This window comes from Acidobacteriota bacterium, from assembly GCA_030697165.1.
Taxonomy (GTDB): Bacteria; Acidobacteriota; Vicinamibacteria; order Vicinamibacterales; family UBA2999; genus 12-FULL-67-14b.
The window spans coordinates 228786-282968 of sequence record JAUYQQ010000004.1 but is presented as its reverse complement, the minus strand read 5'-3'; the positions used below and the strand labels follow the sequence as shown (position 1 = coordinate 282968).

Here is a 54183-nt window from a genome sequence, read left to right as displayed (position 1 = left end):
GCCGAGCTCGTTGGAGTGATGCAGGATGGCCGGCACGGGCACCGGGATCTGCCGCAACAGGCGCGCGATCGCCACGAACGGCATCTTCTCGAACTCGATCGGCCCCTGATGCAGGGCCAGGACGATGGGCGGCTCGCCTTTCATCAGCACGCGGAAGTAGCGGCGATCGGACGCGTCGCCAGTCAACGGCATGACGGTGGTCACGCGCGGGGTGAGCCCCTGAAGGTCGAGATATTGTTCGAGTCGGGGATCCACTGGTTCAGGGGTTCAGAGGTTCAGGGGTTCGAAAGGTTCGGCGGTCAACTTATTGTCGCGCATTACGAGCGAGCAATCGACATGCTTCGCACCGGCCGGAACGGTGACGCCGTCGGCGGCGATGCAGCGGGTGAGTGAGGCGCCGGCGCCGATGCTCACGTTGTTCCAGAGAATGGTGTCGGTCAGCGCCGCGTCGGCTGCGATGGCGCAGCCATGGCCCCGGTCCGGGGCGCGGCCCTCTCGGGCGGTCAGCTTCAACGAGGTATCCAGGTAGTCGCGCGGCGTGCCGATGTCGAAGAACTCGGCGGTGGTTCGCATCACGCGCAGGCGGCCGGGACGTTGCGCGATGAGGTCCGGATACATCCCGTGGACCGTCTCGGATCGCGCCGACGGACTGACGCCTGCAAACGCCGCGGCGTTCACGGCCTGCACGCCAATGAAATGAAAAGTGCCTAAGGTGCCTACGGTGCCTACGGTGCCTACGGTGCCTACGGTGCCTACGGTGCCTACGGTGCCTACGGTGCCTACGGTGCCTGCGGTGCCTGGGGTGCTCTTTTTGAAGCCTGTCACGACGCCGCTGTCATCGGCCAGGATCGCGTTGTAGCGAGGGTCGGCATCCACCACCGCCATGGTGACCAGGGCGTTGGTGTCAACATGCTGCGCGGCCAGCGCGGCGAGGTCGACATCCGCGAGCGTATCGCCGTTGACGATCAGAAAGCGGTCCGCCTCGAGCAACGGCATGGCCCGCGCCGGGCCGCCGGCCGATCCCAGCACCTCGGTCTCCCACGAGTAGCGGACTGACAAGTCCAGCGCCGACCCGTCGCCCACTTCACGCGTGATGGTTTCGGAGCGGTGATGCAGGTTGAGGACGACCCTGGTGACGCCCGCGGCGCGCAGCGAACGCAGAATCCGCACCACCAGCGCCTCGCCGGCGACCGGCAGCGCCGCCTTGGCGCGGACGTGTGACAGCGGCTGCAGGCGAGTGGCGAGGCCGGCGGTGAGTACCAGCGCCGGCCATCGCGATAAATTACTCATTCGGTGGCGGCGAACACCATGTCGGCGCCGGACAGGCCGTTCGCCTCGCGATGCTGCAAGAACAGGAACCGATACGAGTCGGTGATGTACTCGGCCGGCGCGAAGCCGAGCGCCGCCGCCGTGGCGTGAATGGCCGCCTCGCCGCCCTCGAGTTCCACGAACACGCCGACCGGCGTCTCGTCCACCGCCATCACCACATCGTCTGCCTCGAACTCCTCGCGGTACTTCTCGTAGCGAAACCAGATGTGCAGGCCGAGGCCCTCGAGAATGGCCAGCAGGACGATGCCGTCGGCAACGATGGTCTCGTGTTCTTCGCGGACCTTGATGACGCCGGGCAGGATGGGCCCCTTGAACGTGAGCAGGCTCTTGCCGCCTTCGGACCGCACCCGCAGCGTCGAACGCTGCCGGCGCAGCGTCTCGTCTTCGGTATCGAGCAGCGCGTCTTCCTGGAGCCGGCGGCCGTGCAGCGGCGCTGCGCCGAGCGCGAGAATCTTCGTTCGTGCCTCTTCGGCACTACTGAAACGAAGCTTGATCTCGCGCTCGAGCGCCATCGCTGATCTGTGATTAATCAGTGTCTAATCGGTGGCCTTATTCCTTGCGGACGGTGAAGAACTGCTCCTGGCCCTGGCGCATCACCAGCAGGAACGCCGTGCCGCCCGAGGGCACCTGGGCCAGCGCGCGGCCCGCCTCTTGTGGCGTCCGCACCGGGCGGCGGTTGACCTGGGTGATGATGTCGCCGCGCGCCAGACCCTGGCGGAACGCCGTGCTGCCCTGCTCGACGTCGGACACGAGCACGCCGACCGTGTCGGCCGACAGGCGGAGGCGGCGCAGCACGTCAGGCGTCAGCGCGGTCAGCGTCAGGCCAAAACCCTGGGAGGCCTGCTCGTCCGGTTCCACGGTGGTCTCGCGGGTCGCCGCCGCGCGGTTGCCTTCGTCTTCGAGGTTCAGTTCGCCGACGGTGATGTTCAAGGTGCGCTCCTCGCGATCGCGCATGACCTTCAGCGGCACGGTGGTGCCGGGCCTGGTGGCGACGACGGTGGCGACCAGTTCGTCGCGGTTCTTGACCGGCTTGCCGTTGAACTCGATGATCACGTCGCCCGGCTCGACGCCGGCCTTGGCCGCCGGCTGGCCGCGCGTGACGGCGCTGACCAGCGCGCCCTTGCGCTCCTTGAGGCCGAACTCGGCCAGTGCCTCGGTCGGCACCAGCGTGACCTGCACGCCGATGACGCCGCGGGTGACCTTGCCGGTGCGCAGCTGGGGAATCAGCTCGCGCACGTTGTTGATCGGGATGGCAAAGCCAATGCCGATGTTGCCGGCGTTACGCGAGTCGGTGTAGATGGCGGTGTTGATGCCGATCACTTCGCCGCGCGCGTTCAGCAGCGGGCCGCCCGAGTTGCCGGGGTTGATGGCGGCGTCGGTCTGCAGTACGTCGGCGGAGCGCTGTTCGGCGATCGGGAACGAGCGCGCGGTGGCGCTGATCACGCCGACGCTGACGGTGTGTGACAGGCCGAACGGATTGCCGATGGCCATGACCCAGTCGCCGGGCTCCATCTTCGACGAGTCGCCAAACTTGACCTCGACCAGGTCCTTCTTCGGCTCGATCAGTTGAATCAGCGCGCTGTCGGTCAGCGGGTCGCGGCCAATGACCTTGGCCTCGTGGAAGATGTCGTTCTCTTCGCCGAGGAAGTTGACCTCGATCTTGCTGGCACCCTCGACCACGTGGTTGTTGGTGAGGATGTAGCCGTCCTTGCTGATCACAAAGCCGGTGCCGGCCGACTGGGTCTCCTGGTCACGCCGCGGCCGTTGCTGCGGCGGACGGCCGCCCTGGCCCTGGCCACCGCCGCCGAAGAAACGCTCCAGCAGGTCGTCGTTGCCGCCGCCAAAGAACTCCGTCATCTCCGCGGCGCGCTGCGTCGACGTGCTGCGGATGTTGACCACCGCCGGGCTCATGGCCTTGGCGATGTTGCGGAAGGTGGCGGCATCGACCGGGCCGCTGAGCGGGGCGCTGTTCATGGGCGGCGCGGCCATGGTCTGGGCGGACGAAGCCGGCGCCAGGTCAAGGCGGGAGGCAATGACCATACCCACCGCGAGCGATGCCACCATGATCAGAAGCGAATAGAACAGCGTCGTTTTCCGGCTCGACATGTCTTCCTCCAACAAACCCGCAATTGTTACTTATCTAGACTAACGCGATGATGGCCGACTGGCGAGGCCCGGTGACTTCGGGGCCGGCGCTGGTCCAGACCATGTTGATCTCGGTGCGAACCCCAAAATCCTTGAAATAGAGACCCGGCTCAATCGTAAATCCACTGCCGGGCAACAAGCGCCGCTCGTCGTGGGTTTCGTAATCGTCGAGGTGGGCGCCATTACCATGGACGTTTTCGCCGAGGCTATGGCCGGTGCGGTGCAGGATGGCGTCGCCAAATCCCGCGTCCTGCAACACCTTCCGAGCGGCCCGGTCGGCCTCGAAGCCGCGGACGTCGCGCCCGGCGCCGGCCGCAGCCTGGACCACCTCGACCGCGGCATCGCGGGCGCCGCAAATGGCCGCAAACGCCTTCGTCATGCGATCCGGCACGTTGGTCCCAACAAAACCAATCCAGGTGATATCGGCGTAGACCGCGGCCGGCTCAGCCAGCTTGCCCCACAAGTCGAGCAGCACCAACTCATCCTTGCGAATCACCCGATGCTCGGTGGCCGACGCCAGGTAATGGGGGTTGCCGGCGTTTTCCTGCGCCGAGACGCACGGGGCCGAATCCGCGACCAGGCCTTCATCGCCGAACCAGCCGACCATCTGCTGCTGGATGTCGAATTCGGTGGTCGGGACGCCGTCGCGCAGGCGGCGGGTGACCGATTCGAAGGCGCGGTCCTTGATGCGGTACAGCGCCTCGGAGGCCTTTCGGTGCGTGGCGATCGCCGCCTCGTTCCAGTAGGCCTCGAACTGCTGGATCAGGTCGCCCGATGACACGACCTCGACGCCGAAGCCGCGCACCAGTTCAACGGTGCCGGCATCCACGCGCGATACGTACGGGATGGCGCAGCGCGGCGAGTACTCCATGGCGACGCGCGCGAGGCCCTTCAGGAGGCCCCCGAGGCCGGCTTCCAGTTGCTCGCGGCCGGCGTACACGGTCTTGGTGCCGGGCAAGTGGTCGAGGTTGTAGCGCTCGATGGCATGCACCAGCGCCCGCGGTTCGCCGCTGGCCGGAATCAGGTAGAACCAGCGCCGTGTGGCCAGGTGCCCGGCGCCGCCCATGCCGGCCATGCGGTAGGACACGGGATTGGAGCCCTGGAAGTCGTACAGAAGCCAGGCGTCGAGGCCGTGGGCGCGAAGGGCCTCCTGGACAGCGGCCACGTTCATGGGCATATTCCCCCGATTATAGCGGACAGCGCAGAACCGGCCGCCGGGGCCATGCGTCCTATAATCAGCGAGCGCCACTTCGCGGCCGGCCAGCGCGCCGCCTTGGTGGACCATCAGGGATTTAAGAGCGATATGAAGACACCAGCACTTCTTTGCGGGCTGATCATGGCAGTGGTTGCCGTCGGCGGCCCGGTCCAGGGACAGGCAAGCCAACCAGCAGTGCCCGCCCAGCCGGCGGCGCCGCAGCAACCGCCCATTACGTTCCGTGCCGAGATTAATTACGTCGAGGTCGACGCGCGCGTACTCGACGCGCAAGGCAAGTTCATCCCCGGCCTCACCCCAGCCGATTTTCAGGTGCTCGAAGACGGCAAGCCGCAGCAGGTCACCGCGTTCTCACTCGTCAACCTGCCGGTCGAGCGGATGGAGCGGCCGCTGTTTGCCTCGAGGCCGATCGAGCCGGACGTGCGCAACAACCTGCAGGCGGCCGACGGCCGGATCTACCTGATCGTGCTCGACGACCTCCATACCAATCCGCTGCGGTCGAACCGCACCAAGGCCGCCGCGCGCCAGTTTATCGAGCGCTACATCGGCAGCAACGACATGGCGGCCGTGGTGTTCACCGGCGGCCGCGCCGACGCCGCCCAGGATTTCACCACCAACCAGCGGCTGTTGCTGCAGGCGGTCGATAAGTTCATGGGGCAGAAGCTGCGCTCGTCGACCATGAACAAGATCGACGACTACAACCGGAACGCCGGCTCGCCGATGGCCGGTGAGAAGCCGACCGACCTGGACGACCGCGAGCGCGGCTACCAGGCCCGCAACGCCCTCGACACCGTTCGTAACCTGTCGCAGTACCTGGGCGACATCCGCGGCCGCCGCAAGGCGCTGGTGCTGTTCAGCGAAGGCGTCGATTACGACATCAACGACGTGTTCAACAACTCCGACGCGACCATGGTGATGGATGCCACGCGCGACCTGATCGCCGCGGCAACGCGCGCCAACGTGGCGGTCTACGGGGTCGACCCGCGCGGGCTGGCGACCGCCGGCGACGACATGATTTCGATCCAGTCGTTCCCGGATGACACGTCGCTTGGCCTCGGCGCCGGCGCGATCTTCAACGAGGTGCGGCTCGGCCAGGACAGCCTGCGCGTGCTGTCGGAAGAGACCGGCGGCTTCGCCGTGGTCAACCGCAACGACTTTGCCACCGCCTTTCAGCGCATTGTCGACGACAACAGCGCGTACTACGTGATGGGTTACTACTCGACCAACGATCGGCGCGACGGGCGCTTTCGCAAGATCGAGGTCAAGCTGAACAACAAGCCCGGCCTGGTGGTCCGCGCCCGCAAGGGCTACGTCGCGCCGCGCGGCCGCGCGCCGGAAGCCAAGCCAGCCACCGCCAACTCGGCGTCGCCCGAACTGCGCGACGCCATCGAAAGTCCGCTGCCGCTGCCCGGCCTCCCGCTCAGCATGACCGCGGCCGTGTTCAAGGGCCCGGCGCCCAAGGGCTCGGTGGTCATTTCGACCCTGGTTAACGGCAGCACGCTGCCGTTCGCCGAAGCCGACGGCATGTTCAAGAACGACCTCGAAGTGATGGCGATGGCCACCGACGAGAAGGGCAAGACGACCTACAGCGATCGCAACACCGTGAACCTGAGCATGAAGCCCGACTCGGCCAGCCGCGTGAAGGCCAGCGGCTTCCGCGTGATCCAGTCGATGGATCTCGCCCCGGGCCGCTACCAGCTACGGGTGGCGGTGCGGGAAAGCCAGACCCTGAAAGCCGGTTCGGTGACCTTCGATCTCGAGGTGCCCGACTTCGCCAAGCGGCCGCTGTCGATGAGCAACCTCGCCCTGACCTCGGCCATGAGCGGGATCGCGCCGACCGTCCGGCCCAAGGATCCCCTGGAGAAACTGCTGCCCGGGCCGCTGTCGAGCTATCGTGAGTTCCCGACGCAGGATGAGATCGCCCTGTTCGCCGAGGTCTACGACACGATCAAGCCGTCCCACAAGGTGGCGATCACCGCGACCGTGAAGGCGGAAGGCGGCCAAACCGTGTTCCAGACGTCCGAGGAGCGCGATAGCACCGAGCGGGGCGCCGGCGCCGGCGGCTACGGCTTCCTGGCGCGCGTGCCACTCAAGGACCTGGCGCCCGCCCTGTACGTGCTGCGCGTCGAAGCCACGGCGTCGATCGGAGACCGCGCGACGACCGCCCAGGAAGTGGTCTTCCGCGTGGCCGGCCAGCCGGCCGCGGTCTTGCAGTCCGCGCCGGCCCCGGTCGAGACCGTGGCGCGCGAGTCGTCCAGCGGGGTCGACGAGGCGCGGCAGGCGGTCGTCAACTCGGCCGGCGAGTGGACGGCGCTGTGGCGGGAGCACGACGGCCGCCGACCGCCGCCGGCCGTCGACTTCAACACCCGCACCGTGCTCGCCATATTCCTCGGCTCGCGGCCGTCGGCCGGCTACGCCGTGGAGATCGTCGGCATCCGCACTGACGCCGCCGGCCTGGTGGTCGAGTGGCGCGAGCGCGCGCCCGAGCGCGGCATGGTGGCGGCGCAGGTCATGACCTCGCCCGGGCACATCGTCTCGGTGCCGAAGGTGACCGGCCCGGTCAGGTTCGAGAAGGCCGTGAAGTGACCGAGTCGACCAGCACCGGGGTCGACCCACGGTTGGCCGCGGTGCTGTGTTACGCGGGCTGGTGGGTGACCGGCCTGGTATTCCTGTTCGCCGAACGCCGGCACCGCGGCGTCCGTTTCCACGCGGCACAGTCATTACTGCTGTTCGGGACGCTGTCGCTCCTGATGCTGGCATCGGGCGGCGCGAGTGCCGTCGCCTTCTTCGTCGGCGGCCCGTCGTTCCAGATGCTGCAAGCGGCCGGCAACGTAGTGTGGCTGGGGGCGGTGGCCCTGTGGCTGGTGCTGCTGCTCAAGACGTGGCGGGGCGACACCGTGCGGTTGCCGATCCTGGCCGGCCTGGCCGACAAGCTCGCCGGATAAAAAAAGACGCCAGGTGTGATTTTCGGCTTGGTCACCGTGAAAATCACACCCGGCGTCTTGTGACGATTCGCTTTAGGTGGTCGGAACGATCTTCGGCACGCTCTTCGGCTTCACCACGCCGTTGGCATGCGAGAAGTTGTAGCTGTTGCTTGCCATGCGCGCGTTCCTCGGCGTGGTCAAGGTGACCGTGATCACCTCGCCGGGCATGAACGGCTTGGGGTGGCGGTAGGTGTCGCCGCCCGACAACGTGCCGGTCTTGTCGATCCAGCTCTCCTCGAGTTTGAAGCCGGCGATGGGCCCGGCTGCCGTGTTCTTGATCGTAATGGTCGTGACGACATTGGTGCCGACGACCTTAGTGACGGGCTTGGTGTACTCGACCGTCGCATCACCACGCACGGGCGAAATCAACTTTCGAGGTGCGGCCGGAGCCGCAGGCGTTGCCGGCGCGGGCGCCTGGCCCGCGAAAGCCGCCGGGGCAAGTAGCAGTCCTAGAGCTGCAGCCACTGCCAACCGCTGTTGCAATTTCATCAGATAAACCCTCCGAGGCCGGATTATATCCCGCCTTCGCATTTCTTGCTTCGGCGCGGTCGCGCCGTAGCCCTCCGGGCGTAGGCGGACTACATCTCGCCATTCCAGTCTTCCGGCTCAGCCGCCGTCGACCGGAAGACTTCCAGGTGCCACTTACCGCCGCCCCACGGCTCAATCACTTCCGTGGCCACCACATCAACGAGCAGTTCCGCGAAAGTTCGTCCCTCGGGGTCGCCCTCGAGGTGGTACGCCGGGTCGTCCCACGCAAAGTTGGGGTAGATGGTCATCGTCAGGAACAGGTCATACCCGTCGTCGACCACGATGATTTGGCCGATTGGGCGCTTTTGCGTGGAGTGATAGACGAGGTACTTCTCGGCGCTGTGGGCGCGGATGTAGCGCTTGAGCGCAAACTCGCGCGCGACGATTTCCTCGACGGCGATCTTCTTGTCCCAGCAGTCGCGGCAGTAACGTTCCTCGCCGCGGGGCTCCGAGACTTCCTTGGCCCCGCATAGCGCGCAGCCTTTTTTGTTGCCAATTGACTTCCGAGACATAACTAACAAATTGTACTTCACCGGCGGGGTGCAAGGTGTCCGCCTACGCGGCCGGAGGCCGCTACGGCGAGACCTCGCCGAAGCTCGCGCTGTGCCGTGGCGAGCGAAGGCGGGGCTAAGGTGCCTAAGGTGCCTAAGGGGCCTGGGGTGCGTTGGTGGGGCGAGCTAAATGAAAAAGTGCGTATTCGTATTGTTGCTGTCGTCGACGCTTGCCGCGCAAGCGCCCCCGCATTTGCCCCCGCTCGATCGGTCGCTGCCGCCGGCGGCCGAGTCCATTTACCAGGCGCTCGCGCCTCGGGTGGATGCCGATGTGGCCATGGCGACCGTCCGCTTCATGGCGCCGATGTGGCGCCTGGCCGGTAATCCCGCGTACGAGCAGTCGCAGCAATTCATCTTCGACCGTCTCGCCGCGGCCGGCTTGTCGCCGCGTTATGAGACCTTCACGGACTCGAGTACCGGGTGGGAGCAACGAACCGGGACGCTGCGCCTGGGCGGTCCCACGGGTGAAGTAGTGCTGTCGCGTGAGGCCGATCGCGTGGCGCTGGCGATCAACTCGTTCAGCACGCCCGCCGGCGGTGCGTCGTTCCGCCTGGTCGATGCCGGCGCCGGCAACAGCGCTGCCGCGTACGAGGGTAAGGACGTCAAGGGCGCCGTGGTGCTGGTGAGCGGGCCGCTCGGCAGCGCCTGGCAGCAGGCGGTGCGCGCGCGCGGCGCGGCCGGCGTCATCTCGACCGACCTGGCTCCATATACCCGGCCCGAGCAGACGCCCGACGTCCTGCAATGGGGCAGCATCCCGTTCGACGAAGCGCGCCGGTCGTTCGGCTTCAAGTCGACGCCGCGCGCGGCGCGCCGGCTGCGCGAGGCACTGGCCCAGGGCGCCGTGACCGTGCACGCCGACCTTGACACCGTGTTCCATCGCCGGCCGAATCGTACGCTGGCCGTCGAGATCCCGGGCCGAGCGAAGGCAGCCGAGCGGGTGTTGCTGGTCGCGCACGTGCAGGAACCCGGCGCCAACGACAATGCCAGCGGTTGCGGCACGCTGCTCGCGGCGGCGCTGGCCATTCACGACGCCGTGCGCCGTGGCGCGGCGCCGGCACCCGAGCGCACCATCACGTTTCTCTGGGTGGACGAGATCCGCGGCAGCCAGCAGTGGATCAAGGATCACCCTGAGGACGCCAAGCGCGTGCTGGCCATGCTGTCACTGGACATGACTGGCCAGGACACGGCCAAAACCGGTGGCACGTTCCTGATCGAGAAGGGCCCCGATCCGTCGGCGATCTGGGACCGGCCGTCGGATCCGCATTCGGAGTGGGGGAAGGGCAAGGTCGATCCGGCGACCGTGCGTGGCAGCTTCCTGAACGACCTGCACCTGGCGGTCAGCCTGCGCCGCGCCCGTGACACCGGCTGGGTGGTGCGCACCAACCCCTACGAGGGCGGCAGCGATCACACGGTCTTCACCGACGCTGGCGTACCGGCGCTGCTCAACTGGCACTTCACCGACCGCTACTACCACACCAATCTCGACACCGTGGACAAGACCAGCCCGGCCGAAATGCAGCACGTCGGCATTGCCGTGGCCACGACCGCGCTTTACCTGGCGGCCGCGGGCCAGGGCGAGATTGGACCGATGACGGGATTGATGGAAGCGGCGCGCGACGCGCGCCTGGCCACCGAGAACACCAACCGCGCCACTTCCGAGATTCTCGAGGCGTGGCGCAAGTGGTACGCCGAGGCGATTGAAAGCGTGAACCGCCTCCGTTGAATAACAGGAGGCTCAGAGATCAGGAGCCCAAACGTAATGTCTCCTGAGCTCCTGATCTCCTGTTATTTCTTGGCCGCGGGCCCGTACATCTCGGTGATGTACTGCTTCACCATGCGGCGCGTGGAGAACCGCGGGATATTCGATCGCATCGACTCGCGCACCACCTGAATCCAGCGGCTCGGCAGCCCGCTGGCGTCGCGGTCGTAGAACGCCGGGACGATCTCGGTCTCGAGCAATGTGTAGAGCGACTCGGCGTCGGCGGCATCGGTCGCCGCCTGATCGTCGGGGTTGGCATGGCTTTCAATCAGCCAGCCGTTCTTGCCGTTGAAGCCCTCGGCCCACCAGCCGTCACCGATGCTGAGGTGCGGCACGCCGTTCAACGCCGCCTTCATGCCGCTGGTGCCGCTCGCCTCGAGCGGCTTGCGCGGGTTGTTCAACCACACGTCGCAGCCGTGCACCAGGTAGTGCGCCAGGTGCATGTCGTAGTCGTCGATGAAAGCCAGCCGGCCGCTGAACTTCGGATCGAGGGCATGACGGAACACCCGCTGCAGGTGGTGCTTCGCCGGTTCGTCGGCCGGGTGGGCCTTGCCGGCAAACACGATCTGCACGGGCCGATCGAGCGCGGTCAGGATGCGCGCCAGCCGATCCGGATCGTGGAAGATCAGCTCGGGCCGCTTGTACGCCGTGAACCGGCGCGCGTAGCCGATGGTCAGGGCACCGGGATCGAGCATGCTGCCGGCGGCGACAATGCGCGAGGGGCTGACGTGTTCGTCGGACCAGCGCGAGCGCATGCGTTCGCGGATAAAGCTGAACAAGTCGGTCCGCATCTCGTGGCGCATGGCCCAGATGTCGGCGTCGGGAATGTCGAGCAGCCGCTCCCACAGGGCCGGGTCGTCCACCTGGTCGAGCCAGCCCGGGCCGAAGTGCTGGTTCAGCAGCTGGAACACCGAGCCCGCCATCCAGGTGGGCACGTGCACGCCGTTGGTGATGCTGCGCACGGGAATCTGGTCGGCGGGCAGGTCGGGCCACATCGGCCGCCACATGGTGCGTGTCACCTCGCCGTGCAGCGCGCTGACGCCGTTGACGTGGCCCGCGGTCCTGAGGGCCAGGGCGGTCATGTTGAATTGCGAGCCGTTCCCGCTGCCGTTGTCGTATTCGCCAAGGGCCAGGAACCGTGGCCGGTGTTCGCCAATTTCACCCCACGAGCCCGCGAGGTGCTTCTCGACCAGGTGGAACGGAAACGCGTCGTGGCCGGCCGGCACCGGCGTGTGGGTGGTGAACACGGTCGAGCGCCGCACGATGTCGAGCGCGTCGTCGAACGAGTGGCCTTTCTCGATGCCCTCGCGAATGCGCTGCAGCGCCACGAAGGCGGCGTGGCCTTCGTTCAAGTGCCACACCGTCGGGGTGATGCCCAGCGCGCGGAGGGCCCGCACGCCGCCAATGCCGAGGATGATTTCCTGCTGGATGCGCGTTTCGTGGTTGCCACCGTAGAGCCGCGCCGACAGCTCGCGATCCCACGGCGCGTTCTCGGCCAGGTCGGTGTCGAGCAGGAACAACCGGACCTTGCCCAGCCGCACCCGCCACACCGCGGCCAGCACCGTGCGGTCGCCCAGCGGCACCGCGGTGATGCAGGGCTTGCCTTCGGGCGTGAGGGCCGCCTCGATCGGCGCCTCGGTCCAGCTGATCCGCTGATAGCGCTCTTCCTGCCAGCCCTCGTTGCTCATGCGCTGCAGGAAGTAACCCTGCGGGTACATGAAGCCCACGCCGACCAGCGGCACTCCGAGATCGGCGGCTTCCTTGCAATGGTCGCCCGCCAGCACGCCGAGGCCGCCGGCGTAGATGGGCAGCGACTGGTGCAACGCGAACTCGGCCGAAAAATACGCGATGCTGCCGCCGTTGATCAGCGACTCGCGTTCCTGCCACCACGGGTGCGCCTGCGTGCGCGCATTGTCCAGCCCGAAGATGGCCTGGTCGTACGCTTTCAGGAATGCGTCGTCACCGGCGGCGCCGGCCAGCTGCTCGGCGGTGAGGCTTTGCAGCATGCGCACCGGGTTGTGCGCGGTCGCGCGCCACAGCCCGTAGTCGAGGCGGCGGAAGACTTCGCGCGCCCGTTTGTCCCAGCTCCACCACAAGTCGAGGGCGAGTTCGTGCAGACGGTGAATGCGCGCAGGTAAAACGGCGCCAGCGGAAAAACGTTCTTCTGACATCTACAACTGTCCTATTCGGTAGCGCCAACCAGCGTGGCGAATCTTGCGAGGTCGATATTGCCACCAGAGACCACGGCGACAACTTTGCCGGTGCCGGCCCGGCCGCTCATGGCCGCGGCAATCGCGCAGCCGCCGGCGCCCTCGGCCACGACGTGCACGCGGTCGGCCGCGTAGCGCATCGCGGCCGCGATGTCGGCGAGCTCCATCACGATGGCGCCATCGACCAGTTCCTTCAGGAGCGGCCACATCGTGGCCAGCACCGACTTGCCGCCGGCACCGTCGACGAACGACGCGGTCCACGCGTCGAAGTAGCTCGGCTCGCCCTTGGCCAGCGAAGTTGCGAGCGGCGCGGCGGTCGCCGGCTCGGCGGCATAGATCTTCACCGACGGCTTGCGCGCGCGCATCACCGAGCCAATGCCCGACAGCAGCCCGCCGCCGCCGAGCGACGCGACTACCGCATCGACCTCGGGAAGGTCTTCGAGAATCTCGAGACCGGCCGTGGCGTTGCCGGCGATGAAGTCGTCGTCATCGAACGGATGCACGAAATGACCGCGCATGCGCGGCGAGGCGTGGGCGATCACCGTTTGCCAGCACTCGTCGTAGCTGGCCTTGACGATCGTGGCGCCGAGGCGCTCGATCGAGCGCAGCTTGGTCTCGGGGGCGGTGTCCATGACCATCACCGAGCACGGCACGCCGGCCCGGCGCGCGGCAAAGGCCACGCCCTGCGCGGCGTTGCCGGCGCTGACCGTCCACACGCCGTCGCGCAGTTGCGCGCCGCTCAACTTGCGCACGGCATTCCACGCGCCGCGGATCTTGAACGAGCCGATCGGCTGCAGCGACTCGAGCTTCAGGTAGATCTCGGGACGCGGTGGGCCGTCGCCGTCGAACGGCAGGTCGAGCCTGACAAGCGGGGTGCGAACGGCGGCGTCGTAGACGTGCCGCGCGGCTTCGTCGATGGCTTCGATGGGGATTTGCCGCATGCAACCGGGAAAATCGTATCATTCAAGAGCTAAGGTGCCTAAGGTGCCTAAGGTGCCTAAGGTGCCTAAGGTGCCTACGGTGCCTACGGTGCCTACGGTGCCTACGGTGCCTACGGTGCCAGGGGTGCCAATGGTGCCAGGGTGCTCACACATGAAACATTTCTCACTCATCGTGACGTTGTCGGTGTTCGGCCTGGCAGGCGCGCTGGCGCAGTCTGATGCCCGGCCGCGGGCGCGGGATATCGGGTTGGCGCCGGGTGTGTTCGCGACCGGGCCGCTCAATGCGATCACCGACGTCGCCGGGGTCAGCGTCGGACACACCACGCTGGTCGTCGGCGATCACGTCCGCACCGGGGTGACCGTGGTCGTGCCCCATGCCGGCAACGTGTTCCAGGACAAGGTGCCAGGCGCCGTCTTTATCGGCAACGCGTTTGGCAAGCTGGCCGGCTCGACGCAGGTCGAGGAGCTCGGCACGATCGAGACGCCGATCGCGCTCACGAACACCCTTGGCGTCGGTGCCGCCATGGATGGGCTCGTGCGCTGGACCCTCGATCAGCCGGGCAACCAGAACGTGCGCTCGGTGAACGCCCTGGTGGGGGAGACCAACGACAGCGGCCTCAACGACATTCGCGGGCAGCACGTGCGGCCCCAGCACGTGCTCGAGGCGCTCAAGGCCGCGACGACCGGCGCGGTGCCTGAAGGCAGCGTCGGCGCGGGCACGGGCACGCAGGCCTTTGGCTGGAAGGGCGGCATGGGCACGGCCTCGCGCAAGTTGCCGGCGGCGCAGGGCGGCTACACGCTCGGCGTGATCGTGCAATCCAACTACGGCGGCGTGCTGACGATGGGCGGCGCGCCCGTGGGGCAGTTGCTCGGGCGGTATGCCTATCAACCAAAGGCTGCCAGGCAACCCCACGAAGGGGTTGCCTCCACCAACGGGGACGGGTTCGGCGACGGTTCCTGCATGATCGTCGTCGCGACCGACGCGCCGCTCGACGCCCGCGACCTGAAGCGCGTGGCGGCCAGGGCCATTTACGGCCTGGCGCGGACCGGTTCGTCGTACAGCAACGGCAGCGGCGACTTCGCCATTGCCTTTACGACGGCGCCCGACCTGCGAACCCGGTTCGGGTCTTCAGTTCCCCAGGCCAGGACCCTGTTGCCGACCGACGGGGTGTCGGCGCTGTTCCAGGCCGCCCTCGAAGCCACCGAAGAGGCGGTTTACAACTCGCTCCTCAAGGCGACGACGGTGACCAGCCGGAGCGGCACCGTCGAGGCGTTGCCGATCGACCGGCTGCGCGAGATCCTCAAGCGGTATCCGAGGCCATAAGAGACTTGACCTGTCTCGGCTCCGTTCGATAAGCTCTGCTTACACATGGCCGCCGTTCGACTCTTCGTTCGCCTTTCGCTGCGGAGCCTTATTGGCCTCCTGGGGCTTATTGGCCTTCGACCTGTCGCGACCGCGGGATGATGTAACTCAAGCCGAACCAGCAAGTTCCTTAAGAGGCCATCACCCGCAAGGGGATGGCCTTTTCTATTTGGCGATTTGGCGATTTGGTGATTTGGTTCGGATTTATTGATTTGGCGATTGCGCCGATAAGGGGAAGTGATCATGGACGGCAGTAGTAGCAATCCTAAGGTGTGGGTGAACGGACGAATGCAGGAGCCTGACCGCAATGATGCGGCCCTCGCCTCACTGTGCCAGGCGGTCGAGCGCGCGGTGCGCACGCATCAGGCCGCCGGCGTGCGCGCCGTCATCCTGATGGTCGATTCACCCGCGCCGCGCCAGACCGCCGAGCCGGTCGTGACGCCAATGCCGGTGTATGTCGATGTGTTCGACTCGGGCTTCGGCCACGATTCCGGTTACGGTCACGGCATCTAGAGCCCAGGAGGAAGCAGGAGTCCAAGAGTTCAGGAGTCACTCTTGAAAGCCGGCTCCTGAACTCCTGATCTCCTGTTTGGTCTTCAGGCCTTTAGCGCCGGCTCGGGCTCCGGCGCCGCCGCCGGCTCCAGGAAGGGCATGCGCGCGCGGAGCCTGGCGCCGACCTGTTCGATCTGGTGCTCGCGATTCTTCTCGCGTTCGGCCGCGAACCAGCCGCTCTTGGTGTCGCGCGCCAGCTTCTCGGCGTACGCGCCCGAGCGAATCTCCGCCAGCATCTTCCGCATTTCCTTCCTGGTCTCGTCGGTGACCAGGCGCGGCCCGCCGGTGTAGTCGCCGTGCTCGGCCGTGTCGCTCACCGAGTAGCGCATGAAGCCCAGGCCGCCGCGATACATCAAGTCGACGATCAGCTTCAGCTCGTGCAGGCATTCGAAATAGGCAATCTCGGGCTGATAGCCGGCTTCGACCAGCGTTTCAAATCCGGCGGTGACAAGCGCGCTCACGCCGCCGCACAGCACCGCCTGCTCGCCGAACAGGTCGGTTTCGCACTCTTCCGAGAACGTCGTCTCGATCACGCCGGCGCGCGTGCAGCCAATGGCCTTGGCATAAGCGAGCGTCGCGGCGCGGGCGTTGCCGGTCGCGTCCTTGTGAATCGCCATCAGGCCGGGCACGCCCGCCCCTTCCTTGAACACTTCTCGGACGCGATGGCCGGGCGCCTTCGGCGCCACCATCGAGACGTCCACGCCCTCGGGCGGCGTGATCCAGTTGAAGCGGATCGCGAAGCCGTGCGCGAACATCAGCATCTTGCCCGGCGTCAGGTGCGGCTCGATGTCGTTCTTGAACAACCCGGGCTGCACCAGGTCGGGCACCAGCATCATGATCACGTCGGCCCACGCCGCCGCCGCCGCCGGCTCCATGGGCGTGAAGCCCGCGGCTTCAGCGGCGCGCCAGCCCCGGCTGCCGGGCCGCACGGCCACGCGAACCGTGCCGCCGCTGTCGCGCAGGTTCATCGAGTGCGCGTGGCCCTGCGAGCCAAAGCCCATCACGGCCACCTTGCGTCCCAGGATTGCCGCTACGTCCACATCCGCGTCGTGAATCATCGTCGCCATAATCGATCCCTTACTCCTCTAACGGGCTGGCCATTGACGTCCAATCCTCGACGGCGAGGACGCCCACTTGTTTGCCGAGCAGCGCGACAATGCGCGCCGCGGTCTTGTCGGAACTGTCGAACATGATGGTGGCCTGCACCGTGGCCCGGTCGTGCGAGGCCACCGCCGTGAAGGCTTCCGCGCGCACGCGCTGGCGGCGGAGGATCGAGGCGACGCGATCGAGGGCGTCGATTTCGTGCTCGTAGCGGACCACGATGGTCCGCGGCTTGGCAGCGTCGATCATTGGAGATCCGCTCCGGTCTCGACCAGCGACGGCGACCCGGGACGCCGGATCATGTCGTTCAGGGCGGCGCCGGGCGACACCATCGGATAGACGGTGTCCTCCTGGACGACCCGGAAGTCCATCACCACGGCGCCGGCCGAGGCGCGCGCGTGGCGCAGGGCGTCCTTGATCTCGGCGCGCTTGGTCACGCGCACGCCGGGCAGTCCGTGGGCATCGGCGAGCTTGACGTAGTCGGGCGACGACATCGGCGTGGATGAGTAGCGGCGGTCGTGGAAGAACTGCTGCCACTGCCGCACCATGCCGAGGTAGCCGTTGTTGATGATCGCGACGTTGACCTTGACGTTCTCCTGGACCATGGTCTGCAACTCGGCTTGCGTCATCTGGAAGCCGCCGTCGCCGACGATGGCCCACACTTCCTTGTCGGGCCGCGCCATCTTGGCGCCGATCGCCGCAGGTAACCCGAAGCCCATGGTGCCGAGGCCGCCCGAGGTGATGAACGTGCCCGGTTCGTGCACCTTGTAATACTGCGCCGCCCACATCTGGTGCTGACCGACATCGGTGACGATGATCGCCTTGCCGCCGGTGGCGCGCCAGATGTCGTGGATGACGTGCGCCGCGCACAACCGGCCATCGTCGGGCAACTCGTCGATGTCGCGGACGGTGGGACCGCCGGCGAGGTCGCCGATGCGGGTGAGCCACCCGTCGTGGCGCGTGGCCTCGACCTGCGGCAGCCACTCCTGCAGCACCGCCTTCAGGTCGCCTTGCACGGCCACGTCGGCGCGCACGTTCTTGTGCAGTTCCGACGGATCAATGTCGATGTGGATTTTCTTCGCGTGGCGCGCATACTCGGCCAACTTGCCGGTGACGCGGTCGTCGAAGCGCATGCCGAGCGCGAGCAGGAGGTCGGCCTCCTGGATGGCGTCGTTGACCCACGCCTCGCCGTGCATGCCCATCATGCCGAGGTTGAGCGGGTGAGAGGCCGGCAGGCTGCCGATGCCGAGCAGGGTCATGGCCACCGGGATGTGCGCGCGTTCGGCGAGCGTCAGCACTTCGGCCATCGCGCCGCTCTTCAGGATGCCGTGGCCGGCAAGAATCACCGGCCGTTTGGCCGACGCGAGCAGCGCCGTCGCGTCTTCCAGCGACGTTCGGAGAGCGACCGCTTTAGCGGTCGCTGTGTCGGCGTCGGCGCGGCGAGGGCTGAAGCCCTCGCCCTCCGAACGCTCAGAGCGTGGTTCCCAGTCGGTCTCTTCCTGCTGCGCGTTCTTGGTGATGTCGACCAGCACCGGTCCGGGGCGTCCCGAGGTCGCCAGGCGGAAGGCGGCGCGCAGGGTCGGGGCAATGTCGGCGGCCCTGGTCACCAGGTAGTTGTGCTTGGTGATGGGGAGCGTGATGCCGGTGATGTCGGTTTCCTGGAACGCATCGGACCCGAGCAGCGCCTCTGGCACCTGGCCGGTGATGCAGACCAGCGGAATCGAGTCCATCATGGCCGTGGCGATGCCGGTGACCAGGTTGGTGGCGCCAGGCCCGGACGTCGCCAGCGCGACACCGACCTTGCCACTGGCGCGCGCGTAGCCGTCGGCCATGTGGGTGGCGCCCTGTTCGTGGCGCACCAGCACGTGGCGAATCGGGTGGTCGAGCAGCGCATCGTAGGCCGGCAGAATGGCGCCGCCCGGATAGCCGAACACGGTGTCCACGCCTTGTTCGACCAGGCACGACCAGATGATGTGAGCGCCACGCTGTTTCATAAAAGGTATCCAGTAGCCAGTAGCCAGTAGCCAGAGTTACGCGAGACTGTCCGTGCGCCGTTGTTCAAAGGCCGAGATCTCGGCATCGTTCGCGAGAATGAGGTCGATTTCGTCCTTGCCCTCGAGCAGCCGCTGCCGCGATGCCTCGTCAAACGCAAAGCGTTCGCGCAGGCCGTGCGCGTCGCGCACCTCACAGAGTTCGAGGTCAATCGTCAGTCCGTAGCCGGTGCCGGCTTCGGCCCGGTCGAGAATGGTGTTGACCGCCGTTTCGGAAATGGCGACCGGGACCAGGCCGTTGCCCACCGCGTTGTTGCGGAAGATGTCGGCGAACGACGGCGCCAGCACCACGCGAAAGCCGGCATCGGTCAACGCCCACGCGGCGTGCTCGCGCGACGAGCCGCAGCCGAAGTTCGGCCCCGCCGCCAGGATCGTGGCGCCGGCATAGGCCGGCTGGTTCAGCGAGAACGCCGGATCGAGGTCGCCCGTGGCGGTGCGGCGCCAGTCGTGGAACAGGAACGGCCCAAACCCGGTGCGCTCGATGCGCTTCAGGAAGTTCTTCGGGATGATCTGATCGGTGTCGACATGGCTCCGGCGCAGCGGTGCCACGCGGCCCTGGTGGACGCGGAATGGTTGGCTCACCGGTACTCCCATTGCCGCACGTCGGTGAAATGGCCCTCGATGGCGGCGGCGGCGGCCATCGCCGGACTGACCAGGTGCGTGCGCCCGCCGCGGCCCTGGCGGCCTTCGAAGTTGCGGTTGCTGGTGGAGGCGCACCGTTCGCCCTCGCCCAGCACATCGTCGTTCATGCCCAGGCACATGGAGCAGCCGGGTTCGCGCCACTCGAAGCCGGCTGCGGCGAAGATGCGGTCGAGGCCTTCGCGCTCGGCGTCGGCCTTGACCTGTTGTGAGCCCGGTACCACGAGCGCGCGCACGCCGGCCTTGACCCGGTGGCCGCGGACCACGTCGGCCGCGGCGCGCAGGTCGGCGATGCGGGCATTGGTGCACGAGCCGATGAACACCCGGTCCACGGGCACTGACTCGATTGGTGTGCCGGGCGTCAGGCCCATGTAGGTGAGGGCGCGCGCCATCGCTGCGGCGTCGCCTTCCGAGGCCGCCGAACTGGGGTCGGGAACGTTGGCGGTGATGGGCAGCGACATATCGGGACGCGTGCCCCAGGTCACGACCGGCGCCAGCGCGCTGACGTCGATGGCGACCTCGGCATCGAAGGTGGCGCCGTCATCACTGCGAAGCCCACGCCAGTCGGCGACGGCGGCGTCCCAATCGGCGCCGTGTGGCGCGTGCGGGCGGCCCTTCAGATAGGTGTAGGTCGTCTCGTCCGGCGCCACCAGCGCGCTGCGCGCGCCGGCTTCGATGCTCATGTTGCACAGCGTCATCCGTTCTTCCATCGAGAATGACGCCACCAGTGGGCCGCCGAGCTCGAGCGCATAGCCGGTGCCGCCGCTGAACCCGAGGCGGGCGATCATCGCCAGCGCGACATCCTTGGCGGTGACGCGGGGCATCAGCGCGCCGGTGAACTGCACGCGCATCGCCTTCGGTTTCTGCTGGACCAGGCACTGCGTCGCCAGCACGTGCTCGACCTCGCTCGTGCCGATGCCGAATGCCAGCGCGCCGAATGCGCCGTGGGTGCTCGTGTGGCTGTCGCCGCACACGATCGTGGTGCCCGGCAGTGTGAGGCCCAGTTCGGGGCCGATCACGTGGACAATGCCCTGGCGGCCGCTGTCGAAGTCGAAGAGCGGCACGCCGAATGTCGGGGCGTTACGACGCAGGGCTTCGACCTGCGCCCGCGCGAGCGGATCGGCAATGGGCAGCTCGCGGCCAGCGGTCGGCACGTTGTGATCGACGGTGGCAAAGGTCAGGTCGGGCCGTCGCACCTTCCGGCCGGCGAGGCGCAAGCCTTCGAAGGCTTGCGGCGACGTCACCTCGTGGACGAGGTGCCGATCGATGTAAATCAGGCTGCGACCGTCATCGAGGACACGCACCACGTGTGCGTCCCACACCTTATCGAGCAAGGTGCTGGGGTGCTTGGGTGCTCGGGTGCTGGGGTGCCCGACGGCCCAGAAGTTAGACGGCATGATACGAATGCCGCCTGTCGCGCACGTCGGCCAACGCGTCTTCGATGGCCTGGCCCATCTCCTGGGTTGAGAGCACGCGCTCGCCGGGACCGGCCAGGTCGCGCGTCCGCGCGCCGGCCGTCAGGGCGTCTTCAATGGCGTGATCGATCTCCGCCGCTTCCTTGTCCATCTTCGCGGTAAAGCGAAGCAGCATGGCGGCGCTGGCGATGGCGCCGACCGGGTTCGCCCAGCCCTTGCCGGCAATGTCGGGTGCCGAGCCGTGCACCGGCTCGTACAGATCCACGCGGCCGCCGAGCGTGGCCGACGGCAGCACGCCAAGCGAGCCGGCGATCGAAGCCGCCTGGTCGCTCAGGATGTCGCCGAACAGGTTGTCGCACAGCATGACGTCGAAGCTGGTGGGCGAGGTCGCGAGCCGCATGGCCGCGGTGTCGACGAAGACGTGCTCGAGCGCGATGTCCGGGTATTCCTTCGCGGTTTCTGAGACCACCTTGCGCCACAGCTGCGAGGTTTCGAGCACGTTCGCCTTGTCGATCGAGGCGACCCGGCCACGCCGTTCACGCGCGCGCTCGAAGGCGACGCGGGCGACTCGTTCCACTTCATGACGCGAGTAGATCAACGTGTTGAACGCGGTGGTGCCCGACGCCTCGAAGCCACGCGGCTCGCCGAAGTACAGGCCGCCCAGCAGCTCGCGGATGATCAGGATGTCGGCGCCCTTCACCTTCTCGGGCTGGAACGGCGTGCGCTTCGCCAGCGGCGCATAGCAGATGGCTGGCCGCAGGTTGGCGTAGCCGCCGAGCGCCTGGCGCAAGGCGAGCAGGGCCGCCTCGGGCCGCTGCGAGGGGAGGCGGCCGTCGAACTTCGGGTGGCCGACCGCGCCAAGCAGCACCGCGTCGGCGCCGAGACAGGCCTCGAGCGTGGCCTCGGGCAGGCCCTGGCCGTCGCTATCGATGGCCACGCCGCCAATCCGGTGCGTGCTGAACGTGAACGACTTGCCGGCGTGCTGCGCGACGTTCTTCAGGATGCGCACGGCCTCGGCCGTGACTTCCGGCCCGATGCCGTCGCCCGGCAGCAGGGCGATCGTCAGTGACATGCGGCGTCTCCGCGTTGCGCACCGGCCGCGGCGCCCACGGCCATTGCCGTGGCCATCTCGTCGCGAATGATCGCGGTCAACTGGGCGTCGTCCACCGTCTTGGTGCGATCCGCGAGCGCCGTCACCTTGACGTAGAGACGCTCGAGTTCGGCCTGCCGCAGGCGATGGCCCAGGTCGCGGCACCGCGCGTCGAGGCCGCGCAGGCCGGAATGCTTGCCGAGCACCAGCCGCGTCCCCGCCGCGCCCACCGACTCGGGGCGCATGATCTCGTAGGTCAGTTCGTACTTCAGCATGCCATCCTGGTGAATGCCGGCCTCGTGCGCGAAGGCGTTCGCCCCGACAATGGCCTTGTTCGGCGGCACCGAGACCCCGACGATGGCCGACAGCGTGTTGCTGGCGGGCACGAGGCCAGGGGTGTTGATCCCGGTCGTGAAGGGCAGGGCATCGGCCCGCACTTCGAGCGTCATGACAATCTCTTCGAGCGATGCGTTCCCGGCCCGCTCGCCAATGCCGTTGATGGTGCACTCGACCTGCCGCGCGCCGGCCTGGATGGCCGCGACGGAGTTGGCCACCGCCATGCCGAGGTCGTTGTGGCAGTGGGCGGAGAGGACCGCGCGGTCGCCGATCAGTTGGCCGACGGTCGAGAACATCCTGTGAATGTCGGCTGGCAGCGCGTAGCCGACCGTGTCGGGCAGGTTGATGGTGGTGGCGCCGGCCTCCACCGCCGCGACCGCGACCTCGCACAGGAACGCCAGGTCGCTGCGCGTCGCGTCTTCGGCCGAGAACTCGACGTCGGCACACAGGGCCCGCGCGTGGGCCACGGCGCTCTTGATTTGCGCCACGCACTGCTCGCGCGAGATGCGCAGCTTGTGTTCGAGGTGGATGTCAGACGTCGCCAGAAATACGTGGATGCGCGGCCGCGCCGCGCCCGCCAGCGCCGCCCAGGCGCGGTCGATGTCGGCCGGGATCGCCCGGGCCAGGCCGGCGATGATCGGCCGCCGCACGGCGCCGGCAATGGTCTTCACCGCGTCGAAGTCGCCGTCCGACGAAATGGGGAAGCCGGCTTCGATGATGTCGACGCCGAGGCGGTCCAATTGCTGGGCCAGCCGCAGCTTCTCTGTCGCTGTCATGCTGAAGCCCGGCGCTTGCTCGCCGTCGCGAAGGGTCGTGTCGAAGACGTGGATGCGGGATCTGGTGGCCATGGTGTCCAAGCTTTGCCCTGACAGTCTCGGGCGGCCGACCAAAATAAGTCAAAGTAATAATATCTATGGACTATCACCTGTTTGCTTATACTATGACTCCCGATGGAACTGTTCCAACTTGAAGCCTTTCTTGCAGTTGTGCGTGAAGGCAGCTTTTCCGCGGCCGCCAAGGCCCTGTATCGCACCCAGCCGGCCATCAGCCAGACCATCAAGAAGCTGGAGGACGAAATCGGCCGGCCGCTGTTCGATCGGTCGAGCCGGCGGGGGGTGCTGACCGACGCCGGGCGCGTGCTCGCCGACCACGCCGAGCGTCTGGTCAACCTGCGGCAGCGGACCATGTCGGCGCTCGACGACGTGCGGCAGTTGCGCACCGGCCGGCTGACCGTGGCCGCCAACGAGTTGACGTGCCTTTACCTGTTGCCGATCCTGCACGAATATCGCCGGCTCTACCCGGATGTGCACATCACGGTGCAGCGGGCCTTGGGCAGCCGCGTGCCCGCCCAGGTGCTCGACTACGGCGCCGACTTCGGCGTGGTCACGTTTCGCCCCGACACCGCCGCGCTGCAGTCGATCGTCGTGTATCACGACGAGCTGGCGTTCGTGGTGCCGCCGACGCATCCCCTGGCGCGGCGCGCCAAGGTGTCGATTGCGGAGTTGGCCAGCGAGTCGTTCGTCGCGCACCACGTGTCATCCCCGTACCGTCAACGGGTCATCGACACCTTTCGCAAACGCCGGGTCGAATTGCGCATGCCGGTGGAGATGCCGACCATCGACGCGATCAAGAAGTTCGTGGCCATGGGGAACGGTGTGGCGTTGCTGCCGGCGATTACCGTCGAGCGCGAGATTGCGTACAAGGAACTGGTGCGGGTCGAGGTGCCGGAACTCACGTTCGACCGCAAGCTCCGGCTGATCCACCGTCGCGAGGGCACGCTGTCGCATGCCGCCGAGGCGATGCTGTCGGTCGTGGAAGCGCAGAGCGCCCTGAAGAAGGGAAGGTTTGCCTTCGCGCCCGAGCGGTAGGTATACTTATGGACTCACTGCCTTAGCAATAACCCCTCCGAGTGCGGGAGTGGCGGAATTGGCAGACGCGCTAGCCTCAGGAGCTAGTCCGGGCAACCGGGTGGAGGTTCGAGTCCTCTCTTCCGCACCAACATCAAGTCTTACTTCTTCAACACTTTAGGTGCCTTCTTGCGAGCCAGATTCGGGCCTCGCTTGAGGCCCGCGGTGCGGCCCTTTCGGGCCGTTTTGACCCGTGGTTTCCGGCTAGAGTCACCCCGCAAGTCACCCCGCTTCGATTTCTTACCCCGCGTCGCACGCGAAATCCGGCTAACAGCCCCTTTGACCAACCCGAGGATTGGCAGGCCGCCTGACAGTTGCTCGAGCGTGTTGACCTTGTCGTCGACGTTCAGATGTGAATACGACAGCGTCGTCGCGAAATCCTTGTGCCCAGCCGCCTGCTGGTGATGCACCGGATGAATCTTCATGCGCCCCATGAAGGTGTTCATCGAGTGCCGCAGGGTGTGGAAGGTCGCGCCGCCGGCGACAGAGCGACCCCACGTCAACCCGGCCGCGATCGCCGCTGCCTTCACGCCGCCACCGATGTCCTTCACCGGGCCGCCGTGATACCAGACCACGTGGGTCGATCGCGGGTGCCTGGTCTTCGCGTCCTCGAGGATCTCCTGCAGCTGCGCGGTGATCGGCACGACGATGACCTTGCCGTCGGCATCCGTCTTGTGGTCCCACACGATAACGCGGCCGTTCGCCAGGTCGACGTGCGACTCGTGGGATTCCTTCCAGGTGAGCTGCAGCACGTTGACCAGGCGCAGCTCAGGCGCGAGGGCCGCGACCGACATAGCGATGCGAACGTGATACGACGCCTGCGCGATCCACGCCTGGATCTGTTCGACCGAGAGGGCAACCCGCCGACGCTTGCCCTTCGACCGCGGCCGCTGCGCGAACGGGTTATAAGCCGGCTCGCCCGCCTCGCGCCGATACTCGGCCTGCAGCGCGAGCCAGTACATCCGGCTCATCGTGGTGTTGTAGTGGTTGCGCGTGGACCCTTCGATGCCTTCGGCGTCCATCCATTCATCGAACGCGCGCATCAAGCTCGGGTCGGCGATCGGGTCGGCCAGGGTGAGGTCCAGATACTTGCCGGTCGGGTGCACGTAGGCGCCAGGCTTCGTCGGCCGACGGCCCCAGAAGCGCAGCACCGAACTCAGGTTGGCGTCAATGATCTCGGGCCGTTTGATCAGGCCCTTCGCGTGCAGGGAATGCACGTACTCCGAATACACGCCGGCCCAGTTCTGGAAGCTCGCGGCCGTGGCTTTCGTGGGCGGCACGTAGACGCCGGCGGCCTGCAGCTTGAGCCGGCGCCGGTGCTCCGCCTCGGCGTCCAGGGCGTCGCGCTGCGTGTTGAAGCCACGCGGCGACTTGTAGCTCTGGAGCTGGTACTGGAACTGGTAGCGCCAGCCGCCCCGGAGGCGTTTGCCCTTGACCTCGTGCAGCGCCTCGCCGCGGCCTTCCTCGAAGAACGCACCCATCAGTTGATCGATCGCGGCACGGCGTGACAGATGAGGTCATCCGGTGCCGGGGCGCGCCTGCCGGCGACCGTTCTTGGCATGTTATCCTCGCGGATCATGGCCGACCACTCCGGGATTGAATGGACCGAGGCGACGTGGAATCCCGTCACCGGTTGCACGGAGGTGTCGCCGGGGTGTGACCTCTGCTACGCCAAACGGGTCGCCCTGCGCTTCCCGAACACGTTCCCGAATGGGTTCACACTCACGTTGAAGCCGCACCTGCTCGAGCTGCCGAAGCGCTGGAAGCGGCCGCGCGTGGTGTTCGTCAACTCGATGTCGGACCTGTTTCACAAGGACGTGCCGGACGCCTACATCCGCCAGGTCTTCCAGGTCATGGTCGACTGCCCGCAGCACACGTTCCAAGTCCTGACGAAGCGCGCGGAGCGGCTGGCGCGCCTGGCGCCGACGCTGCCCTGGCCGGCGAATGTCTGGATGGGCGTGTCGATCGAGACCGACAAGTTCCTGTGGCGCGCTGACTACCTCCGCAAGGTGCCGGCGGCCGTGCGCTTCATCTCGGCTGAGCCCCTGCTCGGCTCGCTGGCCACGCTCGACCTGACCGGCATTCATTGGCTGATCGCCGGCGGCGAGAGTCAGACCGGCGCGCGCCCGGCGAAGCTCGAATGGTTCCGGGAGCTGCGGCGATCGTCCAAGGCAGCCGGTGCGAAGTTCTTCCTCAAGCAGCTGGGTGGCCACCCGTCGAAGCGTGGCGGTGATGAAGCGCTCCTGGACGGTCGGCGTTGGCATGACCTACCCGAGGTCGAAGAGCGTAGCGGGCTTGGGCGCGCCGGCGTCTCGCAACAGCGACTTGTGAAAAAAGTCGATCCCCCGCGCGTTCTTCGAGGCAAAGAGCGGCCGATACATCGTGGCGCCCAAGGAGTTCTTCATCGGTAGCTTGCTGACCTCGGTGATGTAGCCGAGCGCCTCGAGCTGCCGGCGATAGAGTTTCAGGAGTTCGACCAGCGCTGCTCTCGGTCGACGCTGCTCTACGATCGGGCGCCACTCCTCGGTTCCAAAGAAGCGCGTCCATCTGGCGGCGTGGTCCATGTCACGCGGGGCCAATGTGGCGTTCCTTCGCAGGTCGAGCTCCGGAAAACTAAACCACAGGTCGATGCTGCGGCCGGTCGTCAGCTGGCGAATGGTGTCGAAGGCGATTTCCTGGCCAATGAGATCCACAAATGCGACCGCGAGCGCACCCTCGGAAGCGGTGCGCAACCGCGCGATGACCCCCGCGCTGTTGCTGTCGCCGGCGATAATCTGCACGGTGTTGCTGCGAGGCTGTTGGGCGACGCGCTGCTCGAGCGCCTGGCGCAGCTGAACATCAAGTTCGACGAGATAGATCTGCGTCCACGCCTTCTTGGTGTTCAGGGCGAGTAGCGGCGAGCCGATGAACTCCGATTGGTCGGTGCGGTCAACGCAGATGCCGGGCCCGGCCATGAGGTCGATAAAGACCACGCCGCCATCCCACTTCCCGAGCATCGACGTGATCACCATGTCCATGTAGCGCCGGACATGTGTGAGCTTCTCTTTGGCCCAGGGCCCAGAGTCACGTGCCAGTAACCCGTCGGCCGCGTAGACAGCCTTAGTCGCCATCGGGTGGCTCGAGCTCGCCGGCGTCGATCGCTCGAACGGCGTCTTGGAGTGCTTCGAGGATGCGGACCTTCCGGCTCTGTACCGCCGCTTCGTCCATCGCAGCCGTCGATCGCATGGTCAGAGTAAAGCCCCCGCCAGCCTGGACGACGCGCGTGCCAGGCGGGGCGGGGATGATGCGGCCGGCTACTTTTGGCTTCGAGCTCGGCTTCATGGCCCTATCGGCTGACGGCCACGCGCCAGGTCATGTTGGCGGAGTTGATCGAGAGGTAGTATCGCCCGGGAGGCGTGCGGACCACCGACTGATCCTGCGTAGCAGTGCTGATGCGGCCAGACGACATCGTGTTGACGATGCTGTTGTCGTTGGCGTTATGCACGGTTACCGAGAGGACGCCGCCGACGCTTGACGAAGGCACGGCAGACCAGACAATTCGCCATTCCCCCGACATCTCGAAGCTCTCGGTGTCCTTCGAACCGCTGCCGGTCCAACCCGCACCAGTGGCCACTGACGCAGGCGGCGAGGATAGACCTTTCAGGGCGGCAAGTTCAGCGGCCGTCACCGCGCGTACTGCGTAGAATCCTCGGCTCAACGTCTGGGCGGACATCCAGGCGGATCGCAGTGTTCGCGATCGGTCAAAATTATTGCCGCTGACTCTCGCGCACCCCGTCCACGCAGCCCGTTCATTGAGCGTGATGCCGTTGGGGGCTTCGACATACACGGCTTCAGCCGAGGTCGAGTCAGGCACGACCTTCGTTCTGATGTTCCACAACGCGACTTCCTTCTCGACCACTCCTGCGCATTCAGGCGTGTCGATCGTCTCAACGCCGATGAGTAGCACGTCGCCTGCGGCATGGCCAGGCACGGCCACTCGGATCGGTCCGCCGTCGGATGGAGTGCCGACCAGGAACTGAAGCGCGAAAGATAGGCCGACGGCAATAGGGGTAATCTTCAGCATGTTATGTAGTCCTCAGCTCGAAGTGCGACACGTCCATGGCGCGCTTGCAGGTGCCGCAGGTCTTGCCATCCTTGGCACAACGTTTACATGACGAACAGTTCTTGCACGCATTGCAGGGGTTGGCGCCGGTGCAGGTCGCCGCGCGTACGGGGCCCGGAATGAAGGCCGCGCCGAATGCGGTCCCTACGACGAACGCGAGTAGCTGTCTCCGAGTCATGGGTCTACCTCTGAAAAAGTGCGCGCCGCAGGGGGGCGGTCTGCTGCTGGTGGCAGCACGGCGCACGGTTTCAGCAATCAACTACACGAACGTTGTTGTCCTACCAACCTCTTTAGTCGTTGTCGATCCGCTCGAACTGGCAGTGGCCGTCCCAGCGGAAAATCTTGCCGCCCGTATTTGCGATCGTCGCGCGCGCGAAGTCCTCTGCGCTCACCCGCCCTTCGGGCCGCCAGTATCGAACGTCGTCAGGGGCGTCGCCATCGTTCAAGACGACTGCGACAAGTCGAACGGTAATCCCTGGCTTCTGGCAGATGATGACGTCTCCGGTAGTGGTTTTCATTGTGGTCCGATCACCATGGCACACAAGGTTGACAGTCGAGGCCCAGCTCACTTGCGATCACCGCGCGACCGGCGGGCTGGCCTGATCCAGAGAATTGGGTGCATCGTCCCGACTTCACCCTTTTTCACGAACCGCGCAGGATAGGCGCGGTTCTCTGATTCAAGAATCCATCCACCAGGCGACTTGCGAGCGATCTTTAACAAACGCTCACCTGATAGAAGCGCCACGTAGACCTCGTCACCATCCTCGACCGGAGTGTGCGGCGACACCACGAGTACCTCTCCAGGACGATAGCGGGGCACCATCGAGTCGCCGCGTACGCGCACGCCGTAGGCTCGCTGATCTCGAACGTCGTAGGGCCGAGAGATGCGGTCTTCCACGTCCGACTTGAGGCCTTCCTCGTCCCAGAACAGGTTTGGCCCAGGAGAGGCATCTCCTTCGGCGATCACTGGAATGTCGTTGCGCAGATAGCCGGCGCCGACGTCGTCATCCATCACGACTGCTTCGATTCCGTCATTGACCGTCGAGGCGCGGGGGCCAAACGCGCGGCGCGCGGCTTCATATCCCTGGTTTACGCCATTCAGCAGCTCGTCAATCGAGCAGTGCAGGAAAGTCGCGATCTTCAGCAGCGTGTCCAGGCTGGGCTGGTAGGTGTCCGTTTCCCATTCGCTGACCCGTGAGCCATCGACGCCCATCGCTGCAGCGAAGGCCTTCCCTGTTTCGAAGCCGGCTCGCTTGCGAGCTTCCCTGATATTCCCGCCTATTGTCGGCAAAGCAAGGCAAGTCTCCACTTACGTCCTGACGTAATCCAGCCAATTACAGTCCACCGTTAAATTGCGCTTGACAGTAATTACGCCTTGACGCAATATTACGCCGTGCTCGAATCTGACCAGCTCGAAGCGTTGCGGTCTAGCGCAAATGACGGCCCCAACCGGGTTGCTGCGGCCATCCGGCTGGCGGGTCTGACCCAGCGGAGTGTGGCTGTGGCGCTCGACATCACCGAGCCGCACCTCAGCAACGTGTGCCGTGGGCACGTCAAGGACGTCTCGCTGCCTACGGCCCGCAAACTGGCTGAGTTCCTCGGCTGCTCGATTGAGGACCTCTTTCCATCGAGGGTGGCGTGATGTCACGCGGACGCCTCGAGCGCGTGCTCCCGAACCTCTCGGTAACTGGCGACGGCCTTTCGCAGCTGGCGCTGCCGCAGGTCAATCAGCAGCAGCGCCTCCGTCAGCGCGAGCCTCATCGCGTAGTCACTATCGGCGGTTTTGACTACCTCCTCCCGTTGCTGCATCGCTTCGGTGCTGTTCCGGTTATTCATCTCGGGGAAGAGATTGCCACCGTGGCGACGGCTTGTCAGCCCGTCATCGCAAGCGAAGAGACGGTCGAAAGTGCGGGGCTGCGATGACTAACTCGCGTGCCACATGCCGCGCTGGCCACCGGTGTGAACCCGCCACCGAGCGCGAGGCCTGGCACTGCCAGGTGATGCACGCGAAGGACGCGGTCGACGTCATCGCCGGTAAAGAGGGCATCCACGAGAAGACGCTGACCGCGATGGTGAATCCGGATCGCGACGACGCCTGGGTGCCGGCGCGGCGTCAGGCCTCCATTCTCGACCGCACCGCGGACAACGATGCAGTCGCGCGTTTCTATGCCGCTCGCGTGGGCGGCTTCTTCTTCCGTCCGCCGACGGTCGTCGATTCGGCCGACGCCGCCTTGGTCAGCGCGATCAGCGAACAGACCAAGGAACTGAGCGAAGCCGTCTCGGCGATCGATCGGGCGCTGCGCACCGGCGGCGGCATCACGGCTGATGAACTCCCAACCATCAACCGCGAGATTGACGACATGGTCGAGGCCGCGCTGCGGCTGAAGGCCACCGTCAAGCGCAGCGCCCTTCTTACAACGCGTGCATCCGTGCCGCTGAGAAACAGGTCATGACCCCCGATCGCACGGTGACGGAGGTCGCGAGTGAACTGCAGTGCTCGCCGAAGAAGGTGCGACGGCTGGCCGCGGCCGGCACGCTGCCCGCGTATCGCCTGGGCCGGGATTGGCGCTTTCGGCCGAACGCCGTCGAGCAGTTGCGGCAGCGCCTCGCGCACAAGCCGGTTGACACCGCACTGCAGGCCGTCGATCGCGTGGCGCCGCGGACCGGCGGCCGGCTGAAAGGGTGGAACAAGTTCGCGTAAGGGGAGTGGGCGGAAACAACGAAGGCCGCGCTGAAGACGCGGCCCTCGAGGAGGTAACGACAGTGACGAACGGAAGTATGCCATCAACCAACAATTCATCACAAGGCTTCGCCGACCAGGTGGCGATGTCCAAGCACGTCCGTCGGATCGCGGCCGAGCTCTATCGGTTCGACCGGCGTGACGTCGGCGCGGACTTCGACGCGCTGCCGCCGGTGGTGCAGGAGACCTACCTCGCGACCGCGACGGCGACCGCGCTCCTGAATGACCAGGAGCGGCTGCGCCCCGCCATTTACGACGCGGCCGAGCAGCTCACGCCGGCGGGTCTGACCAACTTCACGCGGCAACAGCGCGCCGAAGTGGTGAAGGGCTTCATCCGCGCCTTCCAGGTCTTCCGCGATCACCTGGCCGGCAAGCGCCACCCCGACACCGTCGACCTGATGCGCGCGCTCGTGCAGAAGGACCTGGCTAGCCTTACGCCGCCGGCGCCGGTGGCGCACGCCGGCGTCGACCTGGCGAACCTCGAACCCGCGACGACGGAGGTGATGTAGCCATGGCGACAGACACCCAGACCCAGCCAACGCAGATCGCGAAGGCCAGCGATGTGAAGACGCCCGAGGTCATCACGCGCCCCGACGATTTCACGGCGGCGATCCAGAAGTGGACGGGCAACTACAACCTGCTGTCGCCGTTCACGCAGATCACCGGCATGGCGCCGCAGCACGGCATCATCGCCAGCGTCGTCAAGATCAACGCCAACCCGGCCAAGGGCGGCCCGGGCGAGGTCTACGACGGCCTACCGTTTCTCGGCCAGGGCGAAGTCGCGCTCGCCAAGATCGGCCTCCGGAAGATTGCCGAGGGCGCCGGCATCAGCATCACGACGCAGCGCACAGACCCGCGAACCATTCCCTTCCTCTGGGAGTTCAAGGCAATCGCGACCTACCGTGGTATCGACGGCACGGTCGTGACGCGCGAGGCGACCGCCGAATGGGACCTGCGCGAAGGATCGCCGCGGCTGAACGGCTGGAAGCCGGCACAGATCGTTGAGGGACGGAAGAACGGCCTTCGCAATGCCGAGACCCGCGCCATCAACGCCGCGATCCGCGAGTTCGGCATCAAGCAGAAGTACTCGCAGCAGGAGCTCGCGAAGCCGTTCCTGGTGCTGCGCGTCGCCTGGCAGCCGAACCCGAACGACCCGGAGCAGATGCGCATGGTGGCTGAAAACGCCATGCGGGGGACGTCCGCGCTCTACGGGACGCCCGCGCTGCCGGCGGCGCCGATCAACGACATCGTCGATGCGGACGTCGTCGACGAGCAGCCGCGCACCGTTGGCAGCGGCGCCGCCAGCGAGACCGCCAAGGTCGAAACACCAGACCCGAACCAGCCGCCGGTCGAGGGTGCGGTCCGTATCGAAGAGGTCAACGAGAAGTCGGGCGTCAACGACAAGACGAAGCGGCCGTGGAAGCGCTTCGACGTCGTCGACAGCAACGGTGAGGTGTGCTCGACCTTCGACACCAAGCTCGCCGAGGCCGCGATCGCCGCGCGCGCGAGCAAGGCGTGGGTCGAGCTGTCCATCGAGCAGAACGGCAACTACCGCAACCTGGTCGAGATCTCGCCGGCCGGCCAGTCGCCGCGGCTGCCGGACATGGAGAACACCTAAGCCATGGCCACCTCCCTCGTTCACATCGGGGACTTTCACGCCGGGCCCGGGCCGCGCAACGCCGCCCGGTACCGGGCGCTCGACCAGTTGATTGCCGAGGGGTTGGCGCTGCCATCCCTCGGCGCCTGGTTGTGGCCGGGCGACCTCAGCCACCAGCGGCAGACCATCGACGACGAGAACGCGCTGATCGCCCGGCTGCGCCGGATGTCGGCCGCGGCGCCGGTGGTGCTGGTCTATGGCAACCACGACCAGCCCGGCGACCTGGACAAGTTCGCGAGCGTGTCGAACGGCAACCCAATCTACGTCGTCGACCGTCCGGAGGTCCTGCGCATCCGCCTGGCCAACATGGCGTTCGCATCGATCGCCTGCCTGCCGTATCCGCACAAGCACGGCCTGGTGCTCGCCGGCGTGGCCAATCCCGACATCGTCGACGAAGCGGCCAACGCCCTCGACGCCATCTTCATGCAGTTCGAAGTCGAGCTCGATGACGCCCGGGCAAAGGGTGACCTGACGCTGTTCATCGGTCACGCCAACGTCGGCGGCGCCGTCACCTCGAGCGGCCAGCCGAACATCGGCCGCGAGATTGAACTGTCGCCGCGGCACCTGGACCGGCTCGGCCCCATCTACAAGGGGCTGAACCACATTCACAAGGCGCAGGAGATTCACGGCGCGCACTACCCGGGCTCGATCTGCCGGCTGAACTTCGGCGAGATTGAAGCCAAGGGGTGGCTTGAGGTCAGCGCCTTCCAGGACCCGCTGGTGCAGCCGGCGGGGAACCTCTGGAGCTACATGGTCACGACTCACGGGATCGACGTCGCGCCCATGTATCACGTCGAGGGCGACCTGACGCGTGAGGGCTTCACCTACCAGGTGACGGCTGGGCCCGGCGGCGAGCTTAAGGAGCGGCCGGCATCTTGGAAGGGCTGCGAGGTCCGCGCCCGGTACCGCATCAAGCAATCCGAAGCGGCCGTCGTCGAGAAGGCCCACGTCCTGGCCGAGTTCGCCGAGGCGCTGCTGACACTCGATCCGATCGTCGTCCCTGACCGTGCGCTGCGCGCTCCTGAAGTGGCCGCGGCGAAGACGTTGCCGCTGAAGGTCGCCGCCTGGTGCGAGCTGTCGGGCGCCGTCGCCAGCCAGGGCGTGCTCGACAAGCTGGCGAAGCTCGAGCAGATTGCCGACCCTGTCGTGCACGCGGAGGCCGCGCGCGACTACGCCAACGACACCGCCGCCGGGCACGAAGACGGCGAGCAGAAGGCGACGGTGGCAGCATGAAGCTCGAATCCCTCACCGTCCGCGGCTTCATGACGGCGTTCGCCGGCAAGGAAGTCACGATCGACTTTCGTAAGCTGCCGGCGGGTCTCATCGCCCTGGTCGGTGGCAACGGCGAAGGTAAGACCACGCTCCTCGAGGCGGCGCCGGCAGGCCTCTACCGCGAGATGCTGTCCCGCACCGGCGACCTGAAGTCCTACGCGATGGACCGCGACAGCTTCATCGCGGCGTCTTGGAAGCTCGACGACACGACCTGGTATCAGTCGCGCCTGACCGTTGACGGCATCAAGGGCGGCGCCAGCGCGGCGCTTCATGCGTCCGACGACAAGGGCGTGCGGCCGCTGAACGACGGCAAGGTCAGCACCTACGACGGCGCCGTCGCGAAGGTGTTCCCGCCGCTCCATGTCTTCAAGGCCTCGGCGTTCGCCGCCCAGAACAAGTCGGGCTCGTTCGTGAAGGCCGAGAAGAAGGACCGGCGCGACATCTTCAATTCGTTGCTGGGCGTCGACCGCCTGGTCAGGATGAGCGAAGCCGCGAAGGGCGCGGCCGCGGAAGTCGACAAGGTCCGCACGCGGGTGAAGGCCGAGGTCGACGTGCTCGAGCGCGAGACCGCGCCGTCGGTGACGGAGCTGCTTACCGAGCAGGCCGCGCACCTGGCCGACGCGCAGGCCTCGGCCGAACGCCGTCGTGACGACCTGGCTGTCTGTATCGCAGGCGTCGAGCAGCGGCTGGCGATGCTGTCCGACCAGGTGGGCGCGCACGCGGCCGCCACACATAAAGTGGCGCAGCTCGCCGCGGCCCGCGTCGATGCCGAGGCGGCGCTGGCGGCGCACGTCGCCGAGGACCTGGCCGCCACGCTGGCCGAGTCACGAGCCCTGATGACGCTGCAACTGCGTCACGACGAGAAGCTGCGGGACGTCAGCGCCCGCGACGCGAAGGGCGCGATCGCTGACGCCGAGGAACTGCAGGCGATCACCAACGAACTGAGGACGAAGCTCGCCGGCATCCAGACCAAGCTCGATGGCAACGCCACCATCCAGGGCATGGCCGACGACATCCGCGCGGCCGTCACGACGATCGAGCGCCTGACACCGGAGGTCAGCCGGCTCCGCGCGGAGCGGGACGCTCTGGTCGAGCAGCAGACCGCGCTGGCCACACGCCAGGCCGAGAACGAGAAGGTCATCGCGGGCTTCACGAAGCCGCAGACCGAACTGGACCGCGCGACGACCGACGCCGCGCTGCTCGAGCACGTGCCCTGCGGCGGCCGCGGCGAATTCGCCGGCTGCCAGCTGCTCGTCAACGCCAAGACGGCCGAGGGCCTGATCGCGGACCTGCGGGCTCAGCTCGCCGGCGTGGCGGCCGCGAACGAAACCCGGACGGCGTTGCTGGACGAATCGCGGGCGAACGCGCAGGCGCTGGTCAGCAAGAAGGCCACGCTCCTCGATGTCGAGCTGCAACTCCTGGCCGCCCAGGAACCGGCGAAGTACTCGGAGAAGCTCGCGGGCTCCGACGCCCGCGTCAAGGAACTGAACGACTGGAAGGTCGACGCCGAGAAGGATGCGGCCCAGCGCACCAAGGAGACCCGCGGTCGCCACGTCACCGCCGCGGAGCAGCGCAGCGCCGAACGCGTGACGTTGGTGGAAGAGTTCGAAGCCGCGAAGTCAGACTCTTCCACCCGCGCCGCGGCCAGACTCGAGGCCGCGAAGCTCAAGCAATCCGGCCTGTCGGCGGCCGCGTCGACGGCGGCCGCCGCACATGCTTCGGCCCTCGACGAACTGCAGGCGCTCGAGAACGGCAACCAGATGGCCACCGCCCTGCAGGCGGAACTGGCCGAGAAGCGTGCCGATCGGGACGCCGCGGTCACCGCCGTCGCGACGGCCATCGCTGACTTCAACGCCACCGTCCTGCGCCAGTCGGACATCTACGACCAGCGCAAGCACCTGACGGTCCTGCAAGGCCGCCTGACGCGCCTGGACACAGAGCTGCTCGAATGGCAGCTGCTGCAAAAGGCGCTCGATCGCGACGGCCTGCCGGCTCTCGAGACGGACCAAGCCGGGCCCGAGATCTCCGCGACGACGAATCAAATCCTCGCAGACTGCTTCGAATCCCGGTTCTCGGTGGAGCTCGTCACGCAGGTGGCCAAGGCCGACGGCAAGGGCATGAAGGACGAGTTCACCGTCCTAGTCACCGACAACCAGACCGGCGACGTGCGCGACATCAGCGACTTGTCTGGCGGCGAGGAAGTCATCGTCGCCGAAGCGTTGATGAACGCGATCGCTATCTACGTCAACGAGCGGTCGGACGTCCGGATCCTCACGCTCTTCCGTGACGAGACGACCGGCGCCCTGACAAAGGAGAACACCCAGCGCTACATCCAGATGCTTCGCAAGGTGATGGAGCTGGGCGGCTTCCACCAGGTGCTGTTCATCAGCCACGACCCGGACGCTTATGCCCTGGCCGACGCGCAGCTGCTGGTCGCCAGCGGCACGGTGACGCCGAAGCTGCCGCCTTACCTGCAGGAGGCCGCGTGATGCACCCGCCATCGGCGTTCGCAGGTTCAGAAAGTCAACCTGTTAAAGCACTAGTCCACGGGCGTCAGGTCACGGTCACGGTCTCAGACCTGGACGCCACCATGCGAGCCTTGCGCGCCGCCGGCGAGGGGTTCGATCGCTGCCGCGACTGCCTGCTGTCCACGGCGGTCCGGCGCACGTTTGGCGACCCTCGTGTCAGTTGTGGGCTGTCGACGCTCACCGCCGGCCACGTCATCTACAGGATCCCGCCGGCCGCCGCCGACGTCATCAGCCTGTTCGACAACCAGGCCTATGACGAGCTGCGCGCCTTGCTCCCGGTGACGTTTCCCCTTGAGGTCCTCGAGTAGACATGGACGCGTCGACGCCTTACGAATCGCCGTATTACTTCCCGTTCTATCACCGGGATTTCAGAGAGGGCACGCTCGCGCTGCCGGCGGCCGCGCGTGGCGGCTACATCTCGCTGCTGATCTACCAGTGGGACAAGAAAAGCATCCCAGGCGACGACATCGACGCCCTCGGCCTGATCATGGGCACCCGCACCAGGGCGGAAGCGAAGACGGTCTGGGCGTCGATCGGTAGCAAGTTCGTCAAGGGCAGCGATGGCGCCTGGCGCAACGTCCGGATGGAAGAGGTCCGCACAGAGGTCGAGGAGTTCTTCGAGCGTCAGCGAGTCAACGGCAAGAAGGGCGGGCGGCCACCCGGTCCCCGCGGCGGCAAGAAACCCATGGGTTTAGCCGTGGGTAAACCCATGGGTTTGCCACGGGGTAACCCACTCGAAACCCATACAAATACAAACACAAATACAGATCCTGAATCGGGTACCCAACCGCGATCGGAGATCGTCTCTTCGTCTGCTGATCTTTCTCAGCCAGACCTAACAGTAATCACCAGCCCCTCAGATGCCCACGCCAGCACCGTTGGAAATGGCTGGCAGGTCTGGGTGCAAATCAAAGAGCTGGCGAGGCTGCAGGCCCCTCGGTCGCTGCAGTGGTTCGAGCACGTCTACGCGGCGCACATCGTGAACGGCCGCCTCGAGCTCTACGTCGAGCAGCCCGACATGGCCACCTGGTTGATGAAGCACTACACCGGGACCATTGGTGAAGGCCTGGCCGCCGCGGGGCAAGGCTCGCTGAGCGTTCGGGCGATCGCCAAACCTCGGCCCGTAGCGAAAGCGAGGGCCAGCTAATGAGCTTCCCGACCCCGACCACCTGCCCGAAGTGCGGTGACAAGTTGTCGTCCGCGATTCCGAGTGCGCGCTACCGCGGCACGGTCGTTCAGACCTGCCGCAATAACGAATGCCTGCACACCACGCGCACGACGATCGCGATGGTCGAGCAACCGCGGCCACGGCCGGTGAGCTTGCCGATCGAGTCCGTGCACCGCGAACAGCCGCCGCGCCCGGCCGCCGAGCCCCCCAGCGCGATTCGTCGCTTCGAGGAAGCGCATCAGCGCGGTACCACGGGCAAGGTCATTAAACAGGTGCGGCGGGAGCTGCGCCTGGTCTCGGGTGACGACGGCCGCAGCAAGCAGATCGGCGGTGGTCGATGAGCCCACGACCGAAAAACACCACACGCCTCGAGAAGGGCGAGCAGCTCGCGATCCGAGAGCTGATGAAGACGCTCGGTGCGAAGGAATACGTGCTCGGCACGGTGCGCCGAAAGGGCGACCACCCCGGCACGATGCAGACACCTGGCCTGCCGGACCTGCAGTTCTTCCTGCCGGAGAAGCGCGCATGGCGCTGTGACGCCGGCAAGGCCTCGCTCACGCGTCGGTTCGTCGTGGTCGAAGCCAAGCGTGCAAAGGGCGGACGCTTCAGCTCGGAGCAGATCGAATACCGCGGCCTCGCGCTCGCCGCCGGCATCGACTACATCGGCGGCAGCCTGGACGACGTCATCGCCTGGCTGATCGCCGAGGGCTACGTGAAAGCCCACCAGGTCCCGCACTACCGGCTGCCGGCGGCGGTGAGCGAATGAGCAGCCTCCTGGCCGCGGCGTCCACCGGCTACACCCTGCGCATCTACCAGCAGCACGCGGTCGATCGCGGCGTGTCCTACCTGACGCAGCCGCAATTCAAGGGCCGTAACGGGTTGATCGTCATCCCCACCGGCGCCGGCAAGTCGCTGGTCATTGCGGCCTTGGCCGCGCGGCTGAACGAACCGGTCCTGGTGTTCCAGCCCTCGAAGGAGATCCTCGAGCAGAACGCCGAGAAGATGCGCAGCTACGGCTACTTCCCGGGCATCTGGTCGGCCTCGGTCGGCAAGAAGCGGATGGGCATGATCACGTTCGCGACGATCGGCAGCGTCGTGCGCGATGCCGAGCTGTTCAAGCAGTTCAAGTACGTGCTGATCGACGAGTGCCACCTGGTCAACGCCAAGGGCGGCATGTATCTGAACTTCCTGGACGTGTTGTCGCACGCCCGGGTGATCGGGCTGACGGCGACGCCCTACCGGCTGGCGTCGGACGGCATGGGCTCGCAACTGCGGTTCCTCACGCGGACGCGTCCGCGCATCTTCGACGACGTCGTCTACTACCTGAACCTGGCGCCGCTGTTCCGGGCCGGGTTCCTCGCGCCGCTGACCTATCACGAGCGCGACATCGTCGACGCGACGCAGCTGCGCCTGAACTCCACCGGCGCCGACTACGACGACGCGTCGCTGCAGCGCTATCACCGCGAATCGGGCTTCGGCGGCCGGCTGCAGGAGAACGTGCACAACCTGTTGCAGACGGGGCATAAGTCGGTCCTCGTGTTCACCCGCTTCACCGAGGAGAGCGCGGCCCTGGTGAACGCGGTGCCCGGCGGCGCGGTGATCACGGCCGAGACGCCAGCCGACAAGCGGGCGCAGATCTTGTGGTCCTTCAAGAAGGGGCTCACGCGCTACGTCGCCAATGTCGGCGTGCTCAGCGTCGGCTTCGACTATCCCGAGCTCACGACGGTCGTCCTGGCGCGCGAGACGATGTCGCTCGCCCTCTATTACCAGCAAGTCGGCCGGGTCATTCGGCCGCATCCCTCCAAACCGACCGCGCACGTCGTCGACATGGTCGGCCTCAAGAAGAAGTTCGGTCCCATCGAGCAGCTGTGGATGCAGCCCGGCGGGAAGACCGGTCAGCAGTGGGTCATCGTCACCGGCGAGCAGCGGGATCGCGTGTTGACGAACGTGCACTTCGGGTTACCCCGCGGATTCGCCAGTAACGCAACACGAGCGGCGGGAGCCGCGACAGCAGGAGGTCAGTAAATGGGACGCAGGAAGACAGACAACCAGGTCGATCGCAAGTCGGCCGCGGCCGGAGACGACGCCGCCGATACCGGCGCCGGCGGCGAGGTCGAGGAATACGTGTTCGACGGTCCGTTCGACGCGGAGAAGGCCGTCGAGCACCTGCTCGAGCTGAACCACGTGTTTCAGCACGCCGATCGGAAGTGGGAGCAGGCCAAGGGCAAAGCCGCCGAAGCCAAGAGCGAGCGCGACAACGCCCAGAACGCGGTCTCGCTGATGCTCGACCGCATCGACCGCCACAAGAACGGCCTCGAAGACTCGCAGCCGGTGCTGAAGACGATCCCCGGCTCGGCCGAGGGCCGCGTCAACTAGGCACTTCACACACCCATAGAGAGGTAGCGACAGCGACATGACAACGACAGCGACAGACACCACCACCGGGCAGTTCGTCGGGCGCATGGTCCCGATTGAGCTGCTGTTCCCCTCGCCGATGAACCCGCGCAAGAAGTTCACAGCGGAGTCACTGGCCGAACTGTCCGCCAACATTCAGAAGCGGGGCGAGGTCATCGTGCCCCTGGTGTTGCGGACCAAGGGTAAGAAGTTCGAGATCATCGACGGCGAGCGGCGCTATCGGGCGTCGACGTCGGCCGGCAACATCACCGAGCTGCCCGCGATCGTCCGCGACGACCTGTCGGACAGCGACGCCATCGAGATGATGCTGCTGACCTCCATCCAGAAGCAGGAGCTGACGCCGCTTGAGGAGGCGGGCGGCTTCAAGGCCCTCATCGAGTCGAACAAGTCGAAGTACTCCGCGGCTTACATCGCCGACCGCATCGGTCGCAGCGAGAAGTACGTGTGGGACCGGATGAAGCTGCTCGACCTCATCCCGATCCTGAAGAAGCTCCTCGACGCCGACCGCATCCTGGTCGGCCACGCGGAGCTGCTGGCGAAGCTGAAGGTGGAGGACCAGGAACGCGCGGTCGACTGGACTCAGGACTCTCGCACCGGCCGCGAGGGGCTCTGGCAAACCGAGCACAACCAGCTCGAGTTTGACGACGACGAAGACCACGAGCCGACCGAGAAGAACCTCTATCGTGGTCTCAAGCCGGTAACGGTCAAGGAGCTCGAGTCCTGGATTGCTCACCACGTCCGCTTCGACGTCGAGCACATGGCGAAGACGGCGCCGCTGGAGTTCGAAGCGGTTGCCGAGCAGGTGCGGGCTGCAGAGGCCACACCTGGCCGCGGTCGCAAGGTGATCTCGATCACCCGCGAGTATCGCGTCAGCGACGATGCCAAGGACGACACCGATCGCACCTACGGCGAGCAGGCCTGGGAACGTGCCGACGGCAAGGAGAAGTCGGAGACCTGTGAGTTCAGCGTGCTCGGCGTCTTTGTGGCTGGCCCGGGCCAGGGGACGACGCTGCAGGTCTGCATCAACAAAGACAAGTGCAAGACGCATTGGCCGGAACAGGTCGCTGCCCGTGAGCGCAGCGCGAAGCTGCGCGCCAAGGGTGAGACGAAGAAGGCCGACAAGAGTGACAAGAAGGCCGCAAAGAAGGAAGAGAGCTCCTGGGAAAAGAAAGAGCGCGAACGCAAGGCCCTGAGGGCGGCCTGGGACAAACTGGCGCCGCACGTCTATGCCGAGGCGATTCGCCAGGTCAAGGGTGCCACCTCCATCACTGCGGCTCAGGCGAAGCACCTCGAGAACAGTGACCTCATGATCAGCGTGCCGGCGTGTAAGAAGGCCGGCGTCGACTGGACCAAGAAGCCCTTCGCGGCGTTTCTCGTCACCGAGGTGGACGGCTACTACGACTACAACGGGCCGACGTTCGAGGGCTACGTCAAGTCGGTCGCCAAGCCGCTCGGACTCGACATCGAGAAGCTCGAGGCTGTTCGCGATCAGCACTCGCCCAAGCCGGAACCGAAGAAGGCGGCGCCGGCGACGGCCAAGAAGGCGAAAGGCGCGAAGAAGTGAAAGCCAGCACGCGTCGCTTGCGGCGTGCGCTGTCGGCCAACAAGGCGGCCCGGGCGACGTTGCCCGGGCTCGCCACGAACTGGCGCTTCTGGGCGTCGATGCCGAGCGCGGTCACGGCCGTGCTGTTCATGGCCGACCCGCGCGTGCCGGGCGACAAGCTGCTGGCCGCCGTCGATCGGCCGGTGTTCCCGAAAGGCGTCTGCGTTGAATGCGGCTGTACCGAGACCGACGCGTGCCTGCCGAGCGTGTTCACCGGACGGCCGTGCCACTGGATTGACAAGACGCGCACGCGCTGCAGCTGCTGCCCGATGCCGAAGGCGCGGAGGCGGCGGTGATTCGAGGGGTCAACCGCGGGCCGGCGACCAGGCGTGCGCATAAGCGGTGCGCGAATCCAGCCTGCCGGCAGTTCTTCCGGCCGGAGCGGCCGACGCGCCGGTTCTGCAGCCGGCAGTGCTCGGCCGATGTGCGGCCGCGCCAGGTGCGCGTCCTCGCTGGGCGCAAAGGTGGCACCTCGAGCGGCATCCGCCGGCGGGCGATCAGCAGCGACCGCATCCGTCAGCGCGTCGCAACGTTGACGCCGATGCAAGCGTTCTTGCTCGGGCGGCAGTACGGGAAGGCAGACATCGGGAACCGCGTCACCACCGCCAAGCGCGAGGGCTTCGCGGATGGGTATGAAGCGGCAATTCAGGCGATGGCGCCACTGGAGAAGACGGCATGAGGGTTGCTCAGTCAGTCAGTCAGTCAGTCAGTCAGTCAGTCAGATTTTTTGCCCATGAAGGCCGCCTACAACGCTGTGGTGGCTGACCTCAACGCGCGCATCCGCGTGCTTGAGACCGCGCGCGACGCGGTCCTCGAGGCCGGCGGGTCTGAAGACCGGCCGGTGAAGTTGCCGTTCAAGTTCGATCGGACGGGCAAGCGCGGGAAGACGAAGAAAGGTCGAGCCAAGGCCGGCGGCGGTGACGACGTGATCCTTGGCGTCATTCGCGACGGCGCTGACACGATGAAGCAGATCATCGCCGACGCGAAAGTGAAGCCCTATGTCGCGACGATGGCCGTGCGGCGCCTGGTCGAGGCCGGCAGCGTTGTGGCCACCGGCGCGACATCGACGCGGCGCTACGCAGTCGCCAAGAAGTAATCGGTTCGGTAAATGGAGGCAGCAATGGAAGCACTCGGGGTGATCGTGATCACGGTTGTCGTCGGCATGCTCGTGATGCTGATCGTGGCGGGGTGTCTCCTCGCAGCCGCCAAGAGCGGCGAGGACGGTGAGTTGTGACGGCCGACAGCCTGCTTCTCCTGCTGCTCGGCCTTGCGGCTGGCTTTGCCCTTGGGCATGTGCAGGCCTGGCGGTTCGCGCGAAAACTCGAACGGCATGAGGTGGTCCTTGCCGAGTGGGACCAGCCGTTCGATGCGCAGGCGCCGAAGCCGGCGAACCTGTACAGCATGGAAAGGCAGCGGCAGTGATGGCGATTCGGAACCAACACGCCGACGTTGCCACCCTGGCTGATTCGCAGACACGGGGCATGAACAAAGGCTTCGCAACCAAGCGGATCAACCGCAAGGGCGCGCCGTCGTTCCTAGGCCTCACGTCCACCGATTCGGCGCCTGAACCGCCAGCGCCCGTCCGGAGCGGCCGCGATCAGCGGCGCGATCTGATTACTCGCTTGCTCGCGGAGCGGCCGATGACGCTGCGCGAGTTGATGGCTGCCGGTGCCGGCACGATGGACCAGGTGAACGGCGCACTCTACACGCTCAAGAAGGACGGCACGGTCGTGAAGGCCGGCGAACGCCCACGCGCGTCAGCCCGTTGGGGCCGGAAGACCGAAGACCTCTACGGGCTGCCAGGCGGGGCCGCTGCTCAGCCCAGCTCGGGCGGCGCAGTCGCCGGGTCGGGAGACAGCCGCACATGAACGCCAGACCCTTGTGGCGGGCCAGCAACCACGATGGCCTGGCGCCATTGGCCGCCCACCTTCTCTTGGCGGCCGCCGATGGTGGCCCAGCTGGCGCCGAGCTCGAGCCACACGATGTTGCCCGGCTGGAGTCCAGAGCCCTGCGTGGTCCGCACCTCCGGGTAGTAGGTGCGCTCATCGGGGTCACCTTCGATGGTGACCGGGCGAACGCTGCCGCGTTCCTTGGGCGGGCCAGTCATGCCCCGATTCTACGCCTTTGGCACGAATGCCCGACATGTGGCGAGACCTGCGACTGTGACCTCGAAGACCACGACCAGGACGCCCCGGATGATTGCCAGCACGACTGCGTGCTCGACGACGAAGACGACGATCTGCACAGTTTCAGCGATAGCGACTTGGAGGACGAGTAGATGGACATGAGAACCGGAAGAACCTACGACACGCAGGCCGCGGCGGTGGCCGATGGCGTGCCGGCGTCGGACGTCGCGCACCTGGAATGCCCGCTCGATCGCGTCGAGCAGCGGCTGCGAGAAGGTAAGCCCGTCGTAAAGTTCAGCGGCGGGTCGTTCAAGGCGTATCGCCGTGACGAAGATGGCCAGTTGGTGCGCGCGTGAGGAGCACCCACACGTACGCGGTGCTCGACGTCCCCAGGTCGGTCTACGGCGCGGTGCGCGCCTTGCTCGGCGCCGCCGGCTACGACCACGCCTTCCAGCAGGATCGCGAGGGCGAAGTCATCGACATGCACGGTATCGCCCTCAGGTCCCAGGGCGGCCAGCCCGGCGCCGCCATCACGGTCAGTTCGCTGGTGAGCCGGCGCGATGGCCAGGGCAAGGTCGACTTCCAGCTCAATGGCGAGATGACCCAGATGGACCTCGACAAGGCCCGCGAAGTGGTCGGCATGCTGCAGGGCGCGATCGAGGCCGCCGTAAGCGATCAGCTGATCGTCCAGTTCCTCACCGAGAAGATCGGCCTCGACACCGACCGCGCCAACGCTGCGCTGATTGATTTCCGAGAGATGCGCCAGGGCTCGCGCGATCGGGTGCATCCCTCATGAAGAAGCTGCAGCTTGCAAACAACCTGGCGCTGCCAGCCGACGAGGCCGCCACACAGAAATACGGATTCATCGGCCGCAGCGGGTCCGGTAAGAGCTACGCGGCCATGAAGCTCGCGGAGCTGCTCCTCGGCGCCGGCACGCAGGTGATCGCCCTGGACTGGGTCGGCATCTGGTGGTCGCTGCGTTTGGCCAAGGACGGCAAGGCGCCCGGCTTCGAGCACGTCTACATCTTCGGCGGGGAACACGCCGACGTCGAGCTGCAGCCGGAAAGCGGCAAGCTCATGGCCGACCTGATCGTCGACAAGCACATCTCGGTCGTGCTCGACGTGATGCACTTCCGCAAGGCTGAGCGTACACGGTTCGCCACCGCGTTCGCCGAGCAGTTCTTCCACCGCAAGAAGACCGCTCGGACCGCCTGCCACCTGTTCATCGAAGAGGCGCAGGCCTACTTGCCGCAAATGGTCCGCGGCGAGGAAGCCCGCATGGTCGGCGTCTTCGAGGACATTGGCAAGGTCGGCCGCAACTACGGCATCGGCAACTCGCTGATCTCCCAGCGGCCGCAGGCTATCAACAAGGACGTCCTCAACCAGGTCGAGGTCCTGCTGGCGTTCCAGACCAATGGCCCGCAGGAGCGCAAGGCGATCGCCGGCTGGACTGCCGAGAACACCGCCGCCGGCACCGCCATGGCCGCGGAACTCCCGACGCTGCCGGTCGGCGATGCCCTGATCTGGTCGCCCCAGTGGCTTCGCATCGCGCAGCGCATCCACATCGCCGAGCGCGAGACCTACAACGCCAGCAGCACGCCGACGGCCAAGGCCAAGGCGATCGCGCCCAAGACCCTGGCGAAGTCGGACCTCGAAGCGCTCGGCGAGGAGATCAAGGCGACCGCGGAGAAGGCGAAGGCCAACGACCCGGCCGAGCTGAAGAAGCAACTAGCTGAGGCGCACCGGATGCTGTTGCGCCAATCGAACGTCATCGGCCAGCAGCAGGCGGCGCCGGCGGCCGCAAAGACGATCGAGAAGCCGGTCCTGAAGGATGGCCAGCTCGCGCGCGCCGAGGCGCTGGTCAGCAAGCTCGAGAAGTACTCCGAGGACCTCACCGCCCGCGGCCTGGCCATCGCCAGCCAGTTCGAAGCGTTCTCCCTGCAGGTCCGCGACCAGGCAGCCGCGATCGCCGGTGCTATCAAGTTGACCCGGCTGCCGGCCAACGTAGAAACGGGCGCAAATTATGCGGGAATTATTCACAAACCGGCTCAAGTTATGCGCCCGCAACCGGTTAAGCGGCACGCGTCATCAAGTACCCGTCAAGGAGTACCCGCCAACCCGGAAGGCATGGGTAAAGGCCAGCTCGTCGTCCTGGCGGCGATCGCGCAGCATGATGCCGGCGTCACCCGCGAGCAGCTGACCGTCCTGACCGGTTACAAGCGCTCGAGCAGGGATACCTACCTGCAGCAACTCAATCAGCGCGGGATGATTGAGTTCACCGGCGCGAACATCTCGGCAACCGCCGCCGGCTTCGACGCGTTGGGTCCTGACTTCGAACGCCTGCCAACCGGCGCCGCGCTGCTCGAGCACTGGCGACGGGAGCTGCCACAAGGCGAGCGCGTCATCCTCGACGCCCTGGTGCCGGCCTACCCGAACACCGTCACCCGTGACGCGCTGAGCGAGTCCACCGGCTACAAGCGGTCGAGCCGCGACACCTACATCCAGAAACTTGCCGCGCGGAAGCTCGTCGACGCGGACGGCCGCGGCGTGACCGCCAGCGCGTTGCTGTTCGACTAACCGCATTACCGCCTAACGGTGTTTTTGAGAAAACAGGCCATAAAATGACGCATCGCCACGGTGGGAATCTAACTCTTGAGGCGAACCCGCAGACCACGGGTTCGCGCTTCCGCGGGGAGGCTTCGCGAACCCCACGGGTTATGAGGGCCATGGAACGTGACGTCGAACTCGTCGTAGTTGCGAACGACGAACTCGGTTTCGTGCCACTTGTTCTCGAAGTCTTGGTACAGCAGCCGGTAGGTATGGCCCTTGACGAGGGGCGTGGGCACTGGCCAACCCGTGCGGTGCCATTGGATGCGATCCCCAGGTGTGGCGGCTGGCAACTCGTTCCGTTCCGCAAGCAGCTTCGACCCGTGGGCGGCATCCGTGAACAGCATCAGGCCGAGCGCGATGCCGTTGCCAATGTTCTCGATAACGATCTCGGGAGGCACACCCGTCGAGGGCTCTGGCCGCACGACCGGCCGAAACTGATGCGCGATGACGCGACGGGTCGTATAGAGCCCGACCCAGATCGCGCCGCCGGTGGCGAGAAACGCGATCAGTAGGTCGCCCAAGATGTTCATGACCGGATCTTATTCGGGGAACTGACAGGAACGCGAGGGCCGGCAGCCGAGTGACTGACGACCGACCCTCACGGTAGTGCAAGGCGGACCTGGAAGAGGGCGGTAACCCTCGACCAGGTCCTGAGCGACAACGAACGCTGGTATCAGCAGCGCCCATCCCCGCCTGGCAGAACCTTTCGGTTCTGGCCAGTGCGTCAGGTAGGCGCCGCATGGCGAAACAGGCAAAGACACGGACGAAAAGTGCAGAACCGCGCAACCTCGACGAACTCAAGTTCGACCCAAAGAATGCCCGGCGGCATCCGGAGCGGAACCTCGCGATGATCGAAGCCGCGCTCGCTGACGTCGGTGCCGCCAGGAGCATCGTGATTGATGAGGATGGCTGCGTCCTGGCTGGTGAGGGCGTGAGCCGCGCGGCCGGCCGGCTCGGGCTGACCAAGCTCCGGATTATCGACGTCGACGGCGATGAACTCGTGGCCGTCCGCCGGCGCGGGCTGACGCCTGATCAGAAGACCCGTCTATCGTTCTTCGACAACCGCGCCGGCGAGCTGGCGGAGTGGGACACGGCCTTGCTGCAGGAGTTTGTTTCACAGGGCGTTGACCTCTCAGCGCTCTGGACCGAGCGCGAGTTCGAGGAGCTGTTGCGCGCCTTACCGATGGCTGGCGGACGCACTGACCCCGACCAGGTGCCGGCGCCACGAAGCACGACCGTCCGCCTCGGCGACCTGTTTCAGCTCGGTTCGCACCGCCTCTTATGCGGCGACGCGACCAATCCATCGGCCGTGGCGGCGTTGCTCGATGGCGTGACGCCGGGCCTGATGGTCACTGACCCGCCCTATGGCGTCGAATACGACCCGAGCTGGCGCGCAAAGGCGGGGCTCAATAAGAACACGCAGAAACAGGGCACGGTCCTGAACGACGATCGCGCGGACTGGACCGAAGCCTGGCGGCTGTTTCCTGGCGATGCGTGCTACGTGTGGCACGCCGGCCTGAAGTCGTCGATCGTCGAGGGGTCGCTCCAACGGGCTGGGTTCACCTTGCGCGCGCAGATCATCTGGGCGAAGGACCGGCTCGCGCTGTCCCGCGGCGATTATCACTGGCAACACGAGCCCTGCTGGTACGGCGTCCGCGACGGCGAAACATCCCGGCGAACCTCGGACCGAACGCAAACCACCCTGTGGCGCGTTGCGGAGCCAGGCGTTGAGCCAGCCATCGGCGAGGCGACATCAACGGTATGGGAGATCGCCAGTCGCGAAGACGGCGGGCACGGCCACGGCACCCAGAAGCCGGTCGAGTGCATGGCGCGGCCTATCCGGAATCACCTACCGACGGACGTCTACGAGCCCTTCTCAGGATCGGGGTCCACCCTGATAGCCGGCGAACAACTGGGCCGCCGTATCTTCGCGAACGAATTGAATCCGACCTATGTGCAGGTCGCGATCGACCGCTGGGAGGCGTTTACAGGCGGCAGCGCCCGTCGCCTGCGCCGCAACGTCCTATGACTCCAATCATCCTGTTGAGCACGGCGGAGTTCGGCGAGCTGCTCGGAATGACCGCGCAGTTCGTCCGCGGAGAGATGCGCGATGGCCGCCTTCGGGCTGACTTCGAGATTGACCGCCCTGGCAAGGGCAAGATCTACAAATTCACGCCGACAACGTTCGTGAGGTATTGCCAGCAGTACTGTCCGCGAGCGCTGGAGCTGCCGCATATTCTGCGGCAGCTCGGACTCGCGAGGCGTCGCGACGACCCCAAGGAAGTGATGAAGACCCCATACAAGGCCACATCCTGAGCCGCAAGCAGCCGATACAGCGCGTTTAGAAGAATTCTCTACTCACGAGTCGCTGAGCTTTTACCCCATCCTCAACAGGTCGAGGGCGAGCGGAACGCCGTCGCACAGCCGTTTCCGCCGGCCGCGCATCCGGTCCCGCTCTCCTCGATTTCTCAACAATTCAATGGCTGAACACACGACCGTCCACGGACGGAACGGTAAAGGCGAGCCGATCTGCGCGGCTCGCCGGAAGTCTGGTGGCAAGTGCCAGACGACGAAACTCATGCGCGGTGGCCGCTGCCGTCTGCACGGTGGGAAGTCCCTGGCCGGCCTTGAAAGCCCGAGCCTGCGGCACGGCAAGTTCTCGAAGGACCTGCCGAAGGGCATCGGCATCTTGCACCGCTACGAAGCCGCCCTCGCCGACCCTGACCTGCTCAACCTGCGTTCGGAGCTCGCCCTGATGGATGCGCGCATCGCGGAGCTGCTGTCGCAACTCGATGGCGGCGCCGGCAAGAAGGCGTGGCGGGCCGCCGACGCGCACCTCGAGGCGGTCAGGGTCGCGCTCGACAAGAAGGACGGGCCCGCCGCGGCGGCCGGCCTCGTGAAGTTGAAGGAGACGCTGAGCAGCGGCCTGGCCGAGGCCTCGGTGTGGTCGGGGATTCACGACGCCTTCAACCTGAAGCGGAAGCTGCTCGACACCGAAACACGCCGCGAACGCACCCTGCATCAGAGCGTGGCCCTCGGCCAGGTGATGAACCTGGTGAACCTGATCGCCTCCTCCATCCACGCCAACATCACGGACCGGAAGGTCCTCGCGGCGATTCAAGGCGACATGCAGCGCGGGCTGAAGCTCGTGGGAGCGAGCACGGCGTGATGCCTCGCCGCGAATTCCTCGCCGGCGCCGCCGCCGCGTTCAGCGGGTTCGGGATACCGCGTCGGGTTTCTGGCTTCGAGCACGCGCTCGAGCGCTTTTCGGATCTCGTGCTGCCAGCCGAAGCGACCGGGCCGATGCTGACGATGCGGGACTTCTTCAGCGAGGCCTGGACCATCATCGAGCCTGGCACGCCGTTTGTGCCTGGGTATCACATCGACGCGATGTGTGAGCACGTCAGCGCCGTTGACGACGGCGAGATCCGAAACCTGTTCATCGCGATCGGTCCGCGCTACACCAAGAGCGTCACCTGCACCGTCATCTATCCGACCTGGTCGTGGACGCGCCGGCCTGGCAAGCGCTTCATGAGCGCTTCATATTCGGCGCCGCTGAGCACGGAACACGCGGTCCTGTCCCGTCGCATCATCGAAAGCAGCTGGTATCAGCAGCACTGGGGCGCGTCGGTCAGGCTGACCACCGACCAGAACATCAAGACGCACTACGAGAACACCGCCCGCGGCTACCGCATCTCGACGTCCGTGCACGGCACCTCGTTCGGCCGCGGCGGTGATGTGCTGATCGGGGACGACCTGCACAACGTCCAGGAGATCCACAGTAAGCCGACCCGAGAGGCCACCGTCGACTGGTATCGCAAGACCTGGCACAACCGCCTGAACGACTCGAAGAGCGGCTGCCGCATCCTGATTGGTCACCGCGGTCACATCAAGGACGTCGGCGGCTGGGCGATCGACAACGGCTATGTGCATCTCAAGTTGTCGACGGAATACGACCCGAAGAAGACCGTCGTGATGACGCCGATCGGCTGGAAGGACCCGCGCACCAGGGCGGGCGAGCTGCTCTGCCCGGCTCGCTTCGGTGAGGTCGAGAACGCGGCCGCCAAGAAAGACCTGGGCTCAGCCGACTATGCGGCGCTGCACGGCCAGGACCCCAGGCCGACCGGTGGCAAGTCCTTCAAGCGTGATTGGTTCCCGATCGTGGACGCCGCGCCGGCCGAGGCGACCCGGGCACGTGGGTGGGATGTGGCGGCCACCGAAGACGGCGGCGACTACACGGTCGGCACCAGGATGTCGCGCACGGCCGCCGGCATCTACTACGTCGAGCACGTCGTCCGCGGCCAGTGGTCGTCCGGCGTGGTGGACAGCACGATCAAGCAAACGGCCGACGCCGACGGCAAGGGCGTTCGCATCCGCGAAGAGCAAGAGCCGGGCAGCTCGGGCAAGACCGTCGTCAACGAGCGAAAGAAGAAGCTCGCCGGTTGGATCTACAGCGGTGATCGCGCGACGGGCGACAAGCCCACCAGGTGGAAGCCGTTCTCGGTGCAGGCCGAGGCGGGCAACGTGCGCCTGGTCAAGGGCGCGTGGAACGAGGACTGGCTCGATGAACTCTGCGACGTGCCCGATGCGGACCACGACGACCAGGCCGATTCGGCGGCCATCGCATTCAAGGAACTCACTGGTGGCATCGGCGGCGTGACCGTCGTCGATGTGGAGGAAGGTTAATGGCTGGAGTCGATACAACACATCCGCAGTACTCGGCGAGCCGCGAGCGCTGGCAGCGCTGCCGGGACCTGTTCGAGGGCACCGATGCCGTCAAGGGGGCTGGTGAGACCTACCTGCCGAAGCTGGCCGGTCAGAAGCCAGCCGCCTATGCGGCGTACAAGACGCGGGCCGTGTTCTACAACGGCTTCGCGCGCACGGTGCAGGGGCTGGTCGGGTCCGTGTTCCGTAAATCACCATCCGTTACGGTGCCGGAGGCGCTGCAGGCCTCGCTCCTTGATGTCACCCGTTCGGGCGTGCCGTTCGAAGCGCTGGCCATGCGCGTGCTCGAGGATGTGCTGACGGTCGGCCGCCGCGGCGTGCTCCTGGACCAGCCCGTCAATGCGCCGGCCAATGCCGCCCCGTACTGGGTGCTCTACGCCGAGGACCAGATCGTCAACTGGCGCACGACCGTCATCGACGGGCAGCGCCGGCTGTCGCTACTGGTACTGAAGGAACGCATCGAAGACGCGGCCGACGCCTTCGCCGTTTCCTACGTCGACCAGTATCGCGAGCTGCGCGTCGCAGACGGCATGGTCGTAGTGCAGCTCTATCGCAACGGGACGGGCGAGCACAAGGGCACGCTGGTCAAGCACGACCTGCCGATTGTCCTGACCCGCCGCGGCGAGAAGCTGACTGCCATCCCGTTCGTGTTCTTCTCGCCGACCGGTTTGGAGCCCGATGTCGTGAAGCCGCCGCTGCTCGACCTGGCGGACGTCAACCTGTCGCACTACCGCACGTCGGCCGACCTCGAACACGGGCGGCACTTCACTGGCTTGCCCCAGCCGTGGGTCGCTGGCGTGACGGGCGACGACAAGCTGCAGATCGGATCTTCAGTCGCGTGGAAGTTCAGCGACCCGAACGCGAAGGCGGGTTACCTCGAGTTCACCGGCCAGGGCCTGAAGGAGCTGCGCGAGGCGCTCGAGGAGAAGGCCACGCAGATGGCCATCCTCGGGGCCCGGATGCTCGAAGGCCAGAAGCCCGGCGTCGAGGCGGCCGAGACCGTGAAGCTGCGCCACGCCGGCGACAGTGCCACGCTCAAGTCGATCGCCATGGTCTGTTCGATGGGCCTGACCGAGTGCCTGCGCTGGCACGCCTGGTGGGCCGGCCAGGACGTCAAGGAAGGCGACGTCTCCTGCGAGTTGAACACCGACTTCTTCGGGCTGCGCTTGACCGCGGAAGAAGTGAAGACGCTCATGCTGGCTTGGCAGTCCAACGCCATCAGCTACGAGACGTTCTACGACCGGCTGACCGAAGGCGGTTGGTCTCGCCCGGGCATCAGTTCCAAGCAGGAGCTCGAGGACATCGCGATCGGCGACGACGCTACCGGCCCGCCGACGCTTCCTGAACCGGCCGTCGTATGAAGGACCCGGTCCACGTCATCGCCGATCGACTGGCCCCGCAAGTGCGGGCGCAGTTTCTCGCGGCCGTCAAGGTCCTGCGAGAGCGGCGCATTTCGCTCGACGCCCTGGCGGATGCGGTGGCTCGCGGCGGGGTGTCGGTGCGCCTGGACGAGGCGCTGGCGGCATGGCCCGAAGACTTGCGCGGCGCCGTGGCCATCATCAACCAGGTATTCGCGCAGGCGGGTGAGCAGGCGGAGCAGGAACTTCAGCAACGGTTCAGGGTGCAGGCCCGGTTCGACGTCGTGAATCCGCGCGCGGTGGACGCGGCTGCCCGATACACCGCCACCCTGGTGCGCGAGGTCACCGACCAGACGCAGCAGGCGATCAGGTCGGTTATCTCGAGCGCCATCTCGAACGGGATGGCGCCGCGCGAAGCCGCGCATCTGATTCGTTCGGTGGTCGGCCTGACGTCCAGACAAGGCATGGCGGTCGTGAACTACCGGTCATCGCTCATCGATGCCGGCGCGTCGGCCGACCAGGTCGCCAAGGCCGCGGACCGCTACGCCGCGAAGCTCCTTCGCCAGCGGGCGCTCACGATTGCGCGGACCGAAACCATTCGCGCCGGCAACCTCGGGCGGCAGACCACCTGGCAGGAAGCGCGCGAGGCCGGCTATCTCCCCGACGGCGCCAGCAAGCGCTGGGTGGTGACAGAGGATGACCGGCTCTGCCCCGTGTGCGAACCGCTCGACGGCGAGGAAACGACGCTCGACGGGCTGTTCTCGACACCCGTCGGCACATTTAGCGGCCCGCCGCTGCACCCCAATTGTCGGTGCACCACCACGCTTGTGATACCCCGCCCGGCTCGAAGTGCCGCGGCTGCGTAACTGGAGGAATGGATGTTTGAGCGAATCCGAACGGCACTCGAACGGCGCCGCGCCGCGGCTGAAGACGCCAAGCGAAAACAGGAGGTGACCGACAAGTGGCGCAACCTGAACGCGGGCGAGCAGCTCGTGGTCTTCGCGCAGATCCTGAAGTCATCGCCGGAGCTGCGGGCGCTGTTTCGTGACGCGCTGAACGTCAAGGGTCGCGAGGAGCTGAGCGCGCCTGGTGTGCGCATGCGGCCCGAACTGTGGACGCCGAGAAAGTGATGCAGCCGGCCGACCGCGACCTGCACGTCTTCAAGATCGCCGCCGGCGTTGGGCGCGCACGTCCACAGTTCTTTGACCAAGTGGTCGGCGTGACCCGGTCGCCGAGTTCGCAGGACGGCGTCGACGAGGTCGTGCTCCAGTTCGCCGCAGGCGGCCGCGTGCTCGTCCTGACCGATCGGCCGGTGGTCTGGATCGAACCGGAGCGGCACTGATGATCACCGCACACTTCGTCAACGTGCCCTGCCGCTGCGGCGCGAAGCACCGGTTGCCGGTGGACCCGACCGGACGCATCCAGTATCTGTGCCCCAGTCGGCGCTCGGTGTTCACGCTGAACCTGAACCTCCTGCAGTTTCAGCGGTTGCTTCTGGCCAGGCCCACCGATGCTGGCGTGGCCGACGAGGGCGTGTGCATCGTTCACAAGGCCGCGGCCGCGGTGCACGACCGCCAGCACTGCGAGGATTGCGGCTTCTTGATCGCCAGCTATCGATCGCGACTGCGCATGGACCGCACGATGTTCGGGAAGCAAGCGCGCACGGGTGACTTCTGGCCTGCCGGCGCGCTGGTCGGGCAGACGCCGGTCTGGGGACTCTACCTGGCGCAGATGCCGATGAGCGAAGGCCGCGAGGTGCGGTGCT

The 54183-nt window shown here is 66.4% G+C and carries 63 protein-coding genes, 1 tRNA gene and 1 pseudogene (2 of these 65 running past the window's edge); 41 read left to right on the top strand and 24 right to left on the bottom strand.

Going from position 1 to position 54183, the window contains the following annotated elements; all coding sequences use genetic code 11:
- The 5 genes in view from Q8T13_05285 to Q8T13_05265 are tightly spaced (at most 37 nt apart) and all read right to left on the bottom strand, a layout consistent with a single transcriptional unit that may run on beyond the window.
- Positions 1 to 255, bottom strand: the beginning of a protein-coding gene (locus Q8T13_05285) for a phosphotransferase (GenBank protein ID MDP3717167.1). Its footprint begins 732 nt before the window's first position; only the first 255 of its 987 coding nucleotides appear in the window; its start codon is at positions 253 to 255; the stop codon falls past the left edge of the window.
- A gap of 12 nt (positions 256 to 267) precedes the next feature.
- Positions 268 to 1290: a sugar phosphate nucleotidyltransferase gene (locus Q8T13_05280; GenBank protein ID MDP3717166.1), complete on the bottom strand. Its 1023-nt coding sequence runs from the start codon at positions 1288 to 1290 to the stop codon at positions 268 to 270.
- Positions 1287 to 1841, bottom strand: a complete 555-nt coding sequence (locus Q8T13_05275; GenBank protein ID MDP3717165.1) for a class IV adenylate cyclase — start codon at positions 1839 to 1841, stop codon at positions 1287 to 1289. The genes Q8T13_05280 and Q8T13_05275 overlap by 4 nt, the downstream gene beginning before the upstream one ends.
- A 37-nt stretch (positions 1842 to 1878) precedes the next feature.
- Entirely contained in the window at positions 1879 to 3435 is a 1557-nt protein-coding gene (locus tag Q8T13_05270) for a Do family serine endopeptidase (GenBank protein ID MDP3717164.1), read from the bottom strand.
- Positions 3436 to 3469: 34 nt separating this feature from the next.
- Positions 3470 to 4651, bottom strand: a complete 1182-nt coding sequence (locus Q8T13_05265; protein MDP3717163.1) for a M24 family metallopeptidase — start codon at positions 4649 to 4651, stop codon at positions 3470 to 3472.
- 126 nt (positions 4652 to 4777) lie between these two features.
- Between Q8T13_05265 and Q8T13_05260 the strand changes: the two genes are divergently transcribed.
- Both Q8T13_05260 and Q8T13_05255 read left to right on the top strand, forming a co-directional pair.
- Complete coding sequence (locus tag Q8T13_05260) at positions 4778 to 7273, top strand: VWA domain-containing protein (protein ID MDP3717162.1); 2496 nt, start codon at positions 4778 to 4780, stop codon at positions 7271 to 7273.
- Positions 7270 to 7632 (top strand): hypothetical protein, encoded by a 363-nt coding sequence (locus Q8T13_05255; GenBank protein MDP3717161.1) that lies wholly within the window; start codon positions 7270 to 7272, stop codon positions 7630 to 7632. Before Q8T13_05260 ends, Q8T13_05255 begins: the two co-directional genes overlap by 4 nt.
- 72 nt (positions 7633 to 7704) lie before the next feature.
- Here the strand turns inward: Q8T13_05255 and Q8T13_05250 are convergent, their stop codons facing one another.
- A complete protein-coding gene (locus Q8T13_05250; GenBank protein ID MDP3717160.1) occupies positions 7705 to 8028 on the bottom strand; it encodes a hypothetical protein in 324 nt (107 codons plus the stop codon).
- 221 nt (positions 8029 to 8249) lie between these two features.
- Positions 8250 to 8711: a hypothetical protein gene (locus tag Q8T13_05245; protein ID MDP3717159.1), complete on the bottom strand. Its 462-nt coding sequence runs from the start codon at positions 8709 to 8711 to the stop codon at positions 8250 to 8252.
- A 169-nt stretch (positions 8712 to 8880) separates the two neighbouring features.
- Between Q8T13_05245 and Q8T13_05240 the strand changes: the two genes are divergently transcribed.
- Positions 8881 to 10473 (top strand): M28 family peptidase, encoded by a 1593-nt coding sequence (locus Q8T13_05240; protein ID MDP3717158.1) that lies wholly within the window; start codon positions 8881 to 8883, stop codon positions 10471 to 10473.
- Positions 10474 to 10535: 62 nt separating this feature from the next.
- Here Q8T13_05240 and glgP read toward each other — a convergent pair whose 3' ends face one another.
- Positions 10536 to 12680, bottom strand: a complete 2145-nt coding sequence (gene glgP / locus Q8T13_05235) for an alpha-glucan family phosphorylase (GenBank protein ID MDP3717157.1) — start codon at positions 12678 to 12680, stop codon at positions 10536 to 10538.
- An 11-nt stretch (positions 12681 to 12691) separates the two neighbouring features.
- Positions 12692 to 13660, bottom strand: coding sequence for a pyridoxal-phosphate dependent enzyme (locus tag Q8T13_05230; GenBank protein MDP3717156.1), 969 nt, complete (start codon positions 13658 to 13660; stop codon positions 12692 to 12694).
- Positions 13661 to 13811: 151 nt separating this feature from the next.
- Here Q8T13_05230 and Q8T13_05225 point away from each other — a divergent pair, with 151 nt between their 5' ends.
- Both Q8T13_05225 and Q8T13_05220 read left to right on the top strand, forming a co-directional pair.
- Complete coding sequence (locus Q8T13_05225; GenBank protein MDP3717155.1) at positions 13812 to 14984, top strand: P1 family peptidase; 1173 nt, start codon at positions 13812 to 13814, stop codon at positions 14982 to 14984.
- 282 nt (positions 14985 to 15266) lie between these two features.
- Positions 15267 to 15536 (top strand): hypothetical protein, encoded by a 270-nt coding sequence (locus Q8T13_05220; GenBank protein ID MDP3717154.1) that lies wholly within the window; start codon positions 15267 to 15269, stop codon positions 15534 to 15536.
- A gap of 83 nt (positions 15537 to 15619) precedes the next feature.
- Here the strand turns inward: Q8T13_05220 and ilvC are convergent, their stop codons facing one another.
- From ilvC to Q8T13_05185, 7 genes are read right to left on the bottom strand one after another with little or no spacing between them, the layout of a single operon-like run.
- Positions 15620 to 16642: a ketol-acid reductoisomerase gene (ilvC, locus tag Q8T13_05215; GenBank protein MDP3717153.1), complete on the bottom strand. Its 1023-nt coding sequence runs from the start codon at positions 16640 to 16642 to the stop codon at positions 15620 to 15622.
- Between the two features lie 10 nt (positions 16643 to 16652).
- Positions 16653 to 16925 carry a hypothetical protein gene (locus tag Q8T13_05210; GenBank protein ID MDP3717152.1) on the bottom strand — a complete coding sequence of 91 codons (273 nt, stop codon included), beginning with the start codon at positions 16923 to 16925 and terminating at the stop codon, positions 16653 to 16655.
- A complete protein-coding gene (gene ilvB / locus Q8T13_05205; GenBank protein ID MDP3717151.1) occupies positions 16922 to 18670 on the bottom strand; it encodes a biosynthetic-type acetolactate synthase large subunit in 1749 nt (582 codons plus the stop codon). The genes Q8T13_05210 and ilvB overlap by 4 nt, the downstream gene beginning before the upstream one ends.
- Before the next feature lie 36 nt (positions 18671 to 18706).
- Positions 18707 to 19309 carry a 3-isopropylmalate dehydratase small subunit gene (leuD, locus tag Q8T13_05200; GenBank protein ID MDP3717150.1) on the bottom strand — a complete coding sequence of 201 codons (603 nt, stop codon included), beginning with the start codon at positions 19307 to 19309 and terminating at the stop codon, positions 18707 to 18709.
- Entirely contained in the window at positions 19306 to 20763 is a 1458-nt protein-coding gene (gene leuC / locus Q8T13_05195) for a 3-isopropylmalate dehydratase large subunit (protein ID MDP3717149.1), read from the bottom strand. Before leuC ends, leuD begins: the two co-directional genes overlap by 4 nt.
- Positions 20753 to 21853, bottom strand: a complete 1101-nt coding sequence (gene leuB / locus Q8T13_05190; protein ID MDP3717148.1) for a 3-isopropylmalate dehydrogenase — start codon at positions 21851 to 21853, stop codon at positions 20753 to 20755. The genes leuC and leuB overlap by 11 nt, the downstream gene beginning before the upstream one ends.
- Positions 21844 to 23055 (bottom strand): 2-isopropylmalate synthase, encoded by a 1212-nt coding sequence (locus Q8T13_05185; protein MDP3717147.1) that lies wholly within the window; start codon positions 23053 to 23055, stop codon positions 21844 to 21846. Before Q8T13_05185 ends, leuB begins: the two co-directional genes overlap by 10 nt.
- A gap of 102 nt (positions 23056 to 23157) precedes the next feature.
- Between Q8T13_05185 and Q8T13_05180 the strand changes: the two genes are divergently transcribed.
- A complete protein-coding gene (locus Q8T13_05180; protein ID MDP3717146.1) occupies positions 23158 to 24075 on the top strand; it encodes a LysR family transcriptional regulator in 918 nt (305 codons plus the stop codon).
- A gap of 43 nt (positions 24076 to 24118) precedes the next feature.
- Positions 24119 to 24205 (top strand) — tRNA-Leu (locus tag Q8T13_05175).
- A gap of 10 nt (positions 24206 to 24215) precedes the next feature.
- Here Q8T13_05175 and Q8T13_05170 read toward each other — a convergent pair.
- Positions 24216 to 25595, bottom strand: a complete 1380-nt coding sequence (locus Q8T13_05170) for a tyrosine-type recombinase/integrase (protein MDP3717145.1) — start codon at positions 25593 to 25595, stop codon at positions 24216 to 24218.
- A gap of 96 nt (positions 25596 to 25691) precedes the next feature.
- On the opposite strand from Q8T13_05170, the pseudogene Q8T13_05165 reads away from it, so the two are divergent.
- Positions 25692 to 26387: pseudogene (locus Q8T13_05165) on the top strand (phage Gp37/Gp68 family protein).
- Here Q8T13_05165 and tcmP read toward each other — a convergent pair.
- From tcmP to Q8T13_05140, 5 genes are all read right to left on the bottom strand, one after another.
- Positions 26382 to 27110 carry a three-Cys-motif partner protein TcmP gene (tcmP, locus tag Q8T13_05160; protein MDP3717144.1) on the bottom strand — a complete coding sequence of 243 codons (729 nt, stop codon included), beginning with the start codon at positions 27108 to 27110 and terminating at the stop codon, positions 26382 to 26384. The pseudogene Q8T13_05165 and the gene tcmP overlap by 6 nt on opposite strands.
- A 103-nt stretch (positions 27111 to 27213) precedes the next feature.
- Complete coding sequence (locus Q8T13_05155; protein MDP3717143.1) at positions 27214 to 27435, bottom strand: hypothetical protein; 222 nt, start codon at positions 27433 to 27435, stop codon at positions 27214 to 27216.
- Positions 27436 to 27439: 4 nt separating this feature from the next.
- A complete protein-coding gene (locus Q8T13_05150; GenBank protein MDP3717142.1) occupies positions 27440 to 28177 on the bottom strand; it encodes a hypothetical protein in 738 nt (245 codons plus the stop codon).
- 329 nt (positions 28178 to 28506) lie between these two features.
- The gene (locus Q8T13_05145; protein ID MDP3717141.1) at positions 28507 to 28734 is read right to left on the bottom strand and encodes a hypothetical protein; all 228 of its coding nucleotides are present in this window, start codon (positions 28732 to 28734) and stop codon (positions 28507 to 28509) included.
- A 47-nt stretch (positions 28735 to 28781) separates the two neighbouring features.
- Positions 28782 to 29525, bottom strand: coding sequence for a S24 family peptidase (locus Q8T13_05140; protein ID MDP3717140.1), 744 nt, complete (start codon positions 29523 to 29525; stop codon positions 28782 to 28784).
- A 66-nt stretch (positions 29526 to 29591) separates the two neighbouring features.
- Between Q8T13_05140 and Q8T13_05135 the strand changes: the two genes are divergently transcribed.
- The 21 genes from Q8T13_05135 (at position 29592) to Q8T13_05035 (ending at position 43467) form a co-directional block, all read left to right on the top strand.
- Positions 29592 to 29858, top strand: coding sequence for a helix-turn-helix transcriptional regulator (locus Q8T13_05135; GenBank protein ID MDP3717139.1), 267 nt, complete (start codon positions 29592 to 29594; stop codon positions 29856 to 29858).
- Complete coding sequence (locus Q8T13_05130) at positions 29858 to 30139, top strand: hypothetical protein (protein MDP3717138.1); 282 nt, start codon at positions 29858 to 29860, stop codon at positions 30137 to 30139. The genes Q8T13_05135 and Q8T13_05130 overlap by 1 nt, the downstream gene beginning before the upstream one ends.
- Positions 30136 to 30669: a hypothetical protein gene (locus Q8T13_05125; GenBank protein ID MDP3717137.1), complete on the top strand. Its 534-nt coding sequence runs from the start codon at positions 30136 to 30138 to the stop codon at positions 30667 to 30669. Before Q8T13_05130 ends, Q8T13_05125 begins: the two co-directional genes overlap by 4 nt.
- Positions 30666 to 30917, top strand: a complete 252-nt coding sequence (locus Q8T13_05120; GenBank protein MDP3717136.1) for a helix-turn-helix domain-containing protein — start codon at positions 30666 to 30668, stop codon at positions 30915 to 30917. Before Q8T13_05125 ends, Q8T13_05120 begins: the two co-directional genes overlap by 4 nt.
- A 77-nt stretch (positions 30918 to 30994) precedes the next feature.
- Positions 30995 to 31465, top strand: coding sequence for a hypothetical protein (locus Q8T13_05115; GenBank protein MDP3717135.1), 471 nt, complete (start codon positions 30995 to 30997; stop codon positions 31463 to 31465).
- 2 nt (positions 31466 to 31467) lie between these two features.
- Positions 31468 to 32574 carry a hypothetical protein gene (locus Q8T13_05110; protein MDP3717134.1) on the top strand — a complete coding sequence of 369 codons (1107 nt, stop codon included), beginning with the start codon at positions 31468 to 31470 and terminating at the stop codon, positions 32572 to 32574.
- Between the two features lie 3 nt (positions 32575 to 32577).
- Positions 32578 to 33846, top strand: a complete 1269-nt coding sequence (locus tag Q8T13_05105) for a metallophosphoesterase (protein ID MDP3717133.1) — start codon at positions 32578 to 32580, stop codon at positions 33844 to 33846.
- Positions 33843 to 36374: an SMC family ATPase gene (locus Q8T13_05100; GenBank protein MDP3717132.1), complete on the top strand. Its 2532-nt coding sequence runs from the start codon at positions 33843 to 33845 to the stop codon at positions 36372 to 36374. The genes Q8T13_05105 and Q8T13_05100 overlap by 4 nt, the downstream gene beginning before the upstream one ends.
- Before the next feature lie 101 nt (positions 36375 to 36475).
- The gene (locus Q8T13_05095; GenBank protein MDP3717131.1) at positions 36476 to 36721 is read left to right on the top strand and encodes a hypothetical protein; all 246 of its coding nucleotides are present in this window, start codon (positions 36476 to 36478) and stop codon (positions 36719 to 36721) included.
- A gap of 2 nt (positions 36722 to 36723) precedes the next feature.
- Positions 36724 to 37560, top strand: a complete 837-nt coding sequence (locus Q8T13_05090) for a DUF1376 domain-containing protein (protein ID MDP3717130.1) — start codon at positions 36724 to 36726, stop codon at positions 37558 to 37560.
- Positions 37560 to 37922, top strand: coding sequence for a hypothetical protein (locus Q8T13_05085; GenBank protein MDP3717129.1), 363 nt, complete (start codon positions 37560 to 37562; stop codon positions 37920 to 37922). The genes Q8T13_05090 and Q8T13_05085 overlap by 1 nt, the downstream gene beginning before the upstream one ends.
- Positions 37919 to 38347, top strand: coding sequence for a hypothetical protein (locus Q8T13_05080; protein MDP3717128.1), 429 nt, complete (start codon positions 37919 to 37921; stop codon positions 38345 to 38347). Before Q8T13_05085 ends, Q8T13_05080 begins: the two co-directional genes overlap by 4 nt.
- The gene (locus Q8T13_05075) at positions 38344 to 39606 is read left to right on the top strand and encodes a DEAD/DEAH box helicase (protein ID MDP3717127.1); all 1263 of its coding nucleotides are present in this window, start codon (positions 38344 to 38346) and stop codon (positions 39604 to 39606) included. Before Q8T13_05080 ends, Q8T13_05075 begins: the two co-directional genes overlap by 4 nt.
- Complete coding sequence (locus Q8T13_05070) at positions 39607 to 39957, top strand: hypothetical protein (GenBank protein MDP3717126.1); 351 nt, start codon at positions 39607 to 39609, stop codon at positions 39955 to 39957.
- A gap of 37 nt (positions 39958 to 39994) precedes the next feature.
- Positions 39995 to 41560, top strand: a complete 1566-nt coding sequence (locus tag Q8T13_05065) for a ParB/RepB/Spo0J family partition protein (GenBank protein ID MDP3717125.1) — start codon at positions 39995 to 39997, stop codon at positions 41558 to 41560.
- The gene (locus Q8T13_05060) at positions 41557 to 41895 is read left to right on the top strand and encodes a hypothetical protein (protein MDP3717124.1); all 339 of its coding nucleotides are present in this window, start codon (positions 41557 to 41559) and stop codon (positions 41893 to 41895) included. The genes Q8T13_05065 and Q8T13_05060 overlap by 4 nt, the downstream gene beginning before the upstream one ends.
- Entirely contained in the window at positions 41892 to 42278 is a 387-nt protein-coding gene (locus Q8T13_05055) for a hypothetical protein (GenBank protein MDP3717123.1), read from the top strand. Before Q8T13_05060 ends, Q8T13_05055 begins: the two co-directional genes overlap by 4 nt.
- Before the next feature lie 54 nt (positions 42279 to 42332).
- On the top strand, positions 42333 to 42695 hold the full coding sequence (locus Q8T13_05050) for a hypothetical protein (protein ID MDP3717122.1): 363 nt from the start codon (positions 42333 to 42335) through the stop codon (positions 42693 to 42695).
- 12 nt (positions 42696 to 42707) lie between these two features.
- Positions 42708 to 42833, top strand: a complete 126-nt coding sequence (locus Q8T13_05045) for a hypothetical protein (GenBank protein MDP3717121.1) — start codon at positions 42708 to 42710, stop codon at positions 42831 to 42833.
- Positions 42830 to 43021: a hypothetical protein gene (locus Q8T13_05040; protein ID MDP3717120.1), complete on the top strand. Its 192-nt coding sequence runs from the start codon at positions 42830 to 42832 to the stop codon at positions 43019 to 43021. The genes Q8T13_05045 and Q8T13_05040 overlap by 4 nt, the downstream gene beginning before the upstream one ends.
- A 59-nt stretch (positions 43022 to 43080) precedes the next feature.
- Positions 43081 to 43467, top strand: a complete 387-nt coding sequence (locus Q8T13_05035; GenBank protein ID MDP3717119.1) for a hypothetical protein — start codon at positions 43081 to 43083, stop codon at positions 43465 to 43467.
- Here the strand turns inward: Q8T13_05035 and Q8T13_05030 are convergent.
- The gene (locus Q8T13_05030) at positions 43416 to 43706 is read right to left on the bottom strand and encodes a hypothetical protein (protein ID MDP3717118.1); all 291 of its coding nucleotides are present in this window, start codon (positions 43704 to 43706) and stop codon (positions 43416 to 43418) included. The genes Q8T13_05035 and Q8T13_05030 overlap by 52 nt on opposite strands.
- A gap of 177 nt (positions 43707 to 43883) precedes the next feature.
- Here Q8T13_05030 and Q8T13_05025 point away from each other — a divergent pair, with 177 nt between their 5' ends.
- Genes Q8T13_05025 through Q8T13_05015 form a run of 3 tightly spaced genes read left to right on the top strand, consistent with a single transcriptional unit; the run spans position 43884 to position 46302 of the window.
- Positions 43884 to 44081, top strand: coding sequence for a hypothetical protein (locus tag Q8T13_05025; GenBank protein MDP3717117.1), 198 nt, complete (start codon positions 43884 to 43886; stop codon positions 44079 to 44081).
- On the top strand, positions 44078 to 44521 hold the full coding sequence (locus tag Q8T13_05020; GenBank protein MDP3717116.1) for a hypothetical protein: 444 nt from the start codon (positions 44078 to 44080) through the stop codon (positions 44519 to 44521). The genes Q8T13_05025 and Q8T13_05020 overlap by 4 nt, the downstream gene beginning before the upstream one ends.
- Positions 44518 to 46302, top strand: a complete 1785-nt coding sequence (locus Q8T13_05015; GenBank protein MDP3717115.1) for a hypothetical protein — start codon at positions 44518 to 44520, stop codon at positions 46300 to 46302. The genes Q8T13_05020 and Q8T13_05015 overlap by 4 nt, the downstream gene beginning before the upstream one ends.
- A 68-nt stretch (positions 46303 to 46370) precedes the next feature.
- Here Q8T13_05015 and Q8T13_05010 read toward each other — a convergent pair whose 3' ends face one another.
- A complete protein-coding gene (locus Q8T13_05010; GenBank protein ID MDP3717114.1) occupies positions 46371 to 46865 on the bottom strand; it encodes a hypothetical protein in 495 nt (164 codons plus the stop codon).
- A 209-nt stretch (positions 46866 to 47074) separates the two neighbouring features.
- Here Q8T13_05010 and Q8T13_05005 point away from each other — a divergent pair, with 209 nt between their 5' ends.
- The 9 genes from Q8T13_05005 to Q8T13_04965 form a co-directional block, all read left to right on the top strand.
- Entirely contained in the window at positions 47075 to 48364 is a 1290-nt protein-coding gene (locus Q8T13_05005) for a DNA methyltransferase (GenBank protein MDP3717113.1), read from the top strand.
- Positions 48361 to 48651: a hypothetical protein gene (locus Q8T13_05000; protein ID MDP3717112.1), complete on the top strand. Its 291-nt coding sequence runs from the start codon at positions 48361 to 48363 to the stop codon at positions 48649 to 48651. The genes Q8T13_05005 and Q8T13_05000 overlap by 4 nt, the downstream gene beginning before the upstream one ends.
- Positions 48652 to 48814: 163 nt before the next feature.
- Positions 48815 to 49504: a hypothetical protein gene (locus Q8T13_04995; GenBank protein ID MDP3717111.1), complete on the top strand. Its 690-nt coding sequence runs from the start codon at positions 48815 to 48817 to the stop codon at positions 49502 to 49504.
- Positions 49504 to 51021: a phage terminase large subunit gene (gene terL, locus Q8T13_04990; GenBank protein MDP3717110.1), complete on the top strand. Its 1518-nt coding sequence runs from the start codon at positions 49504 to 49506 to the stop codon at positions 51019 to 51021. The genes Q8T13_04995 and terL overlap by 1 nt, the downstream gene beginning before the upstream one ends.
- The gene (locus Q8T13_04985) at positions 51021 to 52421 is read left to right on the top strand and encodes a DUF4055 domain-containing protein (protein MDP3717109.1); all 1401 of its coding nucleotides are present in this window, start codon (positions 51021 to 51023) and stop codon (positions 52419 to 52421) included. Before terL ends, Q8T13_04985 begins: the two co-directional genes overlap by 1 nt.
- Positions 52418 to 53284: a phage minor head protein gene (locus tag Q8T13_04980; GenBank protein ID MDP3717108.1), complete on the top strand. Its 867-nt coding sequence runs from the start codon at positions 52418 to 52420 to the stop codon at positions 53282 to 53284. The genes Q8T13_04985 and Q8T13_04980 overlap by 4 nt, the downstream gene beginning before the upstream one ends.
- Before the next feature lie 12 nt (positions 53285 to 53296).
- Positions 53297 to 53548 (top strand): hypothetical protein, encoded by a 252-nt coding sequence (locus tag Q8T13_04975; GenBank protein MDP3717107.1) that lies wholly within the window; start codon positions 53297 to 53299, stop codon positions 53546 to 53548.
- Complete coding sequence (locus Q8T13_04970; protein MDP3717106.1) at positions 53530 to 53760, top strand: hypothetical protein; 231 nt, start codon at positions 53530 to 53532, stop codon at positions 53758 to 53760. Before Q8T13_04975 ends, Q8T13_04970 begins: the two co-directional genes overlap by 19 nt.
- A protein-coding gene (locus tag Q8T13_04965; protein MDP3717105.1) for a hypothetical protein crosses the window boundary here: on the top strand, positions 53760 to 54183 show its 5' portion. Its footprint extends 29 nt past the window's final position; 424 of the gene's 453 nt are visible here — the first part of the coding sequence; the start codon lies at positions 53760 to 53762; its stop codon lies off the right edge, out of view. Before Q8T13_04970 ends, Q8T13_04965 begins: the two co-directional genes overlap by 1 nt.

What these genes read in the sequence shown, in the direction of transcription:
- glgP (MDP3717157.1), bottom strand. Translation starts at nt 12,680, where the DNA reads ATGTCAGAAGAACGTTTTTCCGCTGGCGCCGTTTTACCTGCGCGCATT.
- Q8T13_05120 (MDP3717136.1), top strand. Translation starts at nt 30,666, where the DNA reads ATGACCCCCGATCGCACGGTGACGGAGGTCGCGAGTGAACTGCAGTGC.
- tcmP (MDP3717144.1), bottom strand. Translation starts at nt 27,110, where the DNA reads ATGCTCGGGAAGTGGGATGGCGGCGTGGTCTTTATCGACCTCATGGCC.
- leuB (MDP3717148.1), bottom strand. Translation starts at nt 21,853, where the DNA reads ATGTCACTGACGATCGCCCTGCTGCCGGGCGACGGCATCGGGCCGGAA.
- Q8T13_05270 (MDP3717164.1), bottom strand. Translation starts at nt 3,435, where the DNA reads ATGTCGAGCCGGAAAACGACGCTGTTCTATTCGCTTCTGATCATGGTG.
- Q8T13_05090 (MDP3717130.1), top strand. Translation starts at nt 36,724, where the DNA reads ATGGACGCGTCGACGCCTTACGAATCGCCGTATTACTTCCCGTTCTAT.
- Q8T13_05185 (MDP3717147.1), bottom strand. Translation starts at nt 23,055, where the DNA reads ATGGCCACCAGATCCCGCATCCACGTCTTCGACACGACCCTTCGCGAC.
- Q8T13_04985 (MDP3717109.1), top strand. Translation starts at nt 51,021, where the DNA reads ATGGCTGGAGTCGATACAACACATCCGCAGTACTCGGCGAGCCGCGAG.
- leuC (MDP3717149.1), bottom strand. Translation starts at nt 20,763, where the DNA reads ATGCCGTCTAACTTCTGGGCCGTCGGGCACCCCAGCACCCGAGCACCC.
- Q8T13_05275 (MDP3717165.1), bottom strand. Translation starts at nt 1,841, where the DNA reads ATGGCGCTCGAGCGCGAGATCAAGCTTCGTTTCAGTAGTGCCGAAGAG.
- Q8T13_05050 (MDP3717122.1), top strand. Translation starts at nt 42,333, where the DNA reads ATGAAGGCCGCCTACAACGCTGTGGTGGCTGACCTCAACGCGCGCATC.
- Q8T13_04980 (MDP3717108.1), top strand. Translation starts at nt 52,418, where the DNA reads ATGAAGGACCCGGTCCACGTCATCGCCGATCGACTGGCCCCGCAAGTG.
- Q8T13_05010 (MDP3717114.1), bottom strand. Translation starts at nt 46,865, where the DNA reads ATGAACATCTTGGGCGACCTACTGATCGCGTTTCTCGCCACCGGCGGC.
- Q8T13_05220 (MDP3717154.1), top strand. Translation starts at nt 15,267, where the DNA reads ATGGACGGCAGTAGTAGCAATCCTAAGGTGTGGGTGAACGGACGAATG.
- ilvB (MDP3717151.1), bottom strand. Translation starts at nt 18,670, where the DNA reads ATGAAACAGCGTGGCGCTCACATCATCTGGTCGTGCCTGGTCGAACAA.
- Q8T13_05005 (MDP3717113.1), top strand. Translation starts at nt 47,075, where the DNA reads ATGGCGAAACAGGCAAAGACACGGACGAAAAGTGCAGAACCGCGCAAC.
- Q8T13_05225 (MDP3717155.1), top strand. Translation starts at nt 13,812, where the DNA reads ATGAAACATTTCTCACTCATCGTGACGTTGTCGGTGTTCGGCCTGGCA.
- Q8T13_05085 (MDP3717129.1), top strand. Translation starts at nt 37,560, where the DNA reads ATGAGCTTCCCGACCCCGACCACCTGCCCGAAGTGCGGTGACAAGTTG.
- Q8T13_05280 (MDP3717166.1), bottom strand. Translation starts at nt 1,290, where the DNA reads ATGAGTAATTTATCGCGATGGCCGGCGCTGGTACTCACCGCCGGCCTC.
- Q8T13_05015 (MDP3717115.1), top strand. Translation starts at nt 44,518, where the DNA reads ATGAAGAAGCTGCAGCTTGCAAACAACCTGGCGCTGCCAGCCGACGAG.
- Q8T13_05075 (MDP3717127.1), top strand. Translation starts at nt 38,344, where the DNA reads ATGAGCAGCCTCCTGGCCGCGGCGTCCACCGGCTACACCCTGCGCATC.
- Q8T13_05105 (MDP3717133.1), top strand. Translation starts at nt 32,578, where the DNA reads ATGGCCACCTCCCTCGTTCACATCGGGGACTTTCACGCCGGGCCCGGG.
- Q8T13_05035 (MDP3717119.1), top strand. Translation starts at nt 43,081, where the DNA reads ATGAACAAAGGCTTCGCAACCAAGCGGATCAACCGCAAGGGCGCGCCG.
- Q8T13_05115 (MDP3717135.1), top strand. Translation starts at nt 30,995, where the DNA reads ATGCCATCAACCAACAATTCATCACAAGGCTTCGCCGACCAGGTGGCG.
- Q8T13_05125 (MDP3717137.1), top strand. Translation starts at nt 30,136, where the DNA reads ATGACTAACTCGCGTGCCACATGCCGCGCTGGCCACCGGTGTGAACCC.
- Q8T13_05180 (MDP3717146.1), top strand. Translation starts at nt 23,158, where the DNA reads ATGGAACTGTTCCAACTTGAAGCCTTTCTTGCAGTTGTGCGTGAAGGC.
- Q8T13_05260 (MDP3717162.1), top strand. Translation starts at nt 4,778, where the DNA reads ATGAAGACACCAGCACTTCTTTGCGGGCTGATCATGGCAGTGGTTGCC.
- Q8T13_05155 (MDP3717143.1), bottom strand. Translation starts at nt 27,435, where the DNA reads ATGAAGCCGAGCTCGAAGCCAAAAGTAGCCGGCCGCATCATCCCCGCC.
- Q8T13_05065 (MDP3717125.1), top strand. Translation starts at nt 39,995, where the DNA reads ATGACAACGACAGCGACAGACACCACCACCGGGCAGTTCGTCGGGCGC.
- Q8T13_05145 (MDP3717141.1), bottom strand. Translation starts at nt 28,734, where the DNA reads ATGAAAACCACTACCGGAGACGTCATCATCTGCCAGAAGCCAGGGATT.
- Q8T13_05110 (MDP3717134.1), top strand. Translation starts at nt 31,468, where the DNA reads ATGGCGACAGACACCCAGACCCAGCCAACGCAGATCGCGAAGGCCAGC.
- Q8T13_04975 (MDP3717107.1), top strand. Translation starts at nt 53,297, where the DNA reads ATGTTTGAGCGAATCCGAACGGCACTCGAACGGCGCCGCGCCGCGGCT.
- Q8T13_04995 (MDP3717111.1), top strand. Translation starts at nt 48,815, where the DNA reads ATGGCTGAACACACGACCGTCCACGGACGGAACGGTAAAGGCGAGCCG.
- Q8T13_05095 (MDP3717131.1), top strand. Translation starts at nt 36,476, where the DNA reads ATGCGAGCCTTGCGCGCCGCCGGCGAGGGGTTCGATCGCTGCCGCGAC.
- Q8T13_05210 (MDP3717152.1), bottom strand. Translation starts at nt 16,925, where the DNA reads ATGATCGACGCTGCCAAGCCGCGGACCATCGTGGTCCGCTACGAGCAC.
- Q8T13_05070 (MDP3717126.1), top strand. Translation starts at nt 39,607, where the DNA reads ATGGGACGCAGGAAGACAGACAACCAGGTCGATCGCAAGTCGGCCGCG.
- Q8T13_05265 (MDP3717163.1), bottom strand. Translation starts at nt 4,651, where the DNA reads ATGCCCATGAACGTGGCCGCTGTCCAGGAGGCCCTTCGCGCCCACGGC.
- terL (MDP3717110.1), top strand. Translation starts at nt 49,504, where the DNA reads ATGCCTCGCCGCGAATTCCTCGCCGGCGCCGCCGCCGCGTTCAGCGGG.
- Q8T13_05240 (MDP3717158.1), top strand. Translation starts at nt 8,881, where the DNA reads ATGAAAAAGTGCGTATTCGTATTGTTGCTGTCGTCGACGCTTGCCGCG.
- Q8T13_05030 (MDP3717118.1), bottom strand. Translation starts at nt 43,706, where the DNA reads ATGACTGGCCCGCCCAAGGAACGCGGCAGCGTTCGCCCGGTCACCATC.
- ilvC (MDP3717153.1), bottom strand. Translation starts at nt 16,642, where the DNA reads ATGGCGACGATGATTCACGACGCGGATGTGGACGTAGCGGCAATCCTG.
- Q8T13_05080 (MDP3717128.1), top strand. Translation starts at nt 37,919, where the DNA reads ATGAGCCCACGACCGAAAAACACCACACGCCTCGAGAAGGGCGAGCAG.
- Q8T13_05245 (MDP3717159.1), bottom strand. Translation starts at nt 8,711, where the DNA reads ATGTCTCGGAAGTCAATTGGCAACAAAAAAGGCTGCGCGCTATGCGGG.
- Q8T13_05045 (MDP3717121.1), top strand. Translation starts at nt 42,708, where the DNA reads ATGGAGGCAGCAATGGAAGCACTCGGGGTGATCGTGATCACGGTTGTC.
- Q8T13_05000 (MDP3717112.1), top strand. Translation starts at nt 48,361, where the DNA reads ATGACTCCAATCATCCTGTTGAGCACGGCGGAGTTCGGCGAGCTGCTC.
- Q8T13_05025 (MDP3717117.1), top strand. Translation starts at nt 43,884, where the DNA reads ATGAGAACCGGAAGAACCTACGACACGCAGGCCGCGGCGGTGGCCGAT.
- Q8T13_05100 (MDP3717132.1), top strand. Translation starts at nt 33,843, where the DNA reads ATGAAGCTCGAATCCCTCACCGTCCGCGGCTTCATGACGGCGTTCGCC.
- Q8T13_05150 (MDP3717142.1), bottom strand. Translation starts at nt 28,177, where the DNA reads ATGCTGAAGATTACCCCTATTGCCGTCGGCCTATCTTTCGCGCTTCAG.
- Q8T13_05230 (MDP3717156.1), bottom strand. Translation starts at nt 13,660, where the DNA reads ATGCGGCAAATCCCCATCGAAGCCATCGACGAAGCCGCGCGGCACGTC.
- Q8T13_05170 (MDP3717145.1), bottom strand. Translation starts at nt 25,595, where the DNA reads ATGGGTGCGTTCTTCGAGGAAGGCCGCGGCGAGGCGCTGCACGAGGTC.
- Q8T13_05130 (MDP3717138.1), top strand. Translation starts at nt 29,858, where the DNA reads ATGTCACGCGGACGCCTCGAGCGCGTGCTCCCGAACCTCTCGGTAACT.